Below are 49191 nucleotides of genomic sequence, written 5' to 3' on the forward strand. Positions count from 1 at the left end.
ACCATAAGCCGCCGTTACCGAAGAAACGGATATGTACTCAGTCAACAATAAACCGCACCCCCGCCCTAACCCGCTCATCCACGGTCAATTCGAAAATATCCGGCCGGGCATAATGCCCAACCACATCATAGTCATACCGCGCCCGCACCAAATCATCCGTATCAATCCGCGCCACCAGCAACCCCGCCCCACCGAGCAATGGCCCGGCAAGAACGTCCCCCATGGGCCCGACAATCACACTGCCCCCCGCGATCAGAGGCCGATCCACCGGCCAGTTCGCCACCTCCACACCCAACGCCTGGGGTGACGCCTGCACCTGACACGCACTCACCACAAAACACCGCCCCTCATGGGCAATATGCCGCATGCTCACCTGCCACATTTCCCGCTCATCCACCGTCGGCGCGCACCACACTTCCACACCCTTGGCGTACATCGCGGTGCGCAACAACGGCATCATATTCTCCCAGCACACGGCGCCACCGATGCGCCCTACCGCGGCATCAACCACCGGCAACGTCGAACCATCACCCTTGCCCCAGATCAGCCGCTCAGTGCCGGTAGGCATCAATTTGCGATGCCTGGCCACCAACCCGCCAACCGGCTCGAAATACAGCACCGTGCAATACAACGTGCTGCCACTGCGCTCAATCACACCCAACACCAGGCTCGCCCCGGTACGCGCCGACAAGCCGGCCAGCGCTTCGGTCTCCACACCCGGCACATCAATCGCATTGGCAAAATACCGCGCAAAGGCCTCGCGCCCTTCAGGCAGGCGATACCCCAGCTGGGTGCCGAAGCCTTCACCTTTGGGATAACCCCCGAGCAACGCTTCCGGCATCACCACCAGTTGCGCACCGCTGCGCAGGATTTCGTCCTCGTAGGACAGGATCTGTTCCAGGGTCTCAGCCTTGCCACCCGGCAAGGAACCGATTTGCAGCGCAGCCACGGTAGAAACAGGCATCACGATCACTCCGTATCAATGGGGGTTGCCCATTCTCCGGCCAGCGGCAACCATGAATAAAGCCCGCTTCGCTGCTAACTGATATGAGCCATATGAATATCGCCAACGTCGATCTCAACCTGCTGAAAACCTTCGAGGCCCTGCACGACGAATCCAGTGCCAGCCGTGCCGCCCTGCGCCTTGGCGTCACGCAGTCGGCGATCAGTGCAGCCCTGCGCCGCTTGCGCGATGTGTACGGCGATCAGTTGTTCGTGCGTACCGGCCGGGGCCTGGCGCCCACCTTGCGGGCCAATCAGTTGAAGCCGGTGATCAGCGAAGCGCTGGATCGCTGCCGCCAGAGCCTGGCGATGGTGGATCCCCTGGGCAATCACTATCAGGGCCGTTCGGTGGTGGTGGGGTTATCGGATGATTTCGAAATCGCCTACGGCCGGCGGCTGATTGAAGAGATTGCCCGGCGTGCGCCAATGCTGCGGTTGATGTTCCGCCAGACCCACAGCCAGATCGTTGCCGACGCCCTGCTCGACCGCAGCCTGGACCTGGCAATCACCGCCGGCGGGTTTGCCGAGCGCCGGTTGAGCCGGCAGGTATTGGGGGAAGGCCATTACGCGTGCCTGGTGGACCCCGACAGCCTGGCGCCGGGACAACAGGCCATCGACCTCTACGAGTTCGTCAGGCGCGAGCATGTGCTGGTGTCATCCGGCGGGTTTATCGGGATCACCGACGAGGGCCTGGCCGCGCAGGGGCTGAGCCGCCACGTAGGTGCCTCGACCACGCACTTCGCGGCGCTGCCGTTCCTGCTCAAGGGCAGCCAGGCGGTGGCGACCATCCCCGGCCATGCGGCCCAGGCCATCGCGCAGATGACCGGACTGAGGGAGCTGCCTTGCCCGCTGGCGCTGCCGCGTTACCCGGTGGAGCTGGGCTGGCGCACCCAGGCGCAACTGGATCCGTTGCTGCTCAAGGTGCGCGAGGCAATCGAGGCTTGTTTTACTTCGCCGCCATCAGGCGATTGACTTCACTGCGCACCATGTTCGAGAACTCCGGCGGTGACATGCCGTCCAGTTCTGCACGCACCCATTCGGCCCATTTGCCCTTGCGCTTGGCGCGTTCGCCAAACAGGCGGGCGGCCTCACCCTTGGCCTTGCCCAGGTTGCTTTGCCAGAGGTCGTAGAGACGGGACTTTTCATCTTCCAGCGCGGCGCGCTCGGCGAGGGGCTTGTTGGCCAGATTGAAGCTCATGTTGAATTACCTGCTGCACAAATAGGTGACATCTTACACTGTAGGTTGAAATTTCCTGGCCTGGATTTCTCCTAAGCTGACCACAGGAAAAAAACTGCAACTTTTGCCCGCTTCAAACACTCCATTCTTCATCAAGCGCATTCATTGCCACATTCACCCGCAAGGAGTTAACCCAATGGCTCGCAAATCTGCCGCCCAAGCCGTCGAAGACCAAATCAAGGACCAAGCCTTCAGTGAGCTGACCGCACTGATCGAAGAATCGGACAAGCTGCTCAAAAGTAGCGCGTCACTGGTGGGGGAAGAAGGTGAAACCCTGCGTGAACAGGTCGCCATCAAGCTCAAGCAGGCGCTGGACTCGGTGTCCAACGTGCGCGAGCGCAGCAAGCCGGTGGTGGATGCCACCGAAACCTATATCGGTGGCCACCCATGGCAGACCGTGGCGATTTCCGCCGGGTTTGGCCTGGTAGTCGGCCTGTTGCTGGGCCGCCGCAACTGATCTGATGCAACGGCTGCGCCCTCCCCGGGCGCAGCTCGCTTCAGGCCTGTGCCAATACCCGCAACCGACTCAATTCCTGCGTTTCGATCTCGATCCCGCCTGACAGCGACTTCGCCCGTGTGCGATGGCGCCGATCCCCCGGCAAACGCCGCAACCCTGCCGCATGCATCTGTCGCACCAGCTCCTGGCTGCGCTCGGCGAAGCTCTGCCCGGCGGTCTTGCTAGGGTCGATCACGATCAGCAGTTGGCCGGTCCATGGGGTGCGAGCGCCGGGGTGATCGGACCAGTTGAACTCAAACGAGAAGTTACCGCCCGTGAGGGCCGCGGCCAGCAGCTCGACCATCATCGACAGGGCCGACCCCTTGTGCCCGCCAAACGGCAGCAGTGCGCCGCCTTCGAGGATCGCCTTGGGGTCCTGGGTCGGCTGGCCGAGGCTGTCCACGCCCATGCCGGGTGGCAAGCGCTCGCCCTTGCGCGCAGCAATCTGCACGTCGCCATGGGCGATGGCGCTGGTGGCCAGGTCAAACACGATCGGCAGGCCATCGGCGCGGGGCGCGGCGAAGGCAATGGGGTTGGTGCCGAACAGCGGGCGGTCGGCGCCGTGGGGCACCACGCAGGTCATGCTGTTGACCACGCTCAAGGCCACCAGGCCTTCTTCAGCAAAAGGCTCGACATCCGGCCAAAGCGCCGCGAAGTGGTGGGAGTTATGGATCGCCAGCAAGGCAATCCCGGCACTGCGGGCCTTTTCCACCAACAGCGCACGGGCGGCTTGCAGCGCGGGCTGGGCGAAGCCGTTAGCCGCATCCACCCGCACAAACCCGCTGGCCACATCCTCGACCACCGGCACCGCCTTGCCGTTGACCCAGCCACTGGCCAGGGTCGAGACGTAACCGGGGATACGGAATACACCGTGGCTGTGGGCACCGTCGCGCTCGGCGCTGGCGCAGTTCTCGGCCAGCACCTGGGCCACATCGGCCGACGTACCGTGGCGGACAAACACCTGGCGCAGCAGGTCGGTCAATTGCGCATAACTGAGTCGCTCTGATGAAGACTCGACATCCAAAGGCGATGCAGACATCTGAAGCTCCCGTTTAATTATTGGAATGGGCAACAGCGTACAAGAATCGGTCCGTCGATTAGACAGGGTTTGCCCCATGGCTGTCGACAGGGAGCGCCAGACATATCTAGCCCCTCGTGGCGCCAGGCCTGGATAGGTTGCAGGCACGCAACTCTTCAAGGATCAGGATGATGAGCCACACCCCTCTCCCGTATTTTTTCCCCGAAGCCATGCGCGTGGGCTGGAGGGCGCTGGACCGTGAGCGCCAGCTGAACATCGACAGCAGGGACATCGAGTTTCTCGGCAAGGTGTTTTTTGCCAGCGATGCAGGCCGTCGCCAACAGTCGCCGCCAATGATCGCGCAGCGCATCTGGTTGAATAAAAGCACTGCCAATGCCGTCGAACTGGCCGGCAGCTTCATGATGAGTTCAACCAGCGCCTACCCACATGCCTGGCTCTACACCCCGTACGGCGGCCTGGAAAAATTCGACAGCCCCGCCCACTTGCTGACAGCACTGACCGAGCGCTTGAAAACCCCGGACAGCGCCACGCAACTGCTGTACTTCCTGCCCTTGCAGCAACAACCATCGCCGCTACTCGACAACCGACTGGTGCTGACACCGGAGGCCATGCTCGGCGACGTATTGGGTGAACAGGAAAAAACCCTCAGACGCTATCAGGAGAATAATCGCCAGGCGCTGCTGGCGGCGTTGAAACAGTTGCCCGCCCTCGGCGCCCTGCTTTCAAAACTGCTCGAAAGCGTCTGCCGCCCACTGTTCCCCGGGCTCAGCCCCGGCGAAGCCCACGTGAGTTTTTTCGCCATACAGCCCGTTGGGCACACGGTGCCTCGCTGGCTCGACTCGCTGCAACTCAATGACGCGGTGCTGTTGTACTACCGTGAACAAGCCTGGCCCGCCGGGCAAACCCGGGAGTTCTTCCACCCCAAGCGGCCTGCCGACGCCAAGGCCCGCGACACGCAGCGTTGGGAAACCGCGATCAAACAAGCAGCCGGCCAACTGATCCCGTTCCTGCACAGTGCACTGGAGACGTTCTGGAACAGCGAGATCGCACCGGGCGTGTCGCGTCGGGCCTGGTTCGCCCGGGCCATGGCCGCCAATGCGCAACTGGATCTGCTGTTCAAGCGCCAGCAATCCATCATCAGTCCGGAGCAAAGCCGCGCATTAGCAGCGCTGTACTCTTCCCAGGGTAACGAGGCCCCCCCGAACAGCCAGACGCTGCGCGTCGAGAACGTACAGATCTGGGAGCAGCCGAGCAACGCCGTCGAGCTGGCCAGCACCTTGATGATCGGCAATTCGCAGACCTTTCTCTACACCCCCGAGAAGGGCCTGCAGGTGCTCGGGACCTACGACGACCTGATGGACACCCTCAAGGCCATGGTCAAGGCGCCAGGCTATGAAGACGACCTCTACAACCTGATGTCCCTGGAGGAGCGGGCGCTGTTTGTAGGGTTCAAGACGCCGCAGTTTTCCGGCACTCCCATCGCCGGCAATCTGTTTGAGCAGGTGCTCGAAACCATCATCGGCAAGCAGCAACAGAACCTACGCTACGCACTCGACCTGTACCGACGCACCCGCGCCGGCATTGACCCCTCGGCCTTGCTCGACTACGCGCTGGATGTGCGGTACATGATCGACAGCCACCTCCCGGGCCTGGATACCGCGGGACGCTGGACGCCTCATTCGGTACTGGCCGACCCGACTCGCCCGGTGTCGCTGGCCGCCGAACGTGCCGCCCTGCTGCAAAAGCAGATGACCGATATCCAGGACACGCTGGCAACCCAGGTGCGAGCGCAACCCACATTGGCCAACACCGTCAATCAGGCGCTCACCGCCGAGTTCAACCGCCGCGGCTTGGCTGGCCACGATCCCGGCAAGATCTACGTCAATCGCTACGCCGCCAGCGCAAGCGCGACACCCGCCACTGCGCCCCTGGAAAGCCAGAGCCTGCGCAGTTACTTTCTTGCGCGCCTGATACACAAGCGCGGGCCGATTCCGCAAACGCCGCACTATGGCCTTTACGCCAGCCAGGGCGATGGGGCTGTCACACCGCTGGGCGGCCTGGACATAGCGCAAGCCAACGCGGCGCTCGATGCCGCACTGGTCAAGTTTCATCACTCCAACATTGCCGATATTCCCCGCGAATACCTGGAACAGCTCAAGGCGCCGATGGCCCATGCGATGGCGGTGGCGATCCAGGGCGAAGCCAGGCTCAGGCGCCTCAACAACAGCCTGGACGCGCGTGATGAGGCGATCGTGCAAACGGTGTTTGATCTTCAACACCCTGATCGCCGCCGGCGCCAGGGCCTGGGTGGATTCATCCCGGATGCCTATGCGTTGACCGTCGAACCTGAGGGCCTGACGCAACGGGTGCCCCTGGCGCATTGCTTGATGCTCACCGAACGCGGCGGCCTGGCCCCGTCCCACTCAGGCCGGGCCGTGCTGTGGACGCCGGCGCGCGGCCTGGAGAGTTTCGCCAACGTCAGCCAATTGCAGACAGAACTGCAACGACGACTGGCCGCCCCGGACCTTCGCAGGCAGCTACTGGCCAATCTCGACCCGCGCTATCTCAAACCGCACCAGGCCTGCGCACTCGGTCAGTTCATGCTGATCAACGGCGCAGTCGCACAGCACTGCCAGCAGTCCTGGATTGATCATTACAGGGCACAACGGGCTCACTGCCTCACCCTGACGCTCTCAGGGGACGCCTTGCTGAAGCGTCTCGGGGGGCTGGAAAAGGCCTTGCCGGCCAACGACCTGAGCCATGCCTCACAAATCGCCCAGACCTTCATGGCACAACAATCACTGCCCGCCTGGCTGGGGATGGCGTCTGTCAGCCAACAGCGTCGCCATGTCGAAATCCTTGAGCAATACCGCCACAGCCTCACGGACGACAAGGACTACCTTGACGATTTCCTGCCGCTGCCAGCGTATCTCGGCAGCAAGCTCATCGACTTGTTGCAGCCCTATGACGTGCGCCCGCAAGACGTCTACATCCTGCCCAAGCTGGTATTGGCCGGCCAGCGGCAGAACCTGGTGGACTACGCCCTCAATCACGTCAGCCAGCAAGCTGCTGCATTCGATGTCGAGTCCACAGCCGCCGGCCTGACACCTGCTGTGGTGCGCCAGATCCTCGCGCGCCTGCCCCTCAAGCAGGACCACCAGGCTTGCCTGGTCGAAAAACTCACCCCGGGCAAGCCGGGCGCAGACGTGCGGGAGCGCCGGTTTATTCGGCAACTGCCCTGGCAACTGTTGCAAAATGCCCACGCGCTGAGGCTGCAGGAACTGTTATCACCCGCGGGCCTGAGCCTGGTCGAACAGGTCCTCGACATGCCGGACGCGCTCGCCCGCGCAGCGGTCGAGGGCGCGACCTCGACAGTGCGTCCGCTGGAGTTGATCGCCACGGCGGGGGCCCGGACCATCAAGACCCTTGGGGTCTACTTGATCAGCGCCGCCGAAAGCACTCCGCTGGTGATGTATGCGCCCTATGGGCCGCAACAGGCGTTCCAGGAGTTCGACAACGAGGCGGATTTGATTCGCCGGCTCAACCTGCCCGGCCCCTTGCAGGACTGGGTGATCGGTCGCCTGCCAGAGGCTGAGCAAGCCACGTATAGACACCTCTGGGCCAGCACGGTCGGGGGAACCTCGGAAATCACCCTGGGGGCCAATCCGATCAGGGGCCACGCCCTCAAGCAGTTGTACCGCGACAACATCGGATTGATCTCGAACCTGTTTGAACAGCAATCCCAGGCCAACGGCCGGTCAGCCTGGGACACCCTCAAAGCCTTGTTCAGCAGCGGACTGCAGCACGCGCAGGCGTTGCTGCCGGGCAAACTGATGGTGCCGCTGGTGATCTGGCAAAGCTACAAACTGTTCCAGGCCTCTGCCGAAGACTTGCAGCAACACCGCTGGCGCGAGGCGCTGCAAACCTTCATCGGCGGTGTCGCGCAAATGGCTTCGATCCGCGCATTGATGGATGAACCCTCGACACCAGGCACCGCCCCCGCGCAACCCGCGCCGACGCAAACGGCCAGTGCCTGGCACGACATCGACGTCACCGCCCGGGCCCGAACCCGGCTGCAAGCGTACGAAGCCTGCGACATCAGCCTGGAGGGCCTGACGGCAGGCAACACGGGCGTCTACACAGCGACGGACAACCGGCATTACCTGCCGTGCGCAGGCAAGGTCTACCGCGCCAGGCAGGTCGAAGGCCATTGGCGGCTTTTCAGTGCACGGTCCAAAGGACCGTTTATGCGCCTGGATGCCAACCGCAAATGGACCCTGGACCCAAGAGCATCAGTTCGCCGCCACGGCCCCGGGTGGAGTGCAATGATGGACCGCCGTGAGGTGCGGACAGCCGTGGACCAGGTGATGAACGTCGAGGCCCGCGGCCTCGCCGAGATTCGGCGTGTGTCGCCCTCCAGGGCCCAGGCGATCGTCGAGGCACTGGACCTGGCAACCTTCTACCTGCACAACTGCCAGCAGAACCTGAAACTGCTCGACCACCAGTATCCGCCCGTGACCCGGGTGCATCGCTTTATCAACCGCTTCTTCGGCATCCCGATAGACGCCGACACCGGCCCGGCCAAGTTTCCGGAAGCCCTCGCGCAAAAACTCATGGACACGGTGACCGCCCTCCTCGATGAGGCGCTGGAGCCGACACTCTACTCGCTCAATTCCCGGCGTTTCGTCTCCGGTGCGCATATTGCCGAACCCGAACGGCACTGGGCGTTTACCATCGACGGCGACCCGGATCGACGCATCTACCTCACTGAAAACTTCTTCAACCCGCCTACGGCCGATTTCGAAGGGCGCCTGATCAATCACTTCGACCAAAGAGCCCATGCCCGCGCGACCACCTTGATTCATGAGTTGACTCATATCGTGAGCAATACCGCCGACGTCGCCTACCTCAATTCCACATCACCTTTTTCCGACCTGATTGAAGTACAGACCCAAGCCGGTCGCGATCTTCAGGACTGGCTGCGCAACGTGCAGGAGAATGCGTACTCGATCAACACGCCTGTTGGGCAATTGTTCAAATCAACGGACGCGTGGGGGCCTACCGGATTCGACCTGGGGACCGACCCGGAAGATGACTACATCAAGCAGCAGATTCTTGCCACGACCGGAGGCGTGGACTTGAGCAACGCGCGGGGAATTTTCAAAACCAACCTGACGCGGCGGTTCAATACACAGATGGATAACGCCGACTCACTGACCTTGCTGATCACCACCCTGGGGCGCCAGTTGGACCCCGTGCCTTCGATTGCCGAAGCCACACCGTAACAGACAGGGTGCGGGCCGAACGCCCGCACCCGTCAGTTCATTCAGTCTTTCTGATCGCGCAACACATTGCCCGACTCACCATCGATGCGGAACTCATAGACCACGCCATCGGCCTTGCGCCCCTCACCTTCCCAGTAGCCATCGTTATCGGCTTCGATCTTGTAGATCTGGACGTAACCAGCCTTGGTCTTGGCGGTCTCGATGGCTTTTTCGATGGTGATCCAGCCTGCGCCCGGTTTGTCCGCCAGGGCGGCTCCAGCACTGAGCAAGGCGGTGGTTGCGACAACGGCGGCTAAGGTTTTCTTAAGCATTTTCGTGCTCCATTAGGGAATGAGTGTTACCTGTCCTGAATTTTTTAGGGCCCTGCAGACGAGAATTAGTTCCAATTGATGTGCATTCGCCATGATGGCTGTTCTCGCCGTCCTGCTGTGGAGGTTAGAATGTCGGAAATCAGGATGAGTTAATGACAGATAAGTCCCTATCAGAAGCCGAATACGACGCCATCACCGATGCCGCTGCGCACTGGTGCATGCGTCTGCACGCTGGCGATTGCACGACGGCGGAGCGTCAGGCCTTCGAGCAGTGGCACGATGCGCATCCACTGCATGCCTTCGAATACGCCGCGATGCTGGAAATCTGGGACGTTGCCGATCACTTGCCCCGCAGCGAGCCGGCCCCCGTCGTGGCGCGGCGACAACCTCGCAGCCGTTTGAGGAACTACGCGGTAGCGGCGGCGATATGCCTGGTGGCCTTGCCACTGGCGGCCTTTACCGGCTGGGAAGCAGGCTGGCTGCCCAGCTCGTACAACCATTACGAAGCTGAAAACAGCTTGCGCCAGGTCACCCTTGACGACGGCAGCCAGGTTGAACTTAACCTGGGCACCGAACTGGTCTACAGCAATTTCAAGGATCAGCGCCGGGTTACCCTGAAAAAAGGCGAGGCGTTTTTCAAGGTCAGCCATGACGCGCAACATCCGTTTATCGTCCACGCCGGGGACGGCCAGGTTCGAGTGACCGGCACTCAGTTCAATGTCTGGAAATACGAAGACCATGTGCGGGTCATGCTGCTGCAAGGCTCGGTGCTGGTGAGCAGCGACGACGCCCACAGCGGCCTGCGCCTGTCACCCGGGATGCAGGCCAGCTACAACCGTGGCGATGCCAGCCCCCAGGCCCAGCCAATTGCCCCGGGCGACACGGCCCTGGCCTGGCGTGAAGGCAAGCTGATCCTCGACAACCTGGCCCTGGCCGACGCGTTGCCGCTGATCAATCGCTACCTGAGCAAACCCGTGATGCTGGCCGACGCCGGCACCGGCGCGATCCGCATTGGTGGCATCTACAACATCAACGAGGTGTCCAACCTCGTCCCCTCCCTGCCCAAGGTCCTGCCGGTCTACCTGACCCAGAACCAGGACGGCAACCCCGTGCTCAATTCCATTCCGCGCAAAACCCCAAAGAGCTGAGCCAGGGTCATGGGCCTGCGCCCTCCTCCCGGATGCTGCCTGCGTCAAATCGTCCATTTTTGAAACACTTGCACCGGCTGAGCTGACAGCCGGCTGCGGAGTGCCGGGTTTACGGCGCGCAGTGTTTCATCCCTGAGACACCTGCCAGGCGGGCTGGACAAAGGCCCGCTGTCTCACAGTTGAAACACATCCACTGTGCATTCTATCCCCCGCGCTCATAACCCCATGAATGTCATCCCAAATTCAAAAGCGGCACAGCTCCTGCTCTCTTCCTGACAGCGCTGTTTAGGGTCAGCGCCAAGAATAAGGAATGCCGTCGTGAAGACACTTAATCCAGGCTCATTGAGCCTTCTGCTGATCAGCTGTGTACTGAGTACCAGCGTGAGCCTCCCGGTGCTCGCGGCAGGCGACGGTGTGATCGTGATTCAGCGCACCGTCCAGGGCCACATGGCTGGCCGCACCGCTGGCGTCGACCCCAACCCGGTCACCGTCAATGCCAATTCTTCTCCACAGATCCTGCGGGCCACCAGCGAGCTGAGCGACAACGACTACGCCAACATCAGCAGCGGCTCCAGCATCACTCGCGCCATCCTGCCCGGCGGCAACCTTCCCGGCTTGACCAACAACGGGGGTGGCGTAGGCCTTGGTGGCGGCGCAGCGGCCGGCCATGGTGGCGGCTCCAGCCTCTCGGGGCAGATCAACGGCTCAATCTCCCGCGGCATGGCGCCTTTGAACAATATCGGCAGCCTGATGGGAGGCCAGTGAGATGAACCATTCCTGGTTGTTCCTGGCGATCCTGGGCTGCTCGGCGGCCATGGCTGACAACAGCGCAGTGATCGACAACTCCGGCAAGCAATACGACGGCATCGTCTCGATCAACCAGGCGGCCGGCAATCAGCAACAACAGCTCAACAGCCGCGCGATTTCTGCGGGCAGCAACTCCCAGGCGGGCGGTGCCCTCAGCCAGACCATCGGCGGCGCACCGGCCGATCGCTCCCAAAACGCCAGGGTGGCGATCCAGGGCAGCTCTTTCAGCAATGGCAGCGGTGTACTGGGCGTCAACCAGTCGGCCGGGGCCAGCAACCAGATGATCAATGCGGTGCGGATCAGCGTGAATGCTGGCCCGCAAAGCATCGACGACAGCGTCATGTCGCAACAGAACGTGGCGCTGTCACCAAACTCAGGGTTCACCTCTACCACTGGCAGCCGCCAGGTCGTTACAAGCGACCAGGCCTTCACCGGCAGCCGTGGAGTGGTACAGGTGAATCAGAGTGCCGGGGTGGGGAACCGCATGGCTAACGCCCTGAACGTACAGATCCAATGATTCATTGGAGCTCGAAGCTGGACCGTACCAACACTTAACCAACTAATTAGAAGCAAGGGGAAATACCATGAAAACTACAATGGCTCTTAAACCACTGGCCTTCGCTCTCGCTGCAATCATGGCTGCCGCCGCACATGCCAACCCACCTACTCATCAGCCTACCGCTGTGGTAGCCGCCGTTTCCGATGCGCAATCGAGCAACCACAATGGCGTGCTCAACCTGGGCACCCAGAACAACGCGTCGGCCAACAACTCGTTGAACGGCAGCAGCGGCAACGCCCAGGCCAACATTGCCTCGGGTGACGGCAACCTACAAGACAACCAGACCGCCATTGCGGCCGGTGATGCAGATGCCGTGTTTGCCCAAGCTACCATTACCCAAGACAACCGCAACAACGTCTCGGTGCAAGTGGCTACCCACAACAACGCTTCGCTCAACAACTCGGCCAACGGCAGCTCCGGCAACCTGGGTGTGAGCGTTGCCGCGGGTAACTTCAACCAACAGAAAAACCAACTGGCAATTGCTTCTGCCAGTGGTGCCGCCGCCGCTGCCTCGAGCAACACCACTCAAACCAGCGTCGACAACACCTTCCTCAATACCGTGGCCACTCAGTCTGGCCCATGGGGCAGCCACACTTACCTGCCTGTCGTGAACAACGCCAGCGCCAACAACTCGCTTAATGGCTCTTCGGGCAACCTGGGCGCCAACATTGCTGCAGGCGTGGGCAATCAGCAGGGCAACACCACTGTGATTTCCTCCGGCGTACGTTTCTGATGCAACGGGGCCTTGGCGACAAGGCCCCTTTTTATTCCAGTGTCCTCCAGGCCATTCGATCATGCGGATCATCGCCCTCACCCTCCTGTTATTGCTCACCGGCCCGACTTGGGCGGGGCAAATGGCGATTGCTGCCATGCCCGGCGGTGGCGTGATCTTCAAGAAGGTCGAGAGCATCCGTGAACGCAAGTTCGCCAACCTGGTGGAACAGAAAACCGATTTCAGCTGCGGTGCCGCCGCCCTGGCCACCATCCTGCGCCAGGCCTACTGGATGGATGTGGATGAAGACCACATCATCAAGGGCATGCTGGTCAACGCCGATCAGGACCTGGTGCGTACCCAGGGCTTTTCGATGTTGGACATGAAGCGCTACCTGGAAAGCATCGGGATGCGCGCCCGGGGTTACCGGATCAATGCAGACACCCTGCTCACGGTGAAGATCCCGGTGGTGGTGTTGCTGGAGATTCGCGGCTACAAGCACTTCGTGGTGATGCAGCGCGCCGACAAGGACTGGGTGTACATCGGCGACCCGGTACTGGGCCATAAACGCTATGCCCGCGACGACTTCGTCAAAGGCTGGAATGGCATCGTCTTCGCGGTATTGGGCGAAGGTTATGACAAGACCAACGTGCTGCTCGACCCGCCCACCCCACTGACGGCGAAAAACAGAATCAATGAGTTCAGTCCGGTGCGGGACAGTGAATTGATGGACTTCGGTTTTATCCAGAGCGACTTCTTCTAGAAGCGCAATAAGGGGCAGGACGCTCCAGGAGCAAACGATGAACACTTACCGTTGGCTGACGGTCATGTGCCTGGCAGCCTCAATGCCCGCTTATGCGTCATCGGTGTTCAAACCGATTGAAATAAAGGACTCGGAACTGGCTGACCTGCGTGGTCGCTACGTGATGCCGGGGCGGATCATCAGTTTTGGCATCGTGATGAGCAGTACCTGGACCAATGCCGCCGGCGACAGCGTGACCGGCTCGGCCAGCATGAACGTCAACGCGTCGACCGTCACCCCGCAGTTCTATGTGCAGGTAACCGACAGCCCCACCAAAGTCTCGCCCAACCAGCCGAATGGCACCGGCACGGTGGTCGGTGGTGCCGGCCTGGGCAGCGGCCAGGGCGTGACCCAAAGCGTGCGCGCCGCCGGCGATGGCAACACCGCCAGCAATAACGTGAATATCAATGTGAACCAGAATGGCTTGTCGCCGGCCAATGTCGTCCAGTCCGGACAAGCCCTGGTGGCTGGCCAGTCGGTCACCGGCAGCACGGGTGCCGGCCAGGTCACGGTGTCAGCCGCCAATGGCGGGCTGCAAATGGCGATCCTGGCCAACAACAATCAGGGCAATTCGTTGCAGCAGATCGGCGCCGGGAATGTCCTGCAAGGCACGGTTTTGCAGGGTAACAGCAACTTCGTCAGCAACATGACCCAACTCAATGTGGTGCTGGGCAACAACGGTTTGAACAATTTGGGGCAGAACCTCAACCTGAATCAGCTCAGGGGCCTACGCCCTAACGGTTATTGAACTACGCTGTGCCTCGACACTTGCGCATTAGAAAGGGACGGCTTATTCCATGCATCGATCGCTATCGTTACGTGCCGTAATTTGTTTAAGCACGCTCCTGCCCGCATCCATGTTGTATGCCGCGCCGGACACCGACATAGACACATTGAAAAAGGAATTGCTGGAGCTCAAGCAACGCTACGAAGTGCAGCAAAAAGCACTGGCGGTGCTGGAGCAACGGGTACGCCAGGTGGAAGAACAACCGGTGGCGCCGCCGCCCAAACGCCTGGCCAAATCCCCGGCAGACTTCCAGAAAGGCGGCACCACGGTGGCCGGCAACACGCCGGGAGTCGGCGCGGCTGCGGCCTCGGGCGGTGCAGCCGGTGGCGCGTCCTACGGCCAGTCCCTCAAGGATGATTCGGCCCCGGCGCAGAGCGTGAGCAACTTGTATAACGAGGCCAGCGGGTTCTTTGGCAACGGCAAGTTCAGCTTTGAAACCGGCGTCACCTATTCCCGCTACGATGCCCGCCAGTTGACCCTCAACGGCTTCCTGGCGCTGGACTCGATCTTCCTCGGCAACATCAACCTGGACCGGATCAAGTCGGATAACTGGACCGTCGACCTCACGGGCCGCTACAACCTCGACAACCGCTGGCAGTTCGATATAAACGTGCCGGTGGTGTACCGCGAGTCGACCTATCAGTCCGGTGGTGCCAACGGTGGCAGCGGCACCGCGACCTCGGAACAATCGGTCACGCGTGACCCGACTATCGGCGACGTCAACTTCGGGATTGCCTACAAATTCCTCGACGAGAGCGTCAACCTGCCGGATGCCGTGGTGTCGGTGCGGGTCAAGGCGCCCACCGGCGAAGATCCGTTTGGGATCAAGCTGGTCCAGTCATCCAGCAACACCAACCTCTTCGTGCCGGAAAGCCTGCCCACCGGCAACGGTGTGTGGTCGATCACGCCGGGTATCTCGCTGGTCAAGACCTTCGACCCGGCGGTATTGTTCGGCTCGCTGTCGTACACCCACAACTTCGAAGACTCGTTCAGCGATATCAGCTCCCAGGTCGGCCAGAAGACCCCGGGGAAAGTGCAGTTGGGCGACAGCTTCCAGATCGGCGCAGGCGTGGCGTTTGCGTTGAACGAGAAGATGAGTATGTCGTTCTCGGTGTCCGACCTGGTGCAACGCAAGAGCAAGCTCAAGCCGGATGGCGGCGACTGGCAGTCAGTGGTTTCCAGCGATGCCAACGCGGGTTACTTCAATGTGGGCATGACGATTGCGGCAAGCGACAACCTGACCATCGTGCCGAACCTGGCCATCGGGATCACACCGGATGCGCCGTCGTTCAGCTTCAGCCTGAAGTTCCCGTATTACTTTTAAGGCATGACAACGGGAAAAGCCCCGCAACGATAAGGGTCGTTGCGGGGCTTTTCGGTTTACCCGCCCTAGCGGATCTGGTGTTTGTGCAGCAACCGGTAGAACGTCGGCCGGGAAACCCCCAGCACACGCGCCGCGACACTCAGGTTGTCGCTGTGCCGGTTGAGCACATCGCACAGTGCCTGGCGTTCGGCACGGTGCTTGTAATCCTCCAGTGTAGCCATCGGCAGCGCGATTGCCTGCTGGCTCTGCAATCCCAGATCAACGGCTTCGATTTGCCGCCCTTCCGCCAGTACCAGGCCCCGCCGCACGCGGTTGGCCAACTCGCGCACATTGCCCGGCCAACCGTGCTCGCCCATGGCCACCAGTGCGTCTTCACTGAAGCTGCGGGGACGGCGGCCGGTTTCCTGGCTGTAGAAGTGTGAAAAATGGTTGGCCAGCATCGCCACGTCACCGTGGCGCTCGCGCAACGGCGCGGTGACCACTTGCAGGACGTTGAGCCGGTAATACAAGTCTTCGCGAAAAGTGCCCTTTGCCACCGCGGCTTCCAGGTCGACGTGGGTGGCCGCCAACACGCGTACATCCACCGCAATCGGCTGGCTGCCGCCGACTCGCTCGATCTGTTTTTCCTGGAGAAAACGCAGCAGGTTGGCTTGCAGCTCCATGGGCAAGTCGCCGATCTCATCGAGAAACAGGGTGCCGCCGTGCGCCGCCTCGATCCGCCCCACCTTGCGCTGATGGGCACCGGTGAAGGCGCCCTTCTCATGGCCGAACAGTTCGGACTGGATCAGGTGTTCGGGAATCGCCCCGCAATTGATCGCCACAAACGGCTTGGCATGGCGCTGGGATTGGCGATGCAAGGTGCGCGCGACCAATTCCTTGCCGGTGCCGCTGTCGCCACGGATCAACACCGGGGATTCAGTGGGCGCCAGCTTGGCGAGCAGCTTGCGCAATTCCCGGATCGGACGGCTGTCCCCCAGCAACTCGTGTTCCGGCTGGCCCGCAGGCGCGTTGTTGCCCTTGCCCCGCAAGCGCGCCATGCCGAAGGCGCGGCCCAGGGTGACCTGCACCCGTGACACATCAAACGGCAAGGTATGGAAGTCGAAGAACCACTCACAGACAAAATCGCCGACATTCTGCAGGCGCAGCACTTCCTGGTTAAGCACCGCAATCCACTCGGTGCCGCTGCGGCTGATCAGTTCCTTGACCGCTTCGGGTCGCTCCAGGTGAAACGGCTGCAGGCGCAACAAACCCACGTCACAGGAGCGCTCACCCACCGACTCGAGGGCGCAGCTGTCCACGTCCCACCCCGCTGCGCGCAAACCGGGCAATAGCCGGTGGCAGTCATCACAGGGATCGACCACAAGCAGGCGGCGCGGGACAGGTGTAACAATCATGACTATTCCTTGGCGTCAAAATCGTTAAAGTTATTTAAAAACAACTATTTGCAAAGTCTGCTGGTAACCCTAGCAAGATCTTGACGCACCCTTTGTACCGATTCGCTATAAGTCGCGAACGAACCGGGTCTTTTATGTCAGTCGGGTGCGGTCAATTGCCGCGGCGTAACTTTCATGAGGCTTTCAAAATAGCCCCTTACATGACTTTAATCAGGGAAAGTTAAAAAATCTTCTTCTAACATGTGACCCGCACCCGGTGATCGTGCATCAGTACAAGTAACCAGTCGTTAGGCACGCCCAACCAACGGCTTCCACTTGAATGGGCATTTAGAGAGAAGACCCCATGAACGCCCCGCTCCGCATCAACGAAGCTCTTTTGATCGCAGACCGTGCCTTCCAGCCCTTTCAATGTGTGGCCTGGCACGATGGCAACGGCGCCCTGAGCCTGAGCGTCATCGACCGCACCAATACCCGTATCGGTAGCAAGCAGCTGTCTTCCAGCACTTATACCGACCCGGCACAGCTTGAGAACTTGCTGTTGCAGGCCCGTGCCGAACTCGACAAAGATGGCTACCAGTTGCAATCCTGGGCAATGCCCAAGTAACTGAAGCGTGCGTGAGACGGCACCCGAAAGTGTGCCGCCCGGCTGCGCAATATATTGACCCGCACTAACTCAAGTGGACAGTCAGCCATGCAAGTTGCAACTTTGCATAGCTGACTACTTATTAGTGTGGTTACCGATCAATAGGCCGAGAGAATAAACCGCTCGATGGCTTCCGCCGCACCGTCATCGACATTGCTGCCGGTCACGACGCTGGCTTGGCGCTTGACCACCTCTTCTGCCTGGCCCATGGCAATCGACAACCCCGCCACATGAAACATCGCCGGGTCATTGCCGCCATCACCGATGGCGGCTGTCTGTTGCAGTGGCACACCGAGGTGCGCCGCAAGGGTTCTCAACGCTTCACCCTTGTTGGCCTTCATGGCGGTGACATCCAGGAACACCGGCTGCGAACGCGACACCTGGGCCAATCCCTCGACCCTGGGCTGCAACTGCGCCTCAAGCTCCATCAGCAGCTGGGTATTGGTACTGGCCGCAACAATCTTGTCGACCCGATCCAGATACGGCTCGAAGCTCTCCACCACGATCGCCCCATAGCCCAGGCCGTGCTCCTCGCGAACCGCCATCGGTCCGCCGGGATCGCGACGCAGCCAGTCGCCGTCGGCGAACAGCCAGACTTCAACGTCCGGCTGCGGCGTAAACAAGGCCAACGCCACCAGCGCCGCTTCTGCCGGCAAGTGATGCGCCACCAGAATACTGCCGTCGGGATTGACCAGCGTGCCGCCGTTGAAGCCGGCAATCGGCACATCGATGCCCAGCGCTTCGACCTGCTGACGCATGGCCTTGGGCGGTCGCCCGCTGGCCAGGCTGAAAAACACCCCGGCCGCGCGCAAGGCGCGAACCGTATCAATGGTGCGCTGGCTGAGGCTGTGATCCGGATGCAGCAACGTGCCATCCATATCACTCAACACAAAACGGATGGGTTGACTCGGCAAGTCACTCATCCGAGGCTGTGCCAGGTACGGCCATCGCGGGCCAGCAACGCATCAGCCGCCGCCGGGCCGTCCTCACCCGCCTTGTAGGCCTGGATGCCGTCGTCCTGCTTCCACGCATCGAGAAAAGGCTGCACCGCACGCCAGCCGTTCTCGATGTTGTCGGCGCGCTGGAACAAGGTCTGGTCGCCGGTCATGCAGTCGTAGATCAGGGTTTCGTAACCTGTCGACGGCTGCATCTCGAAGAAGTCCTTGTAGGCAAACCCCAGTTCCACGTTGGCCATGTCCAGGGTCGGCCCGGGCTTTTTCGCCAGCAGGTCGAACCACATGCCTTCATTCGGCTGGATCTGGATCTTCAGGTACGTCGGCTTGAGTTCATCGACCTCGGTATCACGGAACTGCGCGTAAGGCGCCGGCTTGAAGCAGATGATGATCTCGGTGTCGCGGATGCTCATGCGCTTGCCGGTGCGCAGGTAAAACGGCACACCCACCCAACGCCAGTTGTCGATCAACACCTTGAGGGCAACGAAGGTCTCGGTGCTGCTGTCGGGCGCAACATTGGCCTCTTCGCGGTAACCCGGCAACTGCTTGCCGCCGACTTCACCCGAGGTGTACTGGCCACGCACCGAGTTGGCCCGTGCGTCTTCCAGCGACCAGGGCCGGATGGCCCCGATCACCTTGGCCTTCTCGCCCCGCACTGCGTCGGCACCAAAGGCAGCCGGCGGTTCCATGGCGACCATCGCCAGCAACTGGAACAGGTGATTGGGCACCATGTCCCGCAGGGTGCCGGTGTGTTCGAAGAAACTGCCACGGGTTTCCACGCCGACGGTTTCGGCGGCGGTGATTTGTACGTGGTCAATGTAGTGGTTGTTCCAGAACGCCTCGAACAGCACATTGGAAAAACGGCTGATGAGGATGTTCTGGACGGTTTCCTTGCCCAGGTAATGGTCGATGCGGTAGATCTGCTTTTCGCTCATCACTTTGAGCAGGCAGGCGTTCAGCGCTTCGGCAGTGGCGAGGTCGGAGCCGAACGGCTTTTCGATCACCACCCGGCGGAACGCCTCCGGGGTTTCTTCCAGCAAGCCGGCCGCGCCGAGGCGCTGCACCACTTCGGCGAAGAAACGCGGCGCAGTGGCGAGGTAAAACACCGCGTTGCCAGTACCGCTGTCGGCAATCTTCTTGCCGATATCGGCGTAGGTGCCGTCGTCGAGGAAATCACCCTCGACGTAGCTGATGCCTTTGGCCAACTGTTCCCACAATGCAGGGTCCAGGGCGTTCTCGGCATTGCCCTTGACCTTGCTGGCAGCCTCGGTGCGAATGAAGTCCTCGAGCTTCTTGGCGAAATCGGCGTCGCTGATGGCGTTGTGATCAACGCCGACAATGCGCAAGCCATCGCCCAGCAGCCCGTCGCGGCTGAGGTTGTACAGCGCCGGCATGAGCAGGCGCTTGACCAGGTCACCGTGGGCACCAAACAGAAACAGTGTGGTGGGCGGAGCGGGTTCGGCCTTGGGTTTCTTGCCGTTGGCGGTCATTTTTTGGGAGTCTCCACATGGCCGCCAAAGCCGAAGCGCATGGCAGAAAGCATTTTGTCACCGTAGGTACTTTGCTGGCGGGAACGGAAGCGCGCGAACAGCGAGTTCGACAGCACCGGAACCGGTACCGATTGTTCCATGGCGGCCTCGATGGTCCAGCGGCCTTCGCCACTGTCGGCGACCGAGCCGGAATACCCGTCGAGCTTCGGATCGGTGGCCAGGGCGTCGGCGGTCAGGTCCAGCAGCCAGGACGACACCACGCTGCCGCGGCGCCAGACTTCGGCGATATCGGCAACATTCAGGTCGAAGCGCTGGTCTTGCGGCAGGTTCTCCGAATTCTTGGTCTTGAGGATGTCGAAACCTTCGGCGAAGGCCTGCATCATCCCGTACTCGATGCCGTTGTGGATCATCTTGACGAAGTGCCCGGAACCGGCAGGCCCTGCGTGGATATAGCCGCGCTCGGCACGGCTGTCCGCTGCGGCGGAACGGTCCTTGGTACGCGGGATGGTGCCCAGGCCCGGTGCCAGGCTTTCGAAGATCGGGTCCAGCAGCTTAACGGTCTCGGCGTCGCCGCCGATCATCATGCAGTAGCCGCGCTCCAGGCCCCAGACGCCGCCGGAGGTGCCGACGTCGACATAGTGCAGGCCTTTTTCCGACAGGGCCTTGGCCCGTCGGATGTCATCCTTATAGAAGGTGTTGCCGCCGTCGATGATCACATCACCGTCTTCAAGCAGTTGGCTCAGTTCTTCAATGGTTTTCTCGGTCGGGTCGCCTGCCGGCAGCATCACCCAGATCGCCCGGGGCTTTTGCAGCCCGGCCACCAGGCCTGCCAGGTCAGCAACGCCCGTGGCGCCCTCGCCTGCCAGACCTTTTACGAATGCTTCATTGCGGTCGTAAACCACGGTGGTATGCCCATTGAGCATCAGGCGCCGCGCAATGTTGCCACCCATGCGGCCTAGTCCAATAATCCCCAGTTGCATGTGCTGATGCTCCTTACTACGAATAAATGTGTGTCACAGTTTATAGCGCAATGAGGCTAATGAGGGTTAGTCCAGAGCGGATTGGCATAGTTTCATGACAAAAAGTGGCCATCCTTTCGCCTTCAGTGGGTTAAAAGTCACAACGACCATCAAAAATAAAAAAGTTCCCTTCATTAAAAAAAGAATTCAGAATTGCCCCGACTGTTGCCGAGAGCCTCGATTCAAGCGCTCTGGCACCGCGATAGACCGGCTATTTGCGAGGTAAGCAATGAGCACTGCACACATGACCCGTCCGCCACAGACCCTCTACGTCACCATTCGCCGCGATGAATTGCGCCAGTTGAAAAACGAGCGCGACCAACTGCAGCAGGAAGTCATGCGTTTGCGCTCGCACCTGCAGGGCCAGCTCAATCAGCCGACCGGCACCCAGCCCGCACTTTGCTGAACGTGGGCTGAACGAACCGTTCAGGAATAACTCACGAAGTTTTCACATCCCCCTCCCGATACTCCCGCCGAATAGGGCCGCGCTACGTGCGCAGGCCCTCTGTTTGCGTGCATCCCTGCGCGTTGACACTGAAATTATCGGGTTGGAGCGCTGGATGGCGATGTTCAAACGCAGCACTACGTCTGCGAAAGGTTTTGATTGGGCCGGCCTCGGCTGGATGTTTCTGTTCTTCTGGTATTTCTCGGGCATTACCCAACTGCTGATCCAACTGACCGGCACCTCCGGCTTCAGTGGTTTCCGCCAGGCATTCTTCATGAGCGCCCTGTGGCTGGCGCCGATGCTGTTGTTCCCACGTCGCGCGCGCCTGGTGGCGGGGCTGATTGGCGTGGTGCTGTGGGCCTGTTCCATGGCCAGCCTGGGTTATTTCTTCATCTACCAGCAGGAATTCTCTCAAAGCGTCATCTTCATCATGTTCGAGTCGAACATCTCTGAAGCCGGCGAATACGCCACCCAATACTTTGCCTGGTGGATCGTGCTGGCGTTCATTGCCCACACCGCCATGGCCGTTTTCCTGTGGACCCGCGTACGCCCGGTTTACCTGCCACGTGGCCAGGCCATGCTGGCGGCTGCCGCAATCGTGATTGCCATCGTCGGCTACCCGCTGGTCAAGCAGATCGCCAAGAGCGAGACCATGGAACTGGCCATCGACCGCTTCGAAACCCGTATCGAGCCGGCAGTGCCATGGCAGATGATCGTCGCCTACCGCCGCTACACCGAACAACTGGATAACATGCAAGGCATGCTGACCAGCGCCAGCAAGATCCCGCCCCTGACCAACCTCAAGGACAGCATGGCCGGCCAGCCGTCGACCCTGGTGCTGGTGATCGGCGAGTCCACCAACCGCCAGCGCATGAGCCTGTATGGCTACCCGCGCAACACCACGCCGGAACTGGACAAGCTGCGGGACCAACTGGCGGTGTTCGACAACGTCATTACCCCGCGCCCGTACACCATCGAGGCGCTGCAACAGGTGCTGACCTTCGCTGACGAAGAAAACCCGGACCTGTACCTCAAGACCCCGTCCATCGTCAGCGTGATGAAGCAGGCCGGCTACAAGACCTTCTGGATCACCAACCAGCAGACCATGACCAAGCGCAACACCATGCTCACGACCTTCTCCGAACAGGCCGACGAGCAGGTGTACCTGAACAACAACCGCAACCAGAATGCGCGCCAGTATGACGGCGACGTGCTGGAGCCGTTTGCCAAGGCCATGTCCGACACCGCCGAACGCAAATTCATCGTGGTGCACCTGCTGGGTACCCACATGAGCTACCAGTACCGCTACCCGCCGACCTTCGACAAGTTCACCGACCGCCAGGGTGTGCCTGAGGGGGTCAGCGACGCACAGTTGCCGACCTACAACAGCTACGACAATGCGGTGCTGTACAACGATTTCGTGGTGTCGAGCCTGATCAAGGACTACGCCAAGACCGATCCGAACGGTTTCCTGCTGTACCTTTCCGACCACGGCGAAGACGTGTTCGATTCGGCCGGCCACAACACCCTGGGCCGTAACGAAGGCAAACCGACAGCACCGATGTACACCATTCCGTTCATGGCCTACGCATCACCCAAGTGGCGTGAAAGCCATGACTGGAGTTTTGCCGGTGACTTGCAGCGCCCTTACACCAGCTCGCAGCTGATCCATACCTGGGCCGACATGGCCGGGTTGAGCTTCGACGAACTGGACCACAGCAAGAGCCTGGTCAGTGACAGCTTCAAGCCTCGGCCACGGATGATTGGCGACCCGTATGCACGCCAGCAAAAACCGCTGATTGATTTCAGCCTGATCAAGCCCAAGCCAGACGCCGTCAACGTGGTCGTCAAGTAGCTTGAATCGCCCGGGTTTCATCCGCGCAAAGCGGTGAAACCCGATTTGGCGGCAACGTTAAGATAATAATTATTCTCGTTTAGCGCTAAAGTTCCCCGCCTCCTTTCGTCTTTGAGCCAATGGCATTTTTCATAGACGACAAGGAGTTCGCCGCGATGTTCGCGCCTATTACCCGTTCCATGACCTTGACCCTGGGCCTCTTCAGCGTGGTGCTGAGCCCGGACCTGCTGGCCGAAAACGACCCCGACCAGGACTCCCAAGCGCCGGCCAAAGCCCTGGAACTGGGCAGCACCAGCATCACCGCCGAAGGCCTTGGCGCCAACACCGAACACACCGGTGCCTACACCACAGGCTCAATGGGCACCGCCACCCGGCTGAACCTGTCCATCAAGGAAACCCCGCAATCGGTCTCGGTGATCACCCGCCAGCAGATGGACGACTTCAACCTCAACACCCTGACCGAAGTGATGCGCCAGACCACCGGCGTGGTGGTGCAGCACCTGGACTCCGACCGGGTCGGCTATTCCTCGCGCGGCTACGGCATCACCAACTTCCAGATTGACGGCATGCTCAACACCTTCGGCCGCATGAAGTCCGATGCCGACACCATCATCTACGACCGGGTCGAAGTGGTCCGCGGCGCCACCGGCCTGACCACCGGCGCCGGCGACCCCTCGGCCACGGTCAATATGGTGCGCAAACGTCCGACCGCACAGTGGCAGGCCAAGACAGGCGTCAGTGGCGGCTCCCACGACAATTACTACAGCTACCTGGACGTTGGCGGCCCCCTGGCGTTTGATGGGCGCCTGCGCGGCCGCACGGTGCTCGCCTACCGTGACACCCAGTCCTACCGCGACAACTACGCGCTGCAACGGGAAGTCGGCTACGGCATCCTTGAAGGCGACCTGACCGACGACACGGTGCTGGCGGTGGGCTTCGATTACCAGAACAAGCATGTGCAGGGCACCGCGTGGGGCACCTTGCCCTACTGGAACAGCGACGGCAGCAAAGCCAGGCTGCCCCGCTCCGCCAACATCGCGGCCCACTGGAGTTCCTGGCCGCTGAAAGATGAAACCACCTTCGCTACCCTCGACCACCGCCTGGCGGGTGACTGGCACCTGAAGGCCGCCTATACCCACCGTGAAAGCGACACCGACGGCAAGGTCTATTACGGCGGCTCAGGCTTCCCGAATGCCGACCGCAGCGGCATGACCGCCTGGACCAGCCACATGCTCGGCACCTCGAAAATGGACGTGGTCGACTTGAACCTGTCCGGGTCCTATGCCCTGCTGGGTCGTGAGCACGAATTGATGGTGGGTTACGGCGAGTCCGAGCAGCGTGACGCTTCGCCACACCTGCGCAGCGGCACGGTGCCGAAGGACTACACCAGCATCGACGATTGGAAACACATGGGCGGGATCGGCAAATTCCCCGACACCAACACCGGCCTCAAGGGCGAACAAGGCAGCACCCGGCAAAAGGCCGGCTACCTGGCCACCCGCCTGAGCCTGACCGATCGCCTGCATGCGGTATTGGGCAGCCGCTACGGCAGCTGGGAGATCGAGAGCACCACCTACAACTACAACAGGGACACTGACCAGTTCCTCGGTACGTCAAAATCCAGCCAGACCCACAACGACATGTGGACACCCTACGCCGGCCTGCTCTACGACCTGACCCCGGAGTACACCGTCTACGCCAGCTACACCGACATCTTCAACCCGCAGGAAGAACGCAACGCCGGCAAGCAATACCTGGAGCCGGTGGTAGGCAGCAACTATGAAGTGGGCATCAAGGGCAGCCTGCTGGAAGAGCGCCTGAACCTGGCGGCCGCGTACTTCTGGAGCAAACAGGACAACGTCGCGGAACTGGACAGTTTGACCCCACCGGATCCGGAGACCGGTGAGCAGTTCTTCACATCCGGCGGCAAAGGCAACAAGGTTCAGGGTTTCGAGGTAGAGGTGTCCGGAGAGGTGCGCCCCGACTGGAACCTGACCGCCGGATACACCTACACCCACTCCCTGAACGGTGACAAGCAGCGCAACAACACCCACCTGCCGCTGAACCTGTTGCGCGTGTCCACGGCCTACCGCCTGCCCGGCGAATGGCACGCGCTGACGGTCGGCGGCGCGGTGAATTGGCAAAGCGACTTCTACGACTTCGCCTATCGCCCGGTTGGCCGGGACACCAATGGAGCCTTGATCAGGGAGCGCACCCGGATTACCCAGCAGGCCTATACCGTGGTCAACCTGATGTCGCGCTATGAGTTCGATGACCACTTGTCGGCGTCACTTAATATCAACAACCTATTTGATAAAAAATATTACGAGCGCGTCGGCTTCTATAACGGCGTGTATTGGGGAGACCCGCGCTCTATCAGCGTTGCACTGGACTGGAAGCTCTGAATTCATCGCGGCTAAAGATTGGAAGTTAACGAAATCGTTAACTTTCGGTCAGCGCGAGGTTAACCCTTACTTAATATCATTGGCCCACAGTCTCCCCATCCCGCCGCTGATGACAACGCGCGGACCCAACACACTTACTGAGACACTGCCATGAAATTTTCGACTGTTATCCTTGCCGGCCTGATGACCATGACTTCCGTAGCCGCCTTTGCAGAAGGCGGATCAGAGCGCTCGAAGGAGTTCTACAACAACTTCACCTTCGTTCAGCAACAGACTCACGGTGCTGCCCAGCAAACCGCAATGGCTGACGGCAAGACCGAAAAGCCGGCAACGGCCGACCAAACTACCAACACACCGAACAGCTGATTTACCCGCAGTACCTGTGCTATTCCGCTCTGATAGCCAAGGTCAATTTGGCGCCACTTTCTGGCGCCTTTTTTTTCCTTTAATTAAATAAACATTAATTAAAGCGGTTTGCTCCAGAACAACATCCGGCCATGTTGCGGATCAAATACCGAATCATCAAACCCAAACTTTCGATACGCCGACTGCGCCACAGCGTTGCCTTCAAGCACCTCGAGGGTGATCTTGCAGCAACCGCGCTGGCGAGCAATTTCCTCGACCTTTTGCAGCATCTTCTGACTCAGCCCCAGGCCACGGAATTGATCCATCACCACCACGTCGTGCACGTTGACCAGCGGGCGGCAGGCAAAGGTGGAAAACCCTTCAAAGCAGTTCACCAGGCCGGCCGGCGTACCGCCGACAAAGGCCAGCACACTGAACGCGTGGGTACGCTTGGCCAGCTCTGCCGGCAGTTGCTGCAAGCGGTCGGCCGGCAGGCTGTGGCCACCGCCCATGGGGTCTTCGGCGTAATGATTGAGCACCAGGCCAATGGCCTCGGCGTGTACCGGATTGGTGTAGCTGGCTTGCAGCACCAGGATGTCTGCGCTGTCCATTTCCTTCCTCGTTAACGGTGCGACAGGGACTCGGTCCCCATAAAAGGGCTCGATTGTAAGCGTGGTGCAGGCATTAGATGAAGGAGATTAACTACATTTGCCCGCGTGAAAGCGCGCCAGGCTCGCCAAACCGTGCCAGTTGCATCTCCTGCAGGCGGCTCAGGGTGCGGCGGAATGGAAACTCCAGGTAACCCTCGGTGTAGAGGCTTTCCAGCGGCACCCGGGCCTCGATGTACAGCGGCACCTTGCGGTCGTAGCACTCGTCCACCAACGCGATGAAACGCCGGACGCTGTCGTCATGCACCGACAGTTCCGGCAGTTCCCGGTCCCCGGCGTCCACCCGTTCGGCAGCGTCTTCGGTGCCACGGGCGATTCGTCCCGGGCGCTTTTGCGCGCTGAGGTTGGGCACCTCGCCGAGCAAAATGGCCTTGAACCGATCACACAGCAGCATGAAATCCATCGCCGCCAACGGCTGTTCACACAGGTCGGCGTAGCGACACCACAGCACGGTTTCACTGGACTGCACTGCCACGATGCAGCGGTAGCCGACAGCAACCGGGTCGCTGCTCACTGCCTGTCCGGCGCTCAACTGGCGAAACACCTCGGCCAACGCGTCGGGCTGGTCGACCCAGTAACGCTGCAGTGCGGTGCCCGGGTGCAGCCGATGATCCTCCCCGCCATCGACTGCCACCACCCGCATATGCTGTTTGATCGCCTCGATTCCCGGCAGGAAACGATCCCGGTTGAAACCGTCGGCGTACAGCTGGTCCGGTGGCTGGTTGGACGTGCAGACCATCACCACGCCTTCCTCGAACATCACCTGGAACAGCCGGCCGAGGATGATGGCGTCACCAATGTCGTTGACAAACAACTCATCGAAACACAGCACCCGCACTTCCCGGCTCAGTTCGCGGGCCAGGGCCTGCAAGGGATCGTGGGTGCCCGTTAGCTGGAATGAACGTTGGTGCACCCAGCCCATGAAGTGATGAAAATGCTGGCGCCGCGCTGGCACTCCCAGGCTTTGGTAGAACTGGTCCATCAGCCAGGTCTTGCCCCGGCCGACCGGGCCCCACAGGTACACCCCGGTGATGGGCCCATGGCCGTGGTGCAAGGCCTGATGGCAGTCCTGCAACGCTTGCACCGCTTCACGCTGGGCGTCGTCGGGGACAAAACCCTGTTCGGTGATGGCGTGCTGATAGGCGGCAAGTGGCGAGTCGAAAGTCATGCCCGGCAGTATGCCATGACGGCTACAGGGAAATATCCAATCGGGCAATCTTGCCGTGTTCATTGAGGCGGAAGGTATAGCGTAGCTCCAGCGGGCTGCCGGGAAAGCTGCCGGTGATCAGGTTGCTGACCAGCACCTTGCCCGTGCGGTGCTGCACATTCAGCACCTGGACCCTGGGCTGGTAACGACGCCCGGTGTCTTCCATCCAGCGGGCGATGGCGGCTGTACCGACCCGGTGCTCGCCTTCGTCGAACACGTTGGCATCTTCGGCGAAACAGTCGGCCACCAGCGAGGTGTCGCCGGCATTCGCCGCGGCAATGTAGGTTGCAATAGCCGGGGCCAGTTCAGGGGTGGGTTGGGACATGGTGACAGCTCCTTTTTAGTGATTTATGAAGCCATCCTAAAGCAGCGTTGTGTCAGTTCTTGTCAGGAGTGAACGGCCCGGATTCGTTCTGTTCCATCAGCTTGCGCCAGCCCCGCAACCAATCGCTGCGGCGCCCCGGATACCGTTCACCTTGCAGGCGCGCGGCGGCCACTCGGTCGGTGCGGAAGGTGCGATAGGACCCACGCAATTCACACCACGCGACGATCACCCGCACTTCGTTGAGAAAGCCCAGGGCCAGGGGCCAGATCAGGCGCTGGCTGGCAGTCTGGCTGGCATCGGCGTAGTCGATGTGCAGCTTGGCCTGGCCGCGAATGGCCTCGCGGAACACATTCAACGGCACGCGGTTTTCCGGGTAGCCGAAGCCTGGCGGGCCCGGCAGCACCGTCGGATTGCGCAAGGCTTCCTGGGCAGCCGGGTCAAGCACGTCGGCGATCTTTGCAAGCGCATTGGCCGCCGCCTGGCTCAGTACGTCATCACCGCGCTGGTCGACATACCGCAAGCCCAGCACGATGGCTTCGGTCTCGTCGGCATTGAGCATCAGCGGCGGCAGGAACAGGCCCGCACGCAGCACATAGCCCACGCCCGCCTCGCCGTAGATCGGTGCGCCCAACGCGGTCAGTTCGGCGATATCGCGGTACAGCGTGCGCTCGGAAATCTCCAGTTCTGCCGCCAGCACGGCGGCCGTCACCGGGCGCTTTTTGCCCCGCAGGACTTGCAACAAGGTCAACAAACGACTGGTACGCGACACGTTGATCATGCTCGAAAAAGAAAGGTGGTGCAGCTTAGCAGAGGCCTCCGTCAGAAAGTGTCAGGAGCAGGCCCCCTTCCCTTCAGCCGCCAAAAAAGCCCCTTGACGAAATATATGACTAGCATCATATTTAATAGATGTTGCGAAACATTTAAACCAACCACAGCGTCAGGAGTTTCGGTATGCGCAATAAAGTCTTTGGCCGTCGCAGCGGCCTGCGGGTTTCAGAGCTGGCCCTGGGTACCGCCAATTTCGGCACAGGCTGGGGCCACGGCGCCGAGCGCGACGAGTCCAAGCGAATCTACGACGGCTATCTGGAGGCCGGCGGAAACTTCCTCGATACCGCCAACGGCTACCAGTTCGGCCAATCGGAAGTACTGCTCGGCGAGTTCATTGCCTCGGAACGCGACCGCTTGGTGATCGCCAGCAAATACACCCTGCGCACCCAGCCTCAAGACGAAGGCACCCTCAAGCTTGGCAACAACCGCAAGAACATGGTGCGCGCCGTCGAAGGAAGCCTGAAACGCTTGAACACCGACCACATCGACCTGTTCTGGGCGCATATCAGCGACAACGTCACGCCGATGGAAGAGATCCTGCGGGGTTTTGATGACCTGGTGCGTGCCGGCAAGATCCACTACGCGGGGCTGTCCAACTTCCCCGCCTGGCGCATTGCCCGCGCCGACCTGCTCGCTGAAGTGCGCGGCTTTGCACCCCTGGTAGCGATCCAGACCGAATACAGCCTGGCCGAACGCACCGCTGACCGGGAGCTGCTGCCCATGGCCGAAGCCCTGGGCCTGGCCGCGACTTTATGGTCACCGCTGGGGGGTGGTTTTCTGACCGGGAAGTACCGCAACAGCCAGGACGATACCCGCGCCAGCAAGCTGGGGATTTTGGTCCACGCTGAAAAAAGCGCACGGGAAACGGCAGTGCTCGACACCCTGCTGGCGGTTGCCGGTGAACTGGACGCCACGCCGACTCACATCGCCATCGCCTGGCTGCGGGAAAAGGCCCGTCGTTCTACCACCGCGCTGATTCCGATCCTGGGGCCGCGTACCCGCGAACAGCTGGACGGCACCCTGGGTGCGTTGAGTGTGCAACTCTCGGCTGAGCAAGTGGACCGTCTGGATGCTGCCAGCGCGATACCGCTGGGCGTGCCCCACGAGATGATCGCGGAGCGCTTCCCACGTTATACGGACGATGATGCACAAGACCTGCGCTGGCCGCCGGTTATCTAAGACCCGTTGTGGCGAGGGAGCTTGCTCCCGCTGGGCTGCGTAGCGGCCCCAAAATCTTGGGAGCGCTGCGCACTCCAGCGGGAGCAAGCTCCCTCGCCACAGATGCAGTACTCAGCCTCAGTTATGCGAGGCTTTTGCTCACCACTTCAAACACATCGCTGGACAGCTCGCCCGAAGCGCGAATCCGCTCCAGCTCGCCTTTCATCAGCGCCTGCCGCACGCTGTCGTACTTGCGCCAGCGGGTCAACGGCGCCAATTGCCGCGAAGCAATCTGGGGGTTGAAGCCATTCAACTGGATCACCAGGTCCGCCAGGAACCGATAACCCGAACCATCCGCCGCGTGGAAGTTGATCAGGTTCTGCCCGGCAAACGCGCCCACCAGTGCCCGCACCTTGTTCGGGTTCTTGATGTTGAACGCAGGGTGCTGCATCAACGTCTTGACCCGCTCCAGCGCGCCCGGCAAACCATTGCCCGCCTGCACGCTGAACCACTGGTCCATGACCAGCGGGTTGTCCTTGAAGTTCTCGGCAAACACCGCCAGCGCCTTGGCTTTCTCTTCTTCGAACGGCGAGTTGACCAGCACCGCCAGGGCCGTCAGGCGCTCGGTCATGTTGTCGCACGCGTCGAACTGTTCAAGGGTCGCCGCCAGCACTTCCGGCTTGCCGCTGAGCATCAGGTACGACAGCGCAATGTTCTGCAAGGCGCGACGGGCAAAGTGTTCCGCCTCGGCCACATACGGGGTTTTCTTCGACAGGTCGCGATTGGCCTGGTAACGCAGCCACAGGCCTTCGAACAGGTTGTCGGCCAACTGCTTGCGAGCAAACTCGCGGGCCGCGTGGATGGCGTCGACATCCGCCACTTCGCTGATTTCGGTCAGGTAGGCTTCGCTCGGCAGCGAGAGCATCTCGGCGACCATCGCCTGGTCCAGGCTTTCGTCGCTCAATACGCTGCGCAGTGCAGTGATCAGGCGTTGATCCAGCACCAGCGCCTTGCCCTGCTGATGTTGGGCGATCAGCTCCTGCAACACCTGCACCGACAGCTGCTGGCCGGCGTCCCAGCGATTGAAGCCATCGCTGTCGTGCTGCATCAGGAACATCAGTTGGTCGCGGTTATACGGGAAGCTCAGCTTCACCGGCGCCGAGAAGCCACGCAGCAGCGACGGCAGCGGGTGCTCGGCGATGTCGACAAAGGTGAAGGTCTGTTCGGCTTCGGTCACCGAGATCACGCGGGACGTGGCGCCGGCAGCGGTTTCACCGGCCAGGCGCAAGGCGATGCCCGCGCCCTTCCCGTCCAGCAGGCCCAGCTCAACCGGAATCACGAACGGCAGTTTTTCCACCTTGTCCGGGGTTTCCGGGCAGCTTTGACGGAAGGTCAGGCTGTAGGTTTTAGCCACCGCGTCGTAGGACTCGCTCACCGCCAGGCGTGGCGTACCGGCCTGGCTGTACCAGCGCTTGAACTGGGTCAGGTCAGCGCCGTTGGCGTCTTCCATGGCCTTGATGAAGTCATCGCAGGTCACAGCCTGGCCGTCGTGGCGTTCGAAGTACAGGTCGCTGCCTTTGCGGAACCCTTCGGCGCCGAGCAAGGTTTGGATCATACGGACGACTTCCGAGCCCTTTTCGTACACGGTCAGGGTGTAGAAGTTGGAGATCTCGATAAAGCCGTCCGGACGCACGGCGTGGGCCATGGGGCCGGCATCTTCGGCGAACTGGTGAGTGCGCAGATAAGCCACGTCCTGGATGCGCTTGACGGTGGCCGAATTCATGTCGGCAGAGAACTGCGAATCACGGAACACCGTGAAGCCTTCCTTCAGCGACAGCTGGAACCAGTCGCGGCAGGTCACGCGGTTGCCCGACCAGTTGTGGAAGTATTCGTGGGCAACAATCGCCTCGACCCGTTGGTGCGCGGCGTCGGTGGCGGTTTCGGCACGGGCCAGCACGGCGCTGGAGTTAAAGATGTTGAGGCCCTTGTTTTCCATGGCGCCCATGTTGAAGTCGTTGACCGCGACGATCATGAAGATGTCGAGGTCGTACTCACGGCCATAGACTTCTTCGTCCCAGCGCATGGATTTCTTCAGGCTGTTCATGGCGTGCTGGCACTTGTCGATGTTTTCCGGCTCGACATAGATACGCAGCGCCACGGTGCGCTCGGTCATGGTGGTGAAGGTGTCTTCGACACACCACAAATCACCGGCCACCAGTGCAAACAGGTACGCCGGTTTCTTGAACGGGTCTTCCCAGGTCGCCCAGTGCCGGCCATCTTCGCCAGGGCCGGAAGCAATCGGGTTGCCATTGGACAGCAATACCGGATAGCTGTGCTGCTCGGCGATCACCGTGGTGGTGAACACGCTCATCACGTCCGGGCGGTCGAGGTAATAAGTGATCTTGCGGAAACCTTCGGCCTCGCACTGGGTGCAGAACATGCCGCCGGATTTGTACAGGCCTTCCAGGGCGGTGTTGGTTTCCGGGTGGATCTTCACCGTGGTGTCGAGGGTGAAGGTCGCGCTGGTGGGGTGCACGGTCAGGTGGCTGTCGCTCAACTGGTAGTCGGCGTCGGTCAGTTCCTGGTCGGCCAGGTTCACCGACAGCAGCTCCAGCTGCTGTCCATCCAGCACCAGCGGCGGCAGGCCGGCGCCGCGCTCGGGGTTGCGGCGCATCACCAGCTGCGCGTGGACCAGGCTATGGTCCTCGAACAACTCGAAGGTCAGGTGCGTCTCGTCGATCAGGTAATCCGGCGCCTGATAGTCCTTCAGGTAAATCATCTTCGGCTGTTCGGTGCGCATGTCTGTCGTCCTTCTACTGATGCACGGCGAGCTGGTAGGCCGTGTATTTACGAATATTGATCACGCCGGTATCGAAGATCAGGTATTGGCCCTTGATCCCCATCAGCGTGCCTTCGGCAATCGGGTTCTTGTCCAGGTTGAAGCTGACGATCTTGGTCGGATACTGCTCGATCGGGTAGCGGATTTCGATCGGTTCGATGTCGGTCACCGGTTGGATGGCCTGCAGGCCAAAGCGTTCCTGCAAACCGAGCATGCCTTCGGCACAGCTGGCGAACAGTTCGTCGCGCACCTGCGCAAGGTCGACGGCCTGGGCATCGCCCTTGAGCAGCGCGCGCCAGTTGGTCTTGTCGGCCACCTGGCTGCGGAACAGGTCTTCGACGAAGCCCGACTGCTGGCGCGTGGCAACGCGCATGATCGGCAGCGCCTGGCTGGCGCCCTGGTCGAGCCAGCGGGTCGGCAGCTGGCTGGCGCGGGTGATGCCGACCTTGATCCCCGACGAGTTCGCCAGGTACACCACGTGGTCGGTCATGCAGAATTTTTCACCCCAGGCCGGATCGCGGCAGGTGCCGGCGTCGTAATGGCAGCGCTCGGGGCTCATGATGCACAGGTCGCACTGGGCCAGTTTGGTCATGCACGGGTAGCAGTAACCCTGGCTGAAACTGGTCTTGGTCTTGCGACCGCAATGGGTGCAATGGATCGCACCGAGGTATTCCAGGCGCACGGTAGTGCCGATCAATGGATTGACCGGCACCTCGGTGTCGCCCAGGCGAAACGCGTATTGAACGGTCGGCTCACCCAACTGCGCCGACATCTTGCTGACTGCACCACGGCCAATCTCAATCAATGGATGGCATCCGACTTGAACAGGATGTTCGGCACCGGCGCCGACTTCGAGGCGCATTCCTGCGGGCCCATGTAGCCGGTGCGCTGGTCTTCCGGCAGGTTCTGCAGTTCCCAGGCGATCACCGCCTGCAACGACAATTCACGCTGCTCGGCGGTGAGCTTGCGGCCATCGGACCATTTGCCGATTTCCACGGCGAGCTTGAGGCTCTCGTAGATGTCCGGGGTGATGTTTTCGATCATTTCGACAAAAGAGGACATAAGACTCTTCCTTAACTAAATAGGAGACATTTTGCGGCGGCTGTACAAGCCACACAACAAACCGGTCAGGCAACCCATCACCAGGCCACCCACGTGGGCCGCGTTGGCGATTTCGCCGAAGCCGATCATCGAGACCAGGCCCGACAGGCACAGCACCAGCCACACCAGCATCATCACCAACACCCCGCGAGGCAGGCGATACATCGGATTCGGCGACACCCACTGATAGATCCAGCAATGCCCGAGCAAGCCATACAGCACGCCGGACAACCCGCCAAACAGGCCGGGACCACCAAAATAGTATTGAGCGTAGTTCGACACCAGGCTGAACAGCAGGGTCAGGCCCAGCAGGTTGATGCTGCCCTGGCGCAACTCGATGCGCCGCCCCAGTTCCCAGTACCACATGCCGTTCATGGCCAGGTGCAGGATGCCGAAGTGGATCAACATCGGCGTGACGAGGCGCCACCACTGTCCCGACGCCAGGCTGTCGGTCAATGGCGTGAAACGGATGTACTCGCCTGCCACGCTGAACGGCAGGAAGGTCAGCCAGCTCATGGCTTGCAGGTTATCCCCCAGCAACGTAACGGCGCCGACGATGATGCTCAGCAGCAACACCAACGCGGTCACCGGGCTGTGGCGAAGCTGCTGGGCAAACCCGGGCCGCCTGGTCGACGTCGCCTGCTCGGGAATGTCCAGTTGCTGGTCCGGGTCACCGGCCGGAAAGCGCTGATACAGGACCTTCACGTCTTCACTGATGGAGTCAGGCACCCACAGCACCTGCTCCCCGGCTTCTTCGCTGACGCGATGGGGCACTTGCATGCGTTGCAGAAGCTTGACGAAACCACTCAAATCCACCGCCAGCGGCAGGCGTAATACAGCAACGGTACTCATGAAATAACCTCAGGGCGCTCGACATCGACCCAAACAAATTTACGCGGGTCCAGGCGGGTTTCCTGATCCAGCCGGTACGCCACCAACTTGCCGTACAGCACCGCGCTGTAGTCCAGGCAGGCCAGGTTCGGGCGGATCGGCGCCGGTTTGCCGCTGCGCCAGTAGTGGCCGACGAACAGCAATGGCTCGTCGACGCCGTAGCGCAGCAGGGAATTCTTTTCAGTGGACGACAGCGGCGTGGCGGCCACCGGTTCCGGCAGCGCATCGGGCTGAAACACGATGTCGCCGTAGGTTTTCGGGTCGTCTTCCCAGAACTTGGTACGGAAGAACGAGCGCGTCAGGCCGTCGCCGCCGGTGAGGGTCAAGCCGTCCGGCAGGCGCATGTCGGTGCCGCGCAACAGGCGGTCGAAGGCATTGCTGGCGAAACTGCCAGGCACGGCGGCGGCTTGCAAGAAGTGTTCGTCGATGCAGCCGTCCGGGAAATGCGCGCGCAGGGGCTCGATAAAGCCGTTGTCCCAGCAAGCGTGCACTACGCGGAATCGCCCGGCGTCGACAAACAGCGGCATGTCATAGAACCAGCCGAGGAAATCGTGCCAGTCTGCCGGGTGCTGTTCGAACTGGGTCAGGGTCTCGTGGATCAACCGCGCGTGGCGTGGCGTGTGCTCGCGCACAAACTGCTTGCCGCTGCCTGGGGCGGCGGGCGTGCTCCAGCCCAGCGCGTTGAACTCATGGTTGCCCATGATGCACAGTGCCTGGCCGGCCTCGGTCATGTCGTGGACGATATGCAGCGCCTCGCGAATGCGCGGGCCACGGTCGATGATATCGCCGAGGAACACGGCCATTCGCAACGGATGGCGCCAGGTGCCGCCCTGCTTGTGGTAACCCAATCGGTCGAGCAAGTGCTCAAGGGTATGAGCGCAACCGTGCACGTCACCAATCAGGTCGTAGCTACGCGCGGGATCGAGCATCAGTCGCCTCCACCCCCCAAGCGGCTGCCCCAGCCCAGCTTGGTCCGGCACACTTCGTAGTAGTTGTGGTCCAGCGGGTGGATCAACCGCAACTTCTGTGCCTTTTTGCTCACGGTGATGGTGTCACCGGGGGCGCAGGTGAAATGGTTCTGCCCGTCGCAGGAGACTTGCGGGTAGATCTGCATGTCTTTTGACACCACGATTTTCAGCTCACTGTTGCCATCGACCACGATAGGCCTGCTGGACAACATATGGGGATACATCGGCACGATCACAATGGCATCCAGCTTGGGATGCATGATCGGCCCACCGGCCGACAGCGCGTAGGCCGTGGACCCGGTCGGCGTGGCGACGATCAGGCCGTCGGCCTTCTGGCTGCACACGAACTGGCCGTCGATGTACAACTCGAACTCGATCATCCGCGTCGACTTGCCGGGGTGCAGCACCACATCGTTGAGGGCGTCGCCCTGGCCGATGGCTTCGCCGTGGCGGCGCACTTCGGCTTGCAGCAGGAAGCGGTTTTCCACCAGGTAGTGGCCGTCCAGCACCTTGGCCACTTCGACTTCCAGCTCGTCGGGGCGAATATCGGTGAGGAACCCCAGGCTTCCACGGTTGATCCCCAGCACCGGCACGTTATGCCGCGCCAGCGCCCGGGCGGCGCCCAGCAGGCTGCCGTCGCCGCCCACCACGATCACCATGTCGCAGACTTCACCGAGCATCTTGCGCGACGAGGTCTGCAGGCCATGGCCCGGGAGGATTTCAGCGATGGTGTCTTCGAGGATCACGTGCAGGTGGCGCTCGAGCAGAAACTTTTTCAGTCGGCGGACGGTGTCCAGCACCTGGGTACTGCCCAGGCGACCGATAATGCCGATATTGCGAAATTGCTCCATGGGGCTCCTGCGGGGTTCGGGTTCTGCAAAAAAGAACGATTATGGGCGAAAGCCGGCGTTACACAAAATCCTTTGTCGCCGCAAACCCCAGACGACAACGGTTCTCAGCCCCCTTCCCGGCTGTAAAAGGCTATGCTCGGACCATGACTCTGTTCCCTGATTTGCAGCACCTGCCCCGCCAACTGCGTCACCCCGAGGTGCGCGATCTCGCGTGGGTGATGCTCGCCCCGCCGATGCTCGCGCAAACGCCGTGGCCACAACGCCACCCGCTGACCGGCAGCGACTGGGTGCAGGCGCCGCATTTGCTGGAGCAGTGGCTGCGCCAGCTGGACCAGGACAGCAGTGCCTTGCTGCATTGGCTGAGCCAGGCACGCACCCGCCGGCTGGGGTTGTATTACGAACGGCTGTGGCAATTCGCCGTGCAACATGCGCCGGGCGTGGAGCTGCTGGCGGCCAACCTGCCGATCCGCCAGGCCGGGCATACCCTGGGCGAGCTGGACATGCTGCTGCGCGACCGTGACGGTGTGCATCATCTGGAACTGGCGATCAAACTCTACCTCGGGCCCCAGGACGGTGATGGCCGGGACACCGCGCAATGGCTCGGCCCCGGCTGCCACGACCGGCTCGACCGCAAGCTGGCCCACCTGGCCCAGCACCAACTGCCGATTTCCGCCCGGCCGGAGAGCCGCGAAGTCCTGGCCGCGCTGGATATCCAGACCTTTGATGCCCATCTGTGGCTGGGCGGTTATCTGCTCTACCCATGGCCGGGCATGGCGCAGGCGCCGCAGGGCGCGCATCCCCAACACCTGAATGGCCGCTGGCTGCATCAGCGCGATTGGTCGAGGTTTATCGAGCAAAGCCCGGCAGGACGCTGGCAACCGCTGCCCCGCCACGCATGGCTGGCGCCGGCGCACTACCCGGCGAACGAAGCCTGGGACGCGGCCCGGATGCAACACTGGCTGACCGAGCTGGACCCCATGGCGCCCGCGCAGTTGCTGGTGCGCCTGGTGGAAAACAGCGAAGGCGAATGGGAAGAAGCCGAACGGTTGTTTCTGGTGGCGGATCTGTGGCCGAACGTGCCGGCGCTTACAGGTTATCGATATGCCGATAGTCAATCTGTAACCCCATAGCCAGCTGCTTTGAACGGCCCAACCGAATCGGGCCGCGCTCGATGTCCACCAGCAAGCCCGGGCAGTCCAGCGGCGGCAAACCCGCCACATCCTTCAGCCGCCCATCGGTGATCACCAGCAACCGCTGCTGCTCCACCGGGTAACGCTTGCGACGAGCCGCCAACCAGTGCCCCGCTTCGTTCAGCGCTGCCAACAATGGCGTGCCACCGCCTGCACCGAGGCCATCAAGCCAATGACCAAGCCCTTTTGCCGCCTTTAATCCCTGCACCTGCCACTTTGGCGATTGCCCGCTCGCGGTGAGCAACGCCATGCGCGCCCGCTGTCGATAGGCATCGTCGAACAGTTGGGCCAGTAATCCCTTGGCATCACTCAGCGCCTGATGCCGCCGGGTTGAGGCCGAAGCATCGACAATCACCAGCCACAGCTCATGGGGCGTACGGCTACGCAGTTGATACAGCAAATCTTCGCGGCGTTGCGGCCGCCCGCCGAGCAAGGTACCCGGCCAGTTGATCGAACCTTCGGCCGCGCTGCGCGCCTGGCCACGCCGGCCCTTGTTCAGTCGACCCGCCTTGGGCCGTGCATCCGCCCCTGCGTCAGGTTTGGGGCGGATGCCTAGGGCTTTTTTGGCCAGGTGGGCACATCACGGCGAGCGCCTATCGGCAAGGCGGGTGCGGGCATGTTGCCCCACTGGCCCTGGTCTTCAGGTGCATCATTGGGCTTGGGTGATTGACCGCCAGCGGGCGGCGTTGCAGGCGGGGATTGCTCCTGACGACGATGGCGCAGGGCAAATTCCGCGACCGCTTCGATATCTTCTTCGCTGATAGCCGTCGCGCCCCGCCAGGCCGCATGGGCACGTGCGCCACGCAGCCAGACCAGGTCGGCGCGCAAGCCATCGACCCCAGCGGCAAAGCAGCGCTCGGTAATCTGCGCCAGCGCCTGGTCATCCAACGGGATGCTATCCAGCAAGGCGCGGGCCCGGGTGCAGCGCTCACGCAACGCGGCCTGCCGGTCGGCCCATTGCCCGCAGAAACCCTGAGGGTCGCTGTCGAAATCCAGGCGGCGACGGATGATCTGCCCGCGTTCGGCCGGCTGGGTGTGCCCGCTCAGCGCTACGTTGAAACCAAACCGGTCGAGCAATTGCGGGCGCAGCTCGCCCTCTTCCGGGTTCATGGTGCCGATCAGCACAAAACGCGCCGAATGCCGGTGGGAAATCCCGTCGCGCTCGATCAGGTTGGTGCCGCTGGCGGCCACGTCCAGCAGCAGGTCCACCAGGTGGTCGGGCAGCAGGTTGACTTCATCGACATAGAGCACGCCGCCGTCGGCCTTGGCCAGCACGCCGGGGGAAAACTGTGCGCGGCCCTCACTGAGTGCCGCGTCCAGATCGAGTGTGCCCACCAGCCGCTCCTCGGTGGCGCCCAACGGCAGCGTGACGAACTGGCCGCTGGCGAGCAGGTCCGCCAGGCCACGGGCCAGGGTGGACTTGGCCATGCCCCGCGGGCCTTCAATCAGCACGCCACCGATCTTCGGGTCGATGGCCGTCAGGCACAGGGCCAGTTTCAAGTCGTCGGCGCCGACCACGGCGGACAGCGGGAAATGTGGAATGTCGGTCATCAACTGCCTTCTTCTATATCCAACAACAGGTTTTCCAACGCCTCGCGGTACGCCCCAGGCTCCTGCCACATGCCGCGTTGCTGGGCTTCAAGCATGCGTTCGGTCATGTCCCGCAGGGCATCCGGGTTGTGCTGCTGCACAAAGGCGCGGGTGTCCGGGTCCAGCAAGTAGGCATCCGCCAGCAACGCGTATTGATGATCGTCGATCAACGCCGTCGTAGCGTCGAACGCGAACAGATTATCCACGGTGGCCGCCATCTCGAACGCGCCTTTATAGCCGTGGCGCTTCACCCCTTCGATCCACTTCGGGTTGGCCGCCCGGGCACGAATCACCCGGTTCAACTCTTCCTTCAACGTGCGGACTTTCGGCAAGTCCGGCTGGCTGTGGTCACCATGATAGCTGGCGGCCTTGTCGCCGCTAAGGGTTTCCACGGCTGCAAGCATGCCGCCCTGGAATTGGTAGTAATCATTGGAGTCGAGCAGGTCATGCTCGCGGTTGTCCTGGTTCTGCAACACCGCCTGCACCTGGCTCAAACGCTGGGCAAACTGTTCGCGGGCGGCGGTGCCTTCGTCGGAGCCGCCATAGGCGTAGCCGCCCCAGTTCAGGTAAACCTCGGCCAGGTCTTCGCGGCTCTGCCACAAGCGCCCATCAATCGCGCCCTGCACGCCGGCACCATAGGCACCGGGCTTGGCACCGAAGATCCGCCAACCAGCCTGCTTCGCCGCCGCGTCCTCGTCCAGGCCCGACAGGCGCAAAGCCTCGCGCTCACTGCGCACCTTGGCCGCCAGCGGGTTCAGGTCATCCGGTTCGTCCAGCGCAGCCACGGCTTGCACCGCCGCATCGAACAGGCGGATCAGGTTGGCGAATGCATCGCGGAAGAAGCCCGACACGCGCAAGGTCACATCCACCCGTGGCCGGTCCAGTAGGCTGATGGGCAGGATTTCAAAGTCATCCACCCGCTGGCTGCCCGTGGCCCATACCGGGCGCACGCCCATCAGCGCCATGGCCTGGGCGATATCGTCGCCACCGGTGCGCATGGTGGCGGTGCCCCACACCGACAGGCCGAGCTGGCGCAAGTGGTCGCCATGATCCTGCAGGTGACGCTCAAGAATCAGGTTCGCCGACTGGAAGCCGATGCGCCAGGCAGTGGTGGTGGGCAGGTTGCGCACATCCACCGAGAAAAAGTTACGACCGGTAGGCAACACGTCCAGACGGCCCCGGCTCGGCGCGCCGCTGGGCCCGGCCGGGACGAAGCGCCCGCTCAAGGCATCCAGCAACCCGCGCATTTCCGCCGGGCCGCAGGCATCCAGGCGTGGCGCGACGACGATGCGCAAGCTCTCGATCACCGCCTTGACGTCTTCCCAGCCGGGCTCTTCAAGCTGCTCCACGGCACCTTCCAGCGCCTGCTCGATCAAGCGCGCGGCATACAGCTCCAGGCGTTCACGGGTGTCGCCGGCAGTGCGCCACAACTGCGTGTCGATCTTCTGCAACACCACTGGCCGGCGCCCGGTCCACGGCTCGGCCAGGGCGCAGTCCAGCGGATCGAAGCCCAGGTCGAAGGCCTTGGCCAATACCCGCAGCAGGCTCGATTGCGGCCCGCGCCCATCGCCACGCGGAATACGCAACAACGCCAGCAAGGTGTCGATGCGCAAGCGGCCCTCGGGTGACTCGCCGAAAATGTGCAGGCCATCGCGAATCTGCGACTCCTTCAAGTCACACAGGTAGGTGTCCAGGCGCGGCAGCCAGATCGCCGCATCGGCGTCGCTGTCGAGGTTTTCGTCCAGGGCCAGTTCCTGGTCGATGCGGGTTTCGCGCACCAGCTTGAGGATGTCCTTTTGCAGTTCGCGGGCACGTCGTGGGTCGAGCAATTGCGCTTCGTAATACTCGTCGGCCAGCAGCTCCAGGTCGCGCAGCGGCCCGTAGGTTTCGGCGCGGGTCAGCGGCGGCATCAGGTGATCGATGATCACGGCCTGGGTGCGGCGCTTGGCCTGGGCGCCCTCGCCCGGGTCATTGACGATAAACGGGTAGATATTCGGCAGCGGCCCCAGTAGTGCGTCGGGCCAGCAGTTCTCGGAAAGCCCGACGCCCTTGCCCGGCAGCCATTCCAGGTTGCCGTGCTTGCCAACGTGGATCACGCCGTGGGCGCCGTAGGTGTGGCGCAACCAGAAGTAGAACGCCAGGTAGCCATGGGGCGGCACCAGGTCCGGGTCGTGATAAACGGCACTGGCGTCGACCTGGTAACCCCGGACCGGCTGGATGCCGACGAAGGTCAGGCCCAAACGCAGGCCCGCGATCATCATGCGCCCGTCGCGGAACATCGGATCGCTATGAGGCGTACCCCAGCGTGCCAACACGGCCTGGCGATTGGACTCGGGCAAGCGGTTGAACATCGCCTCGTAGTCATCCAGCGCCAGGCTCTGATGACACGGACGCAAGTCGAGGCTGTCCAGGTCGTTGCTGACGCCGCCCAAGAGCGCCTGGATCAGTGCCGTTCCACTTTCCGGCAGCTCGTCCGGCAGCGGATAACCTTGGATTTTCAGTGCCCGCAGGATATTCAGCGCGGCGGCTGGGGTGTCGAGACCCACGCCGTTGCCGATACGTCCGTCCCGGGTCGGGTAGTTGGCGAGGATCAGCGCGATACGCTTTTCGCCATTCGGCACCCGCGCCAGTTCGACCCAGCGCCGCGCCAGTTCGGCGACAAAGTCCATGCGCTCCGGCTGTGCGCGATAGCACACCACATCCGACTGGCTGCGCTCGCTGCGCCAGGCCAGGTCCTTGAAGCTGATGGGCCGGCTGATGATGCGCCCGTCCAGTTCCGGCAACGCGATGTGCATCGCCAGGTCACGTGGGCCGAGGCCTTGCTCGCTGGCCTGCCAGCCGGGCTCGTTGTCCTGGGCGCAAATCGCCTGGATCACCGGGATATTGCGGCGAAACGGCCGCAGGTGCGGCGCTTCGGGGCTGGACTGGGCAAAACCGGTGGTGTTCAGAATCACCGAGGCGTGCACCTCGTCCAGTAAATCCTCGACCACGGTCAGGCAGCCGGGCTCTTTCAAACTGGCCACCGCCATCGGCAGCGGGTTGAGACCCGCGGCCTGCAAGCGCTGGCAAAAAACATCAATAAAGCCGGTGTTGGCCGCCTGCAAATGGGAGCGGTAGAACAGCACCGCCGCCACGGGAAAATCAGCTTGCCAGTCAGCCTGCCAATCGTTGAGACGGGCATTGGCTTTATGCGGATGATAAATCGCCGTGCGCGGCAGGGTTTGCGGCTCGCTCCAGGCGTAATCGCGGCCAAGGTAGCCGGCGGCCAGGCAACGATAGAAATCCAGCGCATTCCCCAAACCACCCTGGCGCAGGAAGTGCCAGAGCCGGTCACGTTCCTCGGCGCCCACGGTGCTGAGGCCACTGAGTTCCGGGTCCGGGCGATCATCCCCCGGCACCAGGATCAGCTGCACGCCGCGCTCGGCCAACTCCACCAGGCGCTCGATACCGTAGCGCCAATAACCGATGCCGCCGTGCAGCGAAATCAGGATGACCTTGGCGTGGCGCAGCACCTCATCCACATACAGGTCGACCGAAGCATGGTTCTGCACCTGCATCGGGTTGGCCAGGCGCAGGCTCGGGTAATCATCGGGCAACTGCTGGGCCGCTTCGGCCAGCAGCGCCAGGCTGGAATCACCGCTGCACAGGATCACCAGCTCGGCGGGGGTTTGCCCAAGGTCGGCGATGTTGTCATCCGAAACGAAACCGCCGGGCTGGGTCCTGAGCAGATGCATGGTTTAAACGCTGAGGGCAGCGCGCAGTTGCGCTTCGAGCAACGCGGCGTCGAGTTCCTGGCCGATCAGCACCAGGTGCGTGGCGCGCGGCTCATCGGCGCGCCAGGCGCGGTCGAAGTGCTTGTCGAAACGCGTGCCCACGCCCTGGATCAGCAGGCGCATCGGCTTGTTCGGGATCGCCGCGAAGCCCTTGACCCGCAGGATGCCGTGCTTGACCACCAGTTGGGTCAGGGCGTCCAGCAGCAGGCTTTCGTCGGCCTGGGGCAGTTCGATGGAGATGGAGTCGAAGGCATCGTGGTCGTGGTCGTCTTCACCTTCGTGGTGATGATCGTGATGGCTGTGGCGGCCATCGATGTGTTCTTCCGAGCCCGCGCCCAGGCCGATCAATACGTCCAGCGGCAGGCGACCGCTGCTGGCTTCGATGATTTTTACCGCCGGCGGCAGTTCTTCTGCCACTTCCAGGCGCACACGGGCCAGGTCTTCAGGGCTGATCAGGTCGGACTTGTTGAGGATCACCAGATCGGCGCTGGCCAGTTGGTCAGCGAACAGCTCGTGCAGGGGGGATTCGTGGTCCAGGTTCGGGTCGAGCTTGCGCTGGGCGTCAACCTGGTCCGGGAAGGCGGCGAACGTGCCGGCGGCCACGGCTGGGCTGTCGACCACGGTGATCACGGCGTCAACGGTGCAGGCGCTGCGGATTTCCGGCCACTGGAACGCCTGGACCAAGGGTTTTGGCAGGGCCAGGCCCGAGGTTTCGATGAGGATATGGTCGAGGTCGCCGCGACGGGCCACCAGTTCGCGCATCACCGGGAAGAACTCTTCCTGGACCGTGCAGCACAGGCAGCCATTGGCCAATTCGTAGACGCGGCCGTTCGCCTCTTCTTCGGTACAGCCGATGGAGCATTGCTTGAGGATTTCACCGTCAATGCCCAGCTCGCCGAACTCGTTGACGATCACCGCGATGCGGCGCCCCTGGGCGTTATCCAGCATGTGGCGCAGCAAGGTGGTCTTGCCCGAGCCGAGGAAGCCGGTAACGATGGTGACGGGGAGTTTGGCCAGTGTTTTCATCGGATGCCCTTTGGGGCGGGCATACGGGACGAGTGGCCCTGCGCAGGTGCGCAGAAGCAGAATTCGCCACCGGATCACCCCGCCCGGTTGAAGTAGAAAATCGGTTGCGAGGCAGGTCTCCTGGCTTGGGGCTTGCCGGCGGTGATGCCGGCGCTGGCTGCGCCTTCCCGCCTTGTTCAGGCAGTGGCGTGGCAGTCAGATAAACCCTTTACAGTTGCGGGGGCAGCCGCGGCATTGACCGCGTTCCCTTCTTAGCTTCGGCCTGGGCCGAAGAACCTCGAAGGTGCAAGGCTACGCAGTGCGCGGGGACGGGTCAATGTCCGAGCGTTTGGCACTAAGCAGCGCCAGGCGCTCCAGCATGCCTTCGCTCGCCGCCGGACCGGCCTGGACGCTGCATTGCTCGACGGACACGCGTGCACCGTCGGCGTCCACCACCGCCACTTCCACCGGGCGCCGGGTTTTCCGGTCGACCAATTGCAGACTTTCACCTTCGTTGGCGAAATGGCGGTTGCCCCAGCCGATGAACGCCATGATCACCACCCGGAAATCCTCGCCAACCGGCGTCGGTACGTACTCGAAACGGGGCGGCCGCTCGCTGTATTGCCGGCGCTCCAGCAGCCCCGCTTCCACCAGGCTGTTGAGCCGGCGGGTGAGCATGTTCGGAGCGATTTCCAGGCTCTGGGAAAACTCGTCAAAACGCCGCAACCCTTGCAGCGCGTCGCGCATGATCAGGATGCTCCACCACTCGCCTACCCGTTCCACTCCACGGGCTACCGGGCATTCGGCATTCACCAGCGACTTACGTTGCATTGCAGTTCCTCTGTGGGGCGGCTACGGAAATTTCAGCTATCGGATGTTACTTTCATAATGATAGTTTCGTCCATGCATTGCTACCAACCTGAAATTTGCGGAGCTAAGCGATCATGAGTAAGCGAATTGTTGTGACCGGCATGGGTGCAGTGACACCGCTGGCAACCGGCGTGGAACAGACCTGGAAGCGCCTGCTGGCCGGTGAATCCGGGATTCGCAGGCTACCCGAGGCATTGATCGGCGACCTGGCAATCAGCATCGGCGGCCAAGTGTTGGACCGCATCCAGGACCCTGAAGCCGGCTTTGACCCGGACACTGTCATCCCGGCCAAGGAACAACGCAAGATGGACCGGTTCATCGTGTTTGCCCTGGCCGCCGCGCAAGAGGCCCTGGCCCAGGCTGGCTGGAGTCCGCAGACGCCATCGCAGCAGGAACGTACCGCGACAATCATCGCCTCCGGCGTGGGTGGTTTTCCCGCGATTGCCGAGGCCGTTCGTACGGCTGACAGCAAAGGGCCTCGCCGCCTGTCGCCGTTCACGATCCCGTCATTCCTCGGCAACATGGCGGCCGGGCACGTGTCGATCCAGCATCAACTGAAAGGTCCGCTGGGCTCCCCCGTCACTGCCTGCGCCGCCGGCGTACAGGCGATTGGTGATGCTGCGCGAATGATCCGTGCCGGCGAAATCGACATCGCCGTGTGTGGCGGCGCCGAAGCCTGCATCCACCGGGTCAGCCTCGGCGGTTTTGCTGCGGCGCGTGCGCTGTCCAGCGATTACAACGACACGCCGGCATTGGCTTCCCGCCCGTTTGATCAAGGCCGCGACGGGTTTGTGATGGGCGAAGGTGCCGGGCTGTTGGTGATCGAGGAACTGGAGCATGCATTGGCTCGTGGGGCGACGCCTATCGCAGAGCTGGTGGGCTACGGCACCAGCGCCGACGCCTATCACATGACCTCGGGCCCGGAAGATGGCTCGGGTGCACGCAGGGCAATGGAATTGGCGATCGCGCAGGCCGGAATCAGCGCCGCACAGATCCAGCACTTGAACGCCCATGCCACGTCGACCCCCGTAGGCGACAACGGCGAACTGGCAGCGATCAATACGCTGTTCGGTGCAAATGCCAGCGTCGCGATCAGCGCCACCAAGTCGGCGACCGGCCATCTGTTGGGCGCCGCGGGCGGGATCGAGGCGATCTTCACCGTGCTCGCCCTGCGCGACCAGATTGCCCCGGCGACCCTCAACCTGGATAACCCGGACCCCGCCGCCGATGGGCTGGATATGGTCCGGGGCCAAGCTCGGTCGTTGCCGATTGAATACGCGATTTCCAATGGGTTTGGATTCGGCGGCGTGAATGCCAGCGTGCTGTTCAAACGCTGGCAATAACCCGGCGATTTGACGCCCATCGCCCGCCCATGCTCTCCTACACATCTTGTTTCGGGTGCCCTTCACAGGGTGAAACGGGAAACCGGTGAGTCATGTTCCTTTACTCAAGGGCGTGACGAGTCCGGTGCTGCCCCCGCAACGGTAAGCGAGTGAAGCATCAAAACCACTGTGCCTCTACGGCATGGGAAGGTGATGCTTTCAAGGCCCAGGCCCCTCGCAAGCCCGGAGACCGGCCCGAAAAAATCAGATAACAAACCCGCGGTGGGCGGGCGCTGTTCAGAACCCTGCGTGCCTGGCTCGCGGGGTTTTCATGCGCTCGTGTCACCCTGAAACCCTGAAGGGACGCGCCATGTCGATCATCAGCAGCACCGCCTCTACCGCCAGCACCACCGCCACCCTGAGCCAACGCCTGACTGCCGCCATCGGCGCGTCGATCCTCGGCGCGTGCCTGGTGTATTTCGCCGGTTTCTCGCACATCGAAGCGGTGCACAACGCCGCCCACGATACCCGCCACAGCGCTGCGTTCCCGTGCCACTGAGACCTGCCGACATGATCAAGCGTATTGCCCAAACCGCAGGTTTCACCGGCCTCCTGGCCGCCTTGCTGCTGACCTTGCTGCAAAGCTTCTGGGTTGCCCCGCTGATCCTGCAGGCGGAAACCTTCGAAAACGCCCCGGCCGCGACCGAAGTGCATGAACATGCCGATGCCACGGCCCACACCCACGACGCTGAAGCCTGGGAGGCGGAAGATGGCTGGCAGCGTGTGCTGTCGACTACGGGCGGCAACCTGGTGGTCGCCGTAGGTTTTGCCCTGATGCTTGCCGGCCTGTACACCCTGCGTGCACCGACCCGTACGGCCCAAGGCCTGCTATGGGGCCTGGCCGGTTACGCCACCTTTGTGTTGGCGCCGACCCTGGGCTTGCCGCCTGAATTGCCGGGGACTGCAGCGGCAGACCTGGCGCAACGGCAAATCTGGTGGATCGGCACTGCCGCTTCGACCGCTGCCGGTATTGCGCTGATCGTGTTCGGTCGTAACTGGCTGCTGAAAATCCTGGGCGTGGCGATCCTGGCTGTGCCCCATGTGATTGGCGCACCACAGCCGGAAGTCCACTCGATGCTGGCGCCGGAGGCTCTGGAAGCTCAATTCAAGATCGCCTCGCAGTTGACCAACGTTGCCTTCTGGCTGGCGCTGGGCTTGATCAGTGCCTGGCTGTTTCGCCGTAACCGTGATGGTCAGTATTCGGCATGATCCTGGCGGTTGGCCTGGGGTGTCAGCGGGGTTGTTCTGTCGACATCCTGCGTGAACTGTTCAACGCCGCCCTCGCCGAGGGTGGCATTGAGCGTCAGCGCATCACTGCGTTGGCCAGTCTTGATCGCAAGCGGGATGAGCCGGGGTTGCTGGCACTGGCTCAGGTTCTGGATTTGCCGTTGGTATTTTTCAGTGCGGAGCAATTGGCGCCCTATGAAGATCGACTGAGCCATAAGTCCGAGACGGTTTTTGCTCATACCGGCTGCTACGGCATTGCTGAAAGTGCCGCCCTGGCCCTGGCAGAACAGCTGTCTCAAAGCCCTGCCACCCTGCTGATCACCCGCAAAAAAACCGCCCAGGCCACCTTTGCATTGGCTTGCGCCGGCTGAATTCCCGATAATCGTCAGCTTTGATCATGAGCAATCTTCATCTGGAAGGCTGCTCGCGTGCTTTTTTTCACAGGAATGAATCCATGACTGTCTTTTTCATCGGCGCAGGCCCAGGCGATCCGGAATTGATCACGGTCAAGGGGCAGCGGCTGATTCGCAGTTGCCCGGTGATTATCTATGCCGGCTCGCTGGTACCGGCGGCGGTGCTTGAGGGGCATCAGGCGGAGCTGGTGGTTAACAGTGCGGAGTTGCATCTGGAGCAGATCATTGGGCTGATCAAGACGGCCCATGAGAAAGGCCAGGATGTGGCGCGGGTGCATTCCGGGGATCCGAGTTTGTACGGGGCGATTGGGGAGCAGATTCGGCTGTTGCGGGAGCTTGGGATTGGGTTTCAGATCATTCCCGGAGTGACGGCGGTGGCGGCGTGTGCGGCGTTGTTGGAGGCTGAGCTGACGTTGCCGGACATTGCGCAGAGTGTGATTTTGACGCGGTATGCGGATAAGACGGCGATGCCTGAGGGTGAGGTGTTCAGTAGCCTGGCGCAGCATGGGACGACCATGGCGATTCACCTGGGGGTGAATCATCTGGAGAAGATCGTGGCTGAGTTGGTGCCTCACTATGGGGAGGATTGTCCGATTGCGGTGGTGCATCGGGCGACCTGGCCGGATCAGGATTGGGCCATTGGTACGCTGGCGGATATTGCCGGGAAGGTGGCAGCCAAGGGGTTTCGGCGTACGGCGTTGATTCTGGTGGGTCGGGTTTTGGCCAGTGACAGTTTTGGTGAGTCGTCGTTGTATCGCGCGGGGCATGCGCATTTGTATCGGCCCTGAGGGGGGATGGGGTACATATCCGTTATTTAGGTAACGGCAGCTTATGGTTCCGCTCTTAC

General features: G+C 61.9%; 45 protein-coding genes and 2 riboswitches. Of the genes, 22 read left to right on the forward strand and 23 right to left on the reverse strand.

The annotated features are described in order from the left end of the window. Positions 1-37 precede the first annotated feature (37 nt). Positions 38-964 carry a carbon-nitrogen hydrolase family protein gene (locus HX869_RS23885; RefSeq protein WP_008432044.1) on the reverse strand — a complete coding sequence of 309 codons (927 nt, stop codon included), beginning with the start codon at positions 962-964 and terminating at the stop codon, positions 38-40. Between the two features lie 92 nt (positions 965-1056). Between HX869_RS23885 and HX869_RS23890 the strand changes: the two genes are divergently transcribed. After that, on the forward strand, positions 1057-1974 hold the full coding sequence (locus HX869_RS23890; RefSeq protein WP_178903745.1) for a LysR substrate-binding domain-containing protein: 918 nt from the start codon (positions 1057-1059) through the stop codon (positions 1972-1974). Here the strand turns inward: HX869_RS23890 and HX869_RS23895 are convergent. Then, positions 1949-2200 carry a hypothetical protein gene (locus HX869_RS23895; RefSeq protein WP_003217960.1) on the reverse strand — a complete coding sequence of 84 codons (252 nt, stop codon included), beginning with the start codon at positions 2198-2200 and terminating at the stop codon, positions 1949-1951. The two genes, HX869_RS23890 and HX869_RS23895, sit on opposite strands and share 26 nt — an antisense overlap. A 175-nt stretch (positions 2201-2375) precedes the next feature. Here HX869_RS23895 and HX869_RS23900 point away from each other — a divergent pair, with 175 nt between their 5' ends. Continuing rightward, positions 2376-2696, forward strand: a complete 321-nt coding sequence (locus HX869_RS23900; RefSeq protein WP_003217958.1) for a YqjD family protein — start codon at positions 2376-2378, stop codon at positions 2694-2696. A 40-nt stretch (positions 2697-2736) separates the two neighbouring features. On the opposite strand, the gene HX869_RS23905 is transcribed toward HX869_RS23900, so the two are convergent. Beyond that, the gene (locus HX869_RS23905) at positions 2737-3774 is read right to left on the reverse strand and encodes an Ldh family oxidoreductase (protein ID WP_177080529.1); all 1038 of its coding nucleotides are present in this window, start codon (positions 3772-3774) and stop codon (positions 2737-2739) included. A gap of 170 nt (positions 3775-3944) precedes the next feature. Between HX869_RS23905 and HX869_RS23910 the strand changes: the two genes are divergently transcribed. After that, the gene (locus HX869_RS23910) at positions 3945-9059 is read left to right on the forward strand and encodes a dermonecrotic toxin domain-containing protein (RefSeq protein ID WP_178903746.1); all 5115 of its coding nucleotides are present in this window, start codon (positions 3945-3947) and stop codon (positions 9057-9059) included. Between the two features lie 41 nt (positions 9060-9100). Here the strand turns inward: HX869_RS23910 and HX869_RS23915 are convergent, their stop codons facing one another. Next, positions 9101-9370: a PepSY domain-containing protein gene (locus tag HX869_RS23915; RefSeq protein ID WP_003217951.1), complete on the reverse strand. Its 270-nt coding sequence runs from the start codon at positions 9368-9370 to the stop codon at positions 9101-9103. A gap of 152 nt (positions 9371-9522) precedes the next feature. On the opposite strand from HX869_RS23915, the gene HX869_RS23920 reads away from it, so the two are divergent. The 7 genes from HX869_RS23920 to HX869_RS23950 all read left to right on the forward strand — a co-directional run bounded on the left by HX869_RS23920 (position 9523) and on the right by HX869_RS23950 (position 15509). Beyond that, entirely contained in the window at positions 9523-10518 is a 996-nt protein-coding gene (locus HX869_RS23920) for a FecR family protein (RefSeq protein WP_087694374.1), read from the forward strand. A gap of 318 nt (positions 10519-10836) precedes the next feature. Continuing rightward, positions 10837-11283, forward strand: a complete 447-nt coding sequence (locus HX869_RS23925) for a hypothetical protein (protein ID WP_003217947.1) — start codon at positions 10837-10839, stop codon at positions 11281-11283. A 1-nt stretch (position 11284) separates the two neighbouring features. Further along, entirely contained in the window at positions 11285-11842 is a 558-nt protein-coding gene (locus tag HX869_RS23930; protein ID WP_178903747.1) for an adhesin, read from the forward strand. 79 nt (positions 11843-11921) lie between these two features. Then, positions 11922-12617, forward strand: coding sequence for a hypothetical protein (locus HX869_RS23935; protein WP_178903757.1), 696 nt, complete (start codon positions 11922-11924; stop codon positions 12615-12617). Between the two features lie 61 nt (positions 12618-12678). Next, positions 12679-13359, forward strand: coding sequence for a C39 family peptidase (locus HX869_RS23940; RefSeq protein ID WP_003217941.1), 681 nt, complete (start codon positions 12679-12681; stop codon positions 13357-13359). A gap of 37 nt (positions 13360-13396) precedes the next feature. After that, complete coding sequence (locus HX869_RS23945) at positions 13397-14146, forward strand: hypothetical protein (protein ID WP_003217939.1); 750 nt, start codon at positions 13397-13399, stop codon at positions 14144-14146. Between the two features lie 49 nt (positions 14147-14195). Beyond that, positions 14196-15509 (forward strand): autotransporter domain-containing protein, encoded by a 1314-nt coding sequence (locus tag HX869_RS23950; RefSeq protein WP_043224814.1) that lies wholly within the window; start codon positions 14196-14198, stop codon positions 15507-15509. A 65-nt stretch (positions 15510-15574) separates the two neighbouring features. Here the strand turns inward: HX869_RS23950 and HX869_RS23955 are convergent, their stop codons facing one another. Then, on the reverse strand, positions 15575-16903 hold the full coding sequence (locus HX869_RS23955; RefSeq protein ID WP_178903748.1) for a sigma-54 dependent transcriptional regulator: 1329 nt from the start codon (positions 16901-16903) through the stop codon (positions 15575-15577). 343 nt (positions 16904-17246) lie between these two features. Between HX869_RS23955 and HX869_RS23960 the strand changes: the two genes are divergently transcribed. After that, entirely contained in the window at positions 17247-17507 is a 261-nt protein-coding gene (locus tag HX869_RS23960; protein ID WP_003217933.1) for a hypothetical protein, read from the forward strand. Positions 17508-17644: 137 nt separating this feature from the next. Here the strand turns inward: HX869_RS23960 and HX869_RS23965 are convergent, their stop codons facing one another. The 3 genes from HX869_RS23965 to gnd are packed head-to-tail and all read right to left on the reverse strand — an operon-like array spanning position 17645 to position 20993. Further along, positions 17645-18469, reverse strand: coding sequence for an HAD family hydrolase (locus tag HX869_RS23965; protein WP_003217930.1), 825 nt, complete (start codon positions 18467-18469; stop codon positions 17645-17647). Beyond that, positions 18466-19989, reverse strand: coding sequence for a glucose-6-phosphate dehydrogenase (zwf, locus tag HX869_RS23970; protein ID WP_003217928.1), 1524 nt, complete (start codon positions 19987-19989; stop codon positions 18466-18468). The genes HX869_RS23965 and zwf overlap by 4 nt, the downstream gene beginning before the upstream one ends. Then, entirely contained in the window at positions 19986-20993 is a 1008-nt protein-coding gene (gene gnd, locus HX869_RS23975; protein ID WP_372865639.1) for a phosphogluconate dehydrogenase (NAD(+)-dependent, decarboxylating), read from the reverse strand. The genes zwf and gnd overlap by 4 nt, the downstream gene beginning before the upstream one ends. Before the next feature lie 244 nt (positions 20994-21237). Here gnd and HX869_RS23980 point away from each other — a divergent pair, with 244 nt between their 5' ends. The 4 genes from HX869_RS23980 to HX869_RS23995 all read left to right on the forward strand — a co-directional run bounded on the left by HX869_RS23980 (position 21238) and on the right by HX869_RS23995 (position 26079). Then, positions 21238-21414, forward strand: coding sequence for a DUF6026 family protein (locus tag HX869_RS23980; RefSeq protein ID WP_177080526.1), 177 nt, complete (start codon positions 21238-21240; stop codon positions 21412-21414). Between the two features lie 154 nt (positions 21415-21568). Continuing rightward, positions 21569-23308, forward strand: coding sequence for a phosphoethanolamine transferase CptA (locus tag HX869_RS23985; protein ID WP_087694370.1), 1740 nt, complete (start codon positions 21569-21571; stop codon positions 23306-23308). A gap of 155 nt (positions 23309-23463) precedes the next feature. After that, the gene (locus tag HX869_RS23990) at positions 23464-25713 is read left to right on the forward strand and encodes a TonB-dependent siderophore receptor (protein WP_178903750.1); all 2250 of its coding nucleotides are present in this window, start codon (positions 23464-23466) and stop codon (positions 25711-25713) included. A gap of 150 nt (positions 25714-25863) precedes the next feature. After that, positions 25864-26079 carry a hypothetical protein gene (locus tag HX869_RS23995; protein ID WP_087694368.1) on the forward strand — a complete coding sequence of 72 codons (216 nt, stop codon included), beginning with the start codon at positions 25864-25866 and terminating at the stop codon, positions 26077-26079. A 98-nt stretch (positions 26080-26177) separates the two neighbouring features. Here the strand turns inward: HX869_RS23995 and HX869_RS24000 are convergent, their stop codons facing one another. The 4 genes from HX869_RS24000 to HX869_RS24015 all read right to left on the reverse strand — a co-directional run bounded on the left by HX869_RS24000 (position 26178) and on the right by HX869_RS24015 (position 29027). Continuing rightward, positions 26178-26669: a GNAT family N-acetyltransferase gene (locus tag HX869_RS24000; RefSeq protein WP_177051012.1), complete on the reverse strand. Its 492-nt coding sequence runs from the start codon at positions 26667-26669 to the stop codon at positions 26178-26180. 91 nt (positions 26670-26760) lie between these two features. Then, the gene (gene zapE / locus HX869_RS24005) at positions 26761-27894 is read right to left on the reverse strand and encodes a cell division protein ZapE (RefSeq protein WP_178903751.1); all 1134 of its coding nucleotides are present in this window, start codon (positions 27892-27894) and stop codon (positions 26761-26763) included. A 22-nt stretch (positions 27895-27916) separates the two neighbouring features. Continuing rightward, positions 27917-28258, reverse strand: coding sequence for a nuclear transport factor 2 family protein (locus tag HX869_RS24010; protein ID WP_008432007.1), 342 nt, complete (start codon positions 28256-28258; stop codon positions 27917-27919). 52 nt (positions 28259-28310) lie between these two features. Further along, entirely contained in the window at positions 28311-29027 is a 717-nt protein-coding gene (locus tag HX869_RS24015; protein ID WP_177046601.1) for a YafY family protein, read from the reverse strand. Between the two features lie 182 nt (positions 29028-29209). Here HX869_RS24015 and HX869_RS24020 point away from each other — a divergent pair, with 182 nt between their 5' ends. After that, positions 29210-30265 (forward strand): aldo/keto reductase, encoded by a 1056-nt coding sequence (locus HX869_RS24020; protein ID WP_178903752.1) that lies wholly within the window; start codon positions 29210-29212, stop codon positions 30263-30265. A gap of 121 nt (positions 30266-30386) precedes the next feature. Here the strand turns inward: HX869_RS24020 and pepN are convergent, their stop codons facing one another. From pepN to HX869_RS24050, 6 genes are read right to left on the reverse strand one after another with little or no spacing between them, the layout of a single operon-like run. After that, entirely contained in the window at positions 30387-33044 is a 2658-nt protein-coding gene (gene pepN / locus HX869_RS24025; RefSeq protein ID WP_177023399.1) for an aminopeptidase N, read from the reverse strand. Between the two features lie 13 nt (positions 33045-33057). Continuing rightward, the gene (locus tag HX869_RS24030) at positions 33058-33888 is read right to left on the reverse strand and encodes a DUF2797 domain-containing protein (RefSeq protein ID WP_003217902.1); all 831 of its coding nucleotides are present in this window, start codon (positions 33886-33888) and stop codon (positions 33058-33060) included. After that, positions 33885-34145 (reverse strand): YeaC family protein, encoded by a 261-nt coding sequence (locus tag HX869_RS24035; RefSeq protein WP_003217900.1) that lies wholly within the window; start codon positions 34143-34145, stop codon positions 33885-33887. The genes HX869_RS24030 and HX869_RS24035 overlap by 4 nt, the downstream gene beginning before the upstream one ends. Before the next feature lie 15 nt (positions 34146-34160). Further along, positions 34161-35036, reverse strand: coding sequence for a rhomboid family intramembrane serine protease (locus tag HX869_RS24040; RefSeq protein ID WP_178903753.1), 876 nt, complete (start codon positions 35034-35036; stop codon positions 34161-34163). Beyond that, on the reverse strand, positions 35033-36007 hold the full coding sequence (locus HX869_RS24045) for a metallophosphoesterase (protein WP_178903758.1): 975 nt from the start codon (positions 36005-36007) through the stop codon (positions 35033-35035). Before HX869_RS24045 ends, HX869_RS24040 begins: the two co-directional genes overlap by 4 nt. Continuing rightward, positions 36004-36894, reverse strand: coding sequence for an NAD(+) kinase (locus HX869_RS24050; protein WP_003217892.1), 891 nt, complete (start codon positions 36892-36894; stop codon positions 36004-36006). The genes HX869_RS24045 and HX869_RS24050 overlap by 4 nt, the downstream gene beginning before the upstream one ends. Positions 36895-37037: 143 nt before the next feature. Between HX869_RS24050 and HX869_RS24055 the strand changes: the two genes are divergently transcribed. After that, positions 37038-38024, forward strand: a complete 987-nt coding sequence (locus HX869_RS24055) for a DUF1853 family protein (RefSeq protein WP_177029461.1) — start codon at positions 37038-37040, stop codon at positions 38022-38024. Here HX869_RS24055 and HX869_RS24060 read toward each other — a convergent pair. The 5 genes from HX869_RS24060 to HX869_RS24080 form a co-directional block, all read right to left on the reverse strand. Next, positions 37981-38583, reverse strand: coding sequence for a VWA domain-containing protein (locus HX869_RS24060; protein WP_032898884.1), 603 nt, complete (start codon positions 38581-38583; stop codon positions 37981-37983). The genes HX869_RS24055 and HX869_RS24060 overlap by 44 nt on opposite strands. Positions 38584-38636: 53 nt before the next feature. Further along, positions 38637-39635, reverse strand: a complete 999-nt coding sequence (locus HX869_RS24065) for an ATP-binding protein (RefSeq protein ID WP_178903754.1) — start codon at positions 39633-39635, stop codon at positions 38637-38639. After that, positions 39635-43408, reverse strand: a complete 3774-nt coding sequence (gene cobN, locus HX869_RS24070) for a cobaltochelatase subunit CobN (protein ID WP_178903755.1) — start codon at positions 43406-43408, stop codon at positions 39635-39637. The genes HX869_RS24065 and cobN overlap by 1 nt, the downstream gene beginning before the upstream one ends. A gap of 3 nt (positions 43409-43411) precedes the next feature. Then, positions 43412-44473, reverse strand: a complete 1062-nt coding sequence (gene cobW, locus HX869_RS24075) for a cobalamin biosynthesis protein CobW (RefSeq protein WP_003217887.1) — start codon at positions 44471-44473, stop codon at positions 43412-43414. A 92-nt stretch (positions 44474-44565) separates the two neighbouring features. After that, a riboswitch (cobalamin riboswitch) is annotated at positions 44566-44768 on the reverse strand. After that, positions 44765-45283, reverse strand: coding sequence for a helix-turn-helix domain-containing protein (locus tag HX869_RS24080; RefSeq protein WP_003217886.1), 519 nt, complete (start codon positions 45281-45283; stop codon positions 44765-44767). (Overlaps the previous riboswitch by 4 nt.) A 113-nt stretch (positions 45284-45396) precedes the next feature. Here HX869_RS24080 and fabF point away from each other — a divergent pair, with 113 nt between their 5' ends. From fabF to cobM, 5 genes are all read left to right on the forward strand, one after another. Next, positions 45397-46665: a beta-ketoacyl-ACP synthase II gene (gene fabF, locus HX869_RS24085; protein WP_087694357.1), complete on the forward strand. Its 1269-nt coding sequence runs from the start codon at positions 45397-45399 to the stop codon at positions 46663-46665. Positions 46666-46701: 36 nt separating this feature from the next. Continuing rightward, a riboswitch (cobalamin riboswitch) is annotated at positions 46702-46918 on the forward strand. A 96-nt stretch (positions 46919-47014) separates the two neighbouring features. After that, positions 47015-47203, forward strand: a complete 189-nt coding sequence (locus tag HX869_RS24090; protein WP_003217883.1) for a CbtB-domain containing protein — start codon at positions 47015-47017, stop codon at positions 47201-47203. 11 nt (positions 47204-47214) lie between these two features. Then, the gene (locus HX869_RS24095) at positions 47215-47913 is read left to right on the forward strand and encodes a CbtA family protein (protein ID WP_178903756.1); all 699 of its coding nucleotides are present in this window, start codon (positions 47215-47217) and stop codon (positions 47911-47913) included. Continuing rightward, on the forward strand, positions 47910-48302 hold the full coding sequence (locus tag HX869_RS24100) for a cobalamin biosynthesis protein (protein WP_003217881.1): 393 nt from the start codon (positions 47910-47912) through the stop codon (positions 48300-48302). Before HX869_RS24095 ends, HX869_RS24100 begins: the two co-directional genes overlap by 4 nt. Before the next feature lie 83 nt (positions 48303-48385). After that, the gene (cobM, locus tag HX869_RS24105) at positions 48386-49132 is read left to right on the forward strand and encodes a precorrin-4 C(11)-methyltransferase (RefSeq protein WP_008431975.1); all 747 of its coding nucleotides are present in this window, start codon (positions 48386-48388) and stop codon (positions 49130-49132) included. Positions 49133-49191 lie beyond the last annotated feature (59 nt).

Origin of the sequence: Pseudomonas sp. P7779, from assembly GCF_013386315.1 — a bacterium.
Classification (GTDB): Bacteria; Pseudomonadota; Gammaproteobacteria; order Pseudomonadales; family Pseudomonadaceae; genus Aquipseudomonas.

Coding starts and splice junctions, on each gene's coding strand:
- HX869_RS24090 (WP_003217883.1), top strand. CDS start 47,015: ATGTCGATCATCAGCAGCACCGCCTCTACCGCCAGCACCACCGCCACC.
- HX869_RS23890 (WP_178903745.1), top strand. CDS start 1,057: ATGAATATCGCCAACGTCGATCTCAACCTGCTGAAAACCTTCGAGGCC.
- HX869_RS24080 (WP_003217886.1), bottom strand. CDS start 45,283: ATGCAACGTAAGTCGCTGGTGAATGCCGAATGCCCGGTAGCCCGTGGA.
- HX869_RS23910 (WP_178903746.1), top strand. CDS start 3,945: ATGAGCCACACCCCTCTCCCGTATTTTTTCCCCGAAGCCATGCGCGTG.
- HX869_RS23920 (WP_087694374.1), top strand. CDS start 9,523: ATGACAGATAAGTCCCTATCAGAAGCCGAATACGACGCCATCACCGAT.
- HX869_RS23895 (WP_003217960.1), bottom strand. CDS start 2,200: ATGAGCTTCAATCTGGCCAACAAGCCCCTCGCCGAGCGCGCCGCGCTG.
- HX869_RS23930 (WP_178903747.1), top strand. CDS start 11,285: ATGAACCATTCCTGGTTGTTCCTGGCGATCCTGGGCTGCTCGGCGGCC.
- HX869_RS24050 (WP_003217892.1), bottom strand. CDS start 36,894: ATGGAGCAATTTCGCAATATCGGCATTATCGGTCGCCTGGGCAGTACC.
- zwf (WP_003217928.1), bottom strand. CDS start 19,989: ATGACCGCCAACGGCAAGAAACCCAAGGCCGAACCCGCTCCGCCCACC.
- HX869_RS23955 (WP_178903748.1), bottom strand. CDS start 16,903: ATGATTGTTACACCTGTCCCGCGCCGCCTGCTTGTGGTCGATCCCTGT.
- HX869_RS23915 (WP_003217951.1), bottom strand. CDS start 9,370: ATGCTTAAGAAAACCTTAGCCGCCGTTGTCGCAACCACCGCCTTGCTC.
- HX869_RS23950 (WP_043224814.1), top strand. CDS start 14,196: ATGCATCGATCGCTATCGTTACGTGCCGTAATTTGTTTAAGCACGCTC.
- HX869_RS23985 (WP_087694370.1), top strand. CDS start 21,569: ATGGCGATGTTCAAACGCAGCACTACGTCTGCGAAAGGTTTTGATTGG.
- HX869_RS24010 (WP_008432007.1), bottom strand. CDS start 28,258: ATGTCCCAACCCACCCCTGAACTGGCCCCGGCTATTGCAACCTACATT.
- HX869_RS23945 (WP_003217939.1), top strand. CDS start 13,397: ATGAACACTTACCGTTGGCTGACGGTCATGTGCCTGGCAGCCTCAATG.
- HX869_RS23990 (WP_178903750.1), top strand. CDS start 23,464: ATGTTCGCGCCTATTACCCGTTCCATGACCTTGACCCTGGGCCTCTTC.
- HX869_RS24065 (WP_178903754.1), bottom strand. CDS start 39,635: ATGACCGACATTCCACATTTCCCGCTGTCCGCCGTGGTCGGCGCCGAC.
- HX869_RS23940 (WP_003217941.1), top strand. CDS start 12,679: ATGCGGATCATCGCCCTCACCCTCCTGTTATTGCTCACCGGCCCGACT.
- HX869_RS24100 (WP_003217881.1), top strand. CDS start 47,910: ATGATCCTGGCGGTTGGCCTGGGGTGTCAGCGGGGTTGTTCTGTCGAC.
- pepN (WP_177023399.1), bottom strand. CDS start 33,044: ATGCGCACCGAACAGCCGAAGATGATTTACCTGAAGGACTATCAGGCG.
- HX869_RS23885 (WP_008432044.1), bottom strand. CDS start 964: ATGCCTGTTTCTACCGTGGCTGCGCTGCAAATCGGTTCCTTGCCGGGT.
- HX869_RS24055 (WP_177029461.1), top strand. CDS start 37,038: ATGACTCTGTTCCCTGATTTGCAGCACCTGCCCCGCCAACTGCGTCAC.
- HX869_RS23965 (WP_003217930.1), bottom strand. CDS start 18,469: ATGAGTGACTTGCCGAGTCAACCCATCCGTTTTGTGTTGAGTGATATG.
- HX869_RS24035 (WP_003217900.1), bottom strand. CDS start 34,145: ATGTCCTCTTTTGTCGAAATGATCGAAAACATCACCCCGGACATCTAC.
- HX869_RS23935 (WP_178903757.1), top strand. CDS start 11,922: ATGGCTCTTAAACCACTGGCCTTCGCTCTCGCTGCAATCATGGCTGCC.
- HX869_RS23960 (WP_003217933.1), top strand. CDS start 17,247: ATGAACGCCCCGCTCCGCATCAACGAAGCTCTTTTGATCGCAGACCGT.
- cobN (WP_178903755.1), bottom strand. CDS start 43,408: ATGCATCTGCTCAGGACCCAGCCCGGCGGTTTCGTTTCGGATGACAAC.
- HX869_RS23905 (WP_177080529.1), bottom strand. CDS start 3,774: ATGTCTGCATCGCCTTTGGATGTCGAGTCTTCATCAGAGCGACTCAGT.
- fabF (WP_087694357.1), top strand. CDS start 45,397: ATGAGTAAGCGAATTGTTGTGACCGGCATGGGTGCAGTGACACCGCTG.
- HX869_RS23900 (WP_003217958.1), top strand. CDS start 2,376: ATGGCTCGCAAATCTGCCGCCCAAGCCGTCGAAGACCAAATCAAGGAC.
- cobW (WP_003217887.1), bottom strand. CDS start 44,473: ATGAAAACACTGGCCAAACTCCCCGTCACCATCGTTACCGGCTTCCTC.
- HX869_RS24040 (WP_178903753.1), bottom strand. CDS start 35,036: ATGAGTACCGTTGCTGTATTACGCCTGCCGCTGGCGGTGGATTTGAGT.
- HX869_RS24095 (WP_178903756.1), top strand. CDS start 47,215: ATGATCAAGCGTATTGCCCAAACCGCAGGTTTCACCGGCCTCCTGGCC.
- HX869_RS24000 (WP_177051012.1), bottom strand. CDS start 26,669: ATGGACAGCGCAGACATCCTGGTGCTGCAAGCCAGCTACACCAATCCG.
- HX869_RS23995 (WP_087694368.1), top strand. CDS start 25,864: ATGAAATTTTCGACTGTTATCCTTGCCGGCCTGATGACCATGACTTCC.
- HX869_RS23980 (WP_177080526.1), top strand. CDS start 21,238: ATGAGCACTGCACACATGACCCGTCCGCCACAGACCCTCTACGTCACC.
- HX869_RS24020 (WP_178903752.1), top strand. CDS start 29,210: ATGCGCAATAAAGTCTTTGGCCGTCGCAGCGGCCTGCGGGTTTCAGAG.
- zapE (WP_178903751.1), bottom strand. CDS start 27,894: ATGACTTTCGACTCGCCACTTGCCGCCTATCAGCACGCCATCACCGAA.
- cobM (WP_008431975.1), top strand. CDS start 48,386: ATGACTGTCTTTTTCATCGGCGCAGGCCCAGGCGATCCGGAATTGATC.